The sequence below is a fragment of the Burkholderia sp. 9777_1386 genome, from assembly GCF_015712265.1.
GTDB classification, from domain to species: Bacteria; Pseudomonadota; Gammaproteobacteria; order Burkholderiales; family Burkholderiaceae; genus Burkholderia; species Burkholderia cenocepacia.
Genome location: NZ_JACCQB010000023.1, coordinates 1 through 57,671 on the forward strand (window position 1 = coordinate 1; position 57,671 = coordinate 57,671).

The window sequence follows — 57,671 nt, forward strand, 5'->3', positions numbered from 1 at the left end:
GTCGGCATGGCCGCGCAGCGGCCTTCGGCGCGGCCATGCCGACCGTGGTGGCCGCGCTACCGCCCGCGTCGTCGGCGCCGGTGATCGTCAGCATCATCGGCGCACGGTTGCGGATCACGCGCAGCCGCGCCTTGCCGCCCGGTGGCAGCGCGCCGGCCAGATCGTTCAGTTCGGCCGAGTGGCCGATCGTCTTGTCGCCCACCTTCACGATCACGTCGCCGGGTTTCAGGCCGGCCGTGGCGGCCGGCGAGCCGGGCGCGACCCCGTTGACGAGTGCGCCCGCCGCACGCGGCAGTCCGAACGCCGCGGCCAGGCCGACGCCCACGTCCTGCACGTCGACGCCGAACGCATTGCCCGACGACGCCTCCGCCGCGGGCGGCGGAGCCTGCTGCGCCTGCACTTGCGCCTGCTGTTGCGCACGCAACTGGGCGCGCACCTTCGTCGCGAACGCGATCGGGATGGCGAACGTCGTGCTCGCGTAGCGGTCGGCGCCCGTATACACCTGCACCGCGATGCCGATCACGTCACCCGCGCGATTGAACACCGGGCCGCCCGAGTTGTCGGGGTTCGGTGCGATGTCGGTTTCGAAGAACGGAAACGCGCTGCCGTCCGGCAGCCGGCGCGACGTCGCGCTGACGATGCCGGCCGTGACCGTGTTGCCCGAGCCGTCCGGCGCGCCGATCGTCATCACCGGTTCGCCCGCGCGCACTTTCGACGAATCGCCGACGCGCACGAACGGCAGCTTCGTCGCGTCGACGCGCAGCACGGCCACGTCGCTTTGCGGATCGACGGCCAGTACCGTCGCCTTGAATTCGCGCCGGTCGGTGAGCCGCACCGTCACGTCGGTCGCCTCGTCGACCACATGAGCGGACGTGAGGATCAGGCCATCGGCGCTGACGATGAAACCCGAGCCGCTGCCGGACACCGCACGCGGCGCGGTATCGGGCGCCGGTGCCTGCGGCCCCTGCGCGGACGGCGGTGCGCCATGGCGGAAGAACGCGGCGAGCGGATCGTCGGGATCGAGCATGGCAAAGGCCGGGCCGCCGGTTTGCGGGTCGGGCGTGGCGGCCATGATGGTCACGACCGCCGGGCCGTAGCGCTCGACGATCGCCGGGAAGTCGACCGGCATCGCGTAAGGCGCGGCGGGCGGCCGCGCCTTCATCGCGGGCGGTGCGGCGGGTGGTGCGAGGGTGCCGGCGATGGCGGCGGGCGGCGGCAAGATTCCGGCAAGCACGCCCCCGATCAACGCGGTGCGAAGCACGGCGCGAGCAAGCGTCTGGCAGACCACGGTGCACCTCCCCCGGGCAGTCGCGACGCCACCCTGCGCGAGACGCGCAGGCGCCCGACGAGCACCGGTACACGCCTCCATTTATAGCCCACGCGCCGGTTGGAACATACGAATCGAAACCCGTATGCCGGGAGGTGCCCGGGCGGCGGAACCGCGAGGGCGGCCGTTTCGAACAAAGTGCGCGGTTCGTCAATCCGAATATCCACCACGCATTGGGGTGGACGTCGGTGCCGGGGTCTTCGTCACGGTCTGCGGCCGGGCATGCCATCTGTCGCACATCACGGACAGGCCGAGCGCAATCACGATCACGCAGCAGGAAGTTCGAGGTGGCGAAACCCTACCATCACGCGTGCCCCGCGCCCACCCGCTCCGCGATCGCCGACACCATCCGCAACATCGGCTCGAACGCATCGGCCGACGTATTGCCGAAACCGAGCACGAGCCCGTTGCCGGCGCGCGCCGCATCGATCGCGAAACCCGACAGCGGAAACGGCCCGATGCCATGCGCGCGCGCCGCTTCGACGATCGCGCGATCGCGATAACGCGCCGGCAACCGCAGCGCGAGATGCAGCCCGCACGGGCCGCCCTCGACCTGGTGCGGCACGCTCAGGCTGCTATCGAGCGCGGCGAGCAGCAACCGCCGCCGGTCGCGATACAGCCGGCGCATCCGTCCGAGATGCCGGCCGTACTCGCCCGTCTCGATGAAATCGGCCAGCGCGAGCTGCACGTGGCGCGTCCCGCCGCGCAGCATCTCCGGCAGCGCCGGCCGCACGGCGGCCAGCAACGCGTCGGGCAGCACGAGAAAACCGATCCGCAGCGCCGGAAACATCGTCTTGCTGAACGAGCCGAGATAGACGACCGGCGAATCCGGCGCGAGCCCGTGCATCGCGCCGATCGGCTCGCCGGTGTGACGGAATTCGCTGTCGTAGTCGTCCTCGATGATCCACGCGCGATGGCGGCGTGCCGCATCGATCAGCGCGAGCCGGCGCGAGATCGACAGCACGGCACCGGTCGGGAACTGGTTCGACGGCGTCGTGTAGACGAGTCGCGGCGGCCGCTCGCGCCAGTCGTCCGGTTCCGCACGCAGCCCTTCCGCGTCCACCGGCATCGGCACGACGTCGAGGTCGGCCGCCTGCATCGCGGTTCGCGCGCCGCGATAGCCGGGCTCCTCGACCCACACCGTATCGCCCGGATTGGTCAGCAACTGTGCGCACAGCGCGATCGCGCCTTGAGCGCCTTCGGTGATCACGATCTGTTCGGGATCGCAGCGCACGCCGCGCGTGACGGCCAGATGGCGCGCGATCGATTCGCGCAGGGCGGATTCGCCGAGCGGATCCCCATACGCGAGCAGCTCGCGGCCGGCACGGCGCAGCGCGCGGTCGATCGCGTGCCGCCACGCATCCACCGGGAAATGCGACAGCGCGGGCACGCCCGGCCGGAAGCCCTCCGATTCGCCGGTGCCGACGAGGCTCGGACGAATCCGGCCGAGCCGCTGCGCGACGGCCGGCGGCGCGGCCCGCCTGCGCGGCGGCGCCGGCCGCGACAGCCCGACGACCCGCGTGCCGCGACGATCCGACTGCAGGAAGCCTTCGGCGACGAGCTGCTCGTACACGGCGGCCGTCGTATTGCGCGACACGCCGAGCGTTTCGGCCAGCGCGCGCGTGCCGGGCAACCGCGTGCCGGCCGGCATCGCGCCGCCGAGGATCGCGTCGCGCAAGCGGCGCAGCAACTGGCGCTGCAGCGACGGTGCGCCGGGCGTACGTGCCAGCGGCGCATCGAGCGGCAGCAACGGCGCGGCGCCGGAAGGAAAGGCAGTCGTCATCGGAATATCGCGGCGTGAAAAGTCGAACCTGCGGTGATTGGCGAACGGCGGGCGATCACGGCTCGTGGCACCATAAATTTACCGTTCTCTGGCGCTTCTCATGGTACCTCGCCGGGACTACGATCGTCTGCATGCCGGCATGTCGCCGGCCGCCAACCGAAGCGAGATCGACCTTGCCCACGCTCACCAACGCTTTCCAGCAGCCCATCGGCCAACCCGTTCCCGACTGGTCCGCGCGTCCGCGCCCCGAGCGCATCGCGCTCGAAGGCCGTTACTGCCGGCTCGAACCGCTCGACGCCGAGCGCCATGCGGCCGACCTGTACGCGGCCTACGCCCAGGCGCCCGACGGCAGCGACTGGACCTATCTCGCGCACGGCCCGTATGCCGACGAGTCGAGCTACCGCGACTACGCGCGCGGCGCGCAGGCGAGCACCGATCCGCTGCACTACACGGTGATCGACCGCGCCACGGGTCGCGCGGTCGGCACGCTCGCGCTGATGCGCATCGATCCGGCCAACGGCGTGATCGAGGTCGGCTCCGTCACGTTCTCGCCGCTGCTCAAGCGCACGCCGGTTTCGACCGAAGCGCAGTTCCTGCTGATGAAGTACGCGTTCGACACGCTCGGCTACCGGCGCTACGAATGGAAGTGCGACGACCTGAACGCGCCGTCGCGCAAGGCGGCCGCCCGGCTCGGCTTCCGCTACGAAGGCACGTTCCGGCAGACGATCGTCTATCGCGGCCGCAATCGCGACACCGCGTGGTTCTCGATCATCGACGGCGAATGGCCGGACGTCCGCGCCGCGTTCGAAGCATGGCTCGCACCGGAGAACTTCGATGCCGAAGGCAACCAGCGCCAGCCGCTCACCGCGATACGCCACGCGCAGGCCAGCGCACGCGACGCAGCCAGCCGCGCGAACGACGCCACGCGCGTCACGGTACGCCCGCTCGTCGCCGCCGACGAAGCCGCGTGGCGTCCGCTGTGGCAGGGTTACCAGAAGTTCTATGACACGGCGCTGAGCGACGCGGTGTTCGCGACGACCTGGGCGCGCCTGATGGATCCGGCCGAGCCGATGTTCGTGCTCGGCGCGTTCGACGCGTCCGGTGCGCTGGTCGGGATCGTGCATTCGATCTACCACCGCTCGTGCTGGACCGAAGGGCCGTACTGCTATCTGCAGGACCTGTACACGGCGCCCGACGCGCGCGGGCAAGGTGCCGGCCGCGCGCTGATCGAGGCCGTGTACGAACGGGCCCGCGAAGCCGGCGCGAGCCGCGTGTACTGGCTCACGCACGAGACCAACACGGCCGCGCGCGCGCTGTACGACAAGCTCGCGAACAACGCCGGTTTCATCCAGTACCGGCACGACCTGAAGAAGTAACGTCGCCGCTCCGACGGCCGATGTTCAGCCCGGAACATCGGCCGGATCGCGTGCGTCGCCGTCCCGCGGCGCGCCATCGCACGCCGCACCGTCCCTACCCGGCACCGACGCCGGGCAGATCATCTCGTCGCCGTTGGCCGGCACCGGTCGCCGCACCGGCCGGAACACCGGCTCGCCCGGCTCGATCGGCTGCCCGGAAAGCGCGCAGCGACCGGGCTGCAACGCGACGCGCAGCCGCCAGCGCTGCTCGCCGTAGTGACACCGGCCGCTCTCGACCCATCGCACCAGCAGTCCGTCGTCGCCCGCCTCCAGCACCGTGACGAACAGTTGCGGGCGCAACGGCGACGCCGCGGCCGTCCCCTGCTCCGGAATCGGCGCGCGGCCGATCGTCACGAGCGGGTGGGCGATCACGCCGCCGCGCGACGGCATCGCGTCGTCTTCGTCGAACGCGGACGCGTCGCACGACAGGTCTTCTTCGCGGATCGGGCTTTCCATGGTGTTGAGCATGCTTGACGAATTTCCGTGCAGGTTGAACGACGCCGGCGCGTTCAGCGCCGGCCCATCGGTTCGCGCAGCAGGGACAGGCCGATCGCCGCGCCGACGGCGGCGGCCGCGAGCATCAGCCCGATGCCGCCCGACCAGCCAAACGCACCGACGATCGCGCCGATCGTCAGCGGCCCGATCACCTGGCCGAGATAGTTGCCCTGCACGACCCAGCCGATGCTGAGCGGCGCCAGCGACGGCGACGGGGCGGAGCCCGGCGCGCACGCGAGAATGGTCGCGGGCAGCATCCCGGCCATCGCCGAAAACGCGAACCCGAGCACGACCGCGAGCGGCGCGGGTGTCGCCGCGCCGAAGAGGCCCGCGCCCGCCGCGCCGATCGCGACCGACGTCGCCGCCATCACGATCCCCGGTCGCGCCCCGCGCGACAGCAGCCAGCCGGCCGTCAGGTTGCCGATCACGCACGCGGCGACGATCGCCGCGCTGATCAGCCCCGCCGCGCCGACCGCGACGCCGAGGCGCTGCATCAGGAACACCGGCAGGAACGTCATCACCGCGAAGAACTGCACGTTGTAGGTCGCGAAGCCCAGTGCGAGGAGCGTGGTCGAGCGCGACGCGAGCACGGCGCGCAGCGCGGGGCCGATGCGCGTCGTCGCCTGCCGCGACGGCGCGTCGGCCGACGTCGTGACCGGCACCGCGGCCGCCGCGACGAGCGTCAGCGCCGCGGCCGCGAGCCAGCCGTTGCGCCAGCCGCCGAGCAGCGGCCCGACCAGCATCGACAGCGCCATGCCGGCCGGCATGAAGGTGCTCCACAGGCCGAACGCGAAATTGCGCCGTTCGGGCGGCGTCACGCGGTTCAGCACGGCCGGCGCTGCGACCACCACGATCACGAACCCGAGGCCTTCCGCGAAGCGCGTGGCCAGCAACAGCGCGAAGCTGCCGGCCCAGGCGCCGGCCACGCTCGACAGGCCGAGGATGACGAGGCCCGTCACCAGCAGCCGCCGGTCGCCCCAGCGCCGCACCAGCAGGCCGGCGGCGATCCCGCCGAACACGCCGACGAACGGAAACACCGACATGATCCCGCTCAGCGACGCGAGCGAGCCGCCGAACTCGTGCTGGAGCGACGGCAAGCCGATCGTCGCCTTGCCGACGTGCAGCGCCGACACGATGCTCGCCAGCACGACGTTCGCGACGGCGGCCCGGTAGCTGCGCGCCGGCAGCGTGGCGGCATCGGCCGCGACAGGCGATTCGGTCATCTTCACCTCCGTTGAAGCGGCGGCGTGCAACGGGATGTCTCACGCGACCGCAATCGGACTGGCGCACATGATACAAATTGAAGTTAACTTCAAGTAAAGGGGCAGCGCGCGCAACGATCCGTTTCGGCGATGGTGACAATGGCCGGCGCGACACGCGACGGCATCCTGGTCTAAGCTGTCCGCTTCGTCCGACAACGCCGCGCCCCTCCTTATGTCGACCGCCTCCCCTGCACCGGCCACGCTGTTTCCGCTCGACGAAGCCTGGACGGATTTCCCCCGCCGCAAGGCGGCCGTGCGCACCTTCATCGCCGGGTACTGCGCCGCGCGCGGCCGGCGCGATGCGCCGCTGCACGACGGCCCGGACGGCCATGTCGTGCAGTTCGACGGCGCGATGGGCCGGCCTTTCGAGCATTTCATGATCGAGGGCGCGCCCGTGTCCGGCGCCGGCCCGTTTGCGGTTGGCGCGTGGATCACGCGCTACGGCGCGGCACCGCTGCCGCCCGCGCTGCACGGCCGGACGCGCCGGCTGACCGACGAGCATTTCATGGCCGCCGACATCGACGGGCTGTCCGGCGACGACGCGCTCGCGCTTTCGCTGGCCTGCGACACGCCTGGCGCGATCGACGCGTTCAACGCCAGCGGCGCCTTCGCGCCGTTCCAGCCGAATCCGGCCGCGTTCCTGTTCGCGCACCGGCTCGACGGACAGATCGCGGCCACCGCGCGCTACGGCTTCGCGTCGCCGCGCGATATCGTCGTCGACCGCGTCGGGACGGCGGACGCATACCGCCGCCGCGGCCTGGCGACGCAACTGCTCGCCGCGATCGTCGCGCACGCACGGCACCGGGGTGCGCGCCGCGTGTGGCTCATATCGACCGAGGTCGGCCAGCCGCTGTACCGCGCCGCCGGATTCACGCCGCTCGCCGCGGTCGCCGTGGACGAAGTCGTCGCCTGAACGCGGATCGAACGGCGCCGCCCGTCGCCGTTCGTCTCGCGATTCGTCTCATTGCGCTGAGACGAACGTCCCGGCGTCTCACGCGCTTCGCTGTGGCGCTATCGCAGCAAATTCGACGCTCCGTTCCTTCCAAATCGTTGCCGTTCGGCGGACAGCGACATGGTGCAGCGCACCCGACGCACATTTTCCGGCCGCCACGCATCGCCCGGCTTCACGCTGGCCCCGTTCCTGCATACCGGTCGAACGCGCAATCGCGCGACGGGCGCGCCGGCAACATCGCCGCACGCCCGACGACAACCTGACGGAGACAGCAACGTGAGTACACCGGCACCGATCACTCCCCCCAGCATGAAGGCCGCCGTCTGGCACGGCCGCCACGACATCCGCGTCGAAGAGGTTCCCGTTCCGGAACGCCCGCCGGCAGGCTGGGTCACGATTCGCGTGCACTGGTGCGGCATCTGCGGCTCCGACCTGCACGAATACGTCGCCGGGCCGGTGTTCATCCCGGTCGACGCGCCGCATCCGCTGACCGGCCTGAAAGGCCAGTGCATCCTGGGCCACGAGTTCAGCGGCGAGATCGCCGAGCTCGGCGCGGGCGTGTCGGGCTTCGCGGTCGGCGACCGCGTGACGGCCGACGCATGCCAGCATTGCGGCACCTGCTGGTATTGCCGGCACGGGCTGTACAACATCTGCGAGAACCTCGCGTTCACGGGGCTGATGAACAACGGCGCGTTCGCCGAATACGTGAACGTGCCGGCCGAACTGCTGTACAAGCTGCCCGACCATTTCCCGACCGAGGCCGGCGCGCTGATCGAACCGCTCGCGGTCGGGCTGCATGCGGTGAAGAAGGCCGGCAACATCGTCGGGCAGACCGTCGTCGTGGTCGGCGCGGGCACGATCGGCCTGTGCACGATCATGTGCGCGAAGGCCGCGGGCGCCGGACGCGTGATCGCACTGGAAATGTCGGCCGCGCGCAAGCAGAAGGCGCTGGAGGTCGGCGCGAGCGTGGTCGTCGATCCGAAGACGTCCGACGCGATCGCGGAAGTCCGGGCGCTGACGGGCGGCTACGGCGCGGATGTCTCGTTCGAGTGCATCGGGCACACGGCCACCGCGAAGCTCGCGATCGACGTGATCCGCAAGGCCGGCAAGTCGGTGATGGTCGGCATCTTCGAGGAACCGGCGCCGTTCAACTTCTTCGACATCGTGTCGACCGAGAAGGAAGTGATCGGCTCGCTCGCGTACAACGGCGAATTCGCGGACGTGATCCGCTTCATCGCGGACGGCCGCATCGACGTGCAGCCGCTCATCACCGGGCGCATCGCGCTCGGCGACATCGTCGCGCACGGCTTCGAGGAGCTGGTCAACCACAAGGACCGCAACGTGAAGATCATCGTCCAGCCGGCCGTTTCCTGAGTGCACACGCGCGGCCGCGGCATCGATTCCCGCCGCGCCGCGCCGGCCGCCGTACAGGCGTATAGCGGCCCCCCCTCGAGCGTCGCCCCCGTGCGCGGGCGGCGCGCCTGCGTGCGCATCCCTTCGCTCTGTCGTCACCGTCCAAGGCAGCCGCCATGTCGCGCTTCCTCCGGAAGCGGCGCGCCCAAACATTCGCAATCCATAACATTCACCGCAACGCGCGATCCGCACCGGTGCGCGATCAGGGTTTCTCCGCATCAAGCACGATGCGTCCGGCGTCGACAGGATGGTGGCGCAACGCGATCCGGTGCCGCGTGCGATCCGGCTTCCCGGGCGCGATCGTTGCCGCCCCGTCACGACGGAACACCTGTCGAACCTCACGGCGCCACGGCGCCGACAGGCCGAGAATACGGGCCTCCCAGGGATAGTTCGCAAAACACGGTGTGCCATGAATCTCTCGTTCAATCGGGAACGCGCAAACGACGTTCGCTCGCTGACGATCCAGCAGAAAACCCATCTCGGCTTCGCGCTCGTCACCACGCTGCTGGCCTTGCTGTGCGGCACGATCATCGCGGGCAGTGTCCGCCAATACCGGCAGGAAAACGCCGACCTGCAAAGCTTCGAATTCGTCCACGGCGCGATGATCGCCGCCAACATGATCTCGGCCGAACGCGGCCCGACGAACGACCTGCTCGTGCGCGCGCAGCCCGACGCCGCGACGGAGCGGCGCAACCTGCGCGCCGCGCGCGAGCGTTCCGACCGCGCGCTCGCGCATTTTCGGGCCGGCATCGGGCACGCGGCGGCGCTCGACGACCGCGAGCGCGGCAACCTGCTGCACGCGGTCGATGCGATCCGGATCACGCTCGCCGATGCGCGCGCGGAAGTCGACGCACTCGACGCGCGGCCGCTCGCGTCCCGCACGGTGCGCGACATCCAGCATGCGCAGGCGCGCCTGTTCCGGGTCGTCGACACGGTGTCGCTGCTGATCGACGGCGCGATGACCGACACGGCCATGCGCGACCCGCGCACGTCGGGCGCGATCCTGCTCGCGCGGCTGCTGAGCGACCTGCGGGAGTACGCGGGACGCACGGGCTCGCTGCTCGTCGCGCCAATGTTCGCGCGGCAGGCGCTCGATCGCACGCAGTTCGCGGAGATCATGCTGATGCGCGGACGCATCGAACAATTGCGCGCACTGATCGACGGCGCGCTCGGCGCGCGGCTCGACGATGCGGACGTGGCCCGCGAGTACGCGCAGCTCAACGCGGCGTTCGACCGTCATCTGCTGCCGCTCGTCGACGCGATCGTCGCGAACGGCCGGACAGGCGCCTACGCGATGAGCGCCGGCGATTTTTCGCGAACGATCGTCCCGTATTTCGGGCCGTGCGAGCGGCTGCGCGACCGCGTGATCGACGCGGCGCGGCGCCGCGCCGTCTCGGACCGGAACACCGCGCGGATCAAGGTGGCGGTATCGGCATGCGCGACCGCGCTCAGCGTCGCGATCCTGCTGTCGCTCGCGCGCGGCACGCAGCGGCTGCTGTCGACGCCGCTCGATGCGCTCGGACGCCGGATCGTCGCACTCAGCGACGGCGATACGACGCCCGTCGCGATGCCGAGCGGCGTCGGGCCCGAGCTCGCCCGCATCGACCAGGCACTGGAGACCTTGCGCCATGCGCATGTGCGCCGCGACATGCTCGAACGCCAGCGCAACGACATGCTGACGCTGTTCTCGCACGACATGCGCGCGCCGCTGACGTCGCTGATCATCCTGATCGACGCGCAGGAACACCGCGCGAACGACGCACCGACAAAGCGGCAATTCGAGAGAATCGGCAGGCTCGCCCGCCATACGCTGGCGATGGCCGACGGTTTCGCGCAGTTGTCGCGCGCGGAAGCCAGCGAATACGAGCGCGTGCCGGTCAACCTCGCCGACCTGATGAACGAGGCGCGCGACGCCGTATGGCCGCTCGCGCATCGCAAACGCATCTCGATCGACGACGTGCCGCGCCGCGACGACACGATCGTGCACGGCGACCCTGCGTTGCTGTCGCGCGCGCTGATCAACCTGCTGGATAACGCAATCAAGTACAGCCCGTCGCTGACGAGCATCGAATGCCGGGTGGAACCGGGCGCCGACGGCCGGGCCGTGCACTGCACGATCCGGGACCGCGGCTGCGGGATCAGCCACACGGACCAGACGCGGCTGTTCGAACGCTACCGGCGCTTTCGCACGGCCGGGCAACCGGACACGGGCGGCGTGGGGCTCGGGATGGCGTTCGTCAAGGCCGTCGTCGAACGGCACGCGGGCGACATTCACGTGCAGAGCGCCGTGCTGCAGGGCACCACGATCACGATCGCGCTGCCGGCGGCGGCGAACCCATGACGTCGCAACCCCGCGCGATTCTTCGATATACTGAACCGAACCCTTTTCGGGGCAACCGGGGGGCAACCCGCCTTCCTCGCGTCCGCCCCGCCTGCGTGGAAGCGCGCACCGTGAAACCGCGAACCGGACTGATTCTCGAACTCTTCGTCAACCTCGTGCTGCCCTGGGTGGCCTATCGGGTCGCGCATCCGTATTTCGGCGAAACGGGCGCGCTGTACGCGTCGGCGGTTCCGCCGATCATCTGGTCGATCGTCGAATTCATCCGCTCGCGCCGCGTCGACGCGGTGGCGGCCATCGTGCTGCTCGGCATCACGCTGTCGATCGTCGGGATGGCGTTCGGCGGCAGTCCGCGCACGCTGCTGATGCGCGAATCGATCGGGTCGGGCACGATCGGCATCGTGTTCCTGCTGTCGTTGTTCCGCGAACGCCCGCTGATCTACTATCTGGCCCGCGCGACCGTGGCCCGCGAGATGGACGGCGGCGCCGCGCACTTCGAAGCCGTCTGGGACGCGCAGCCGGGCCTGCGCCAGATGCTGCGGCTGATGACGTTCGTGTGGGGCGCCATCATGACGGTCGAGATGCTGCTGCGCTGGTGGATGGTCGTCAGCTGGCCGGTCGAACGCGTGCTGGTCGTGTCGCCGGTCATGGGCTACACGGTGTTTGCCTGCCTGCTGCTGTGGACGTTCTGGTACCGGCGGCGGATGCGCGTGCGCAACAGCGTCGACATCCCGGGCCGCGGCGGCGTCACCGAAACCGCCGGCCGCTGACACGCGGCGCGCCGGCCGCCCGGCAGCGTGTCACGGCACCTGCTGTATGATGCGCGGCGTCTCGTCCGCCCATCCGTTTTCCGTCATGTCCCTTTCGCTCCTTCCGTGTGCCACGATCTGGCTCGCCCTGTTCGCGGCCGCCGCATTCGCGTGGCATCGCCCACTGCACGGCCTGAGCATCGGCGTCGCCACGCTCGGCTACGCGGGCGCGCTGGCATTCGGCCAGCTCGCGCCGATCACGCTGGCGCCATTCGCGCTGCTGATCGCGGCCGGCTGGGGCGTGCTGCCCGCGCGGCCGCTCGCGGTGCGCGTCGCCGCGCATCTCGTCTTCGCCGCGCTCGCGATCGCGCTGAGCCTGCACCTGATTCCCGGCTTCCACAATCCGCGCGTGATCGCGCCGACCCGCTTCACGCCGGATGCCGTGCCGTTCACGATGTACCTGAATTTCGACAAGCCGCTCGTCGGCCTGTGGCTGTTGTGGGCGCTGCCGTGGGTCGCGCCCGACGTCGCGCTGTCGCGCGCGCTGCGCACCGGCGCGGTGGCGGCCGCCGCAACGGCCGCCGCGTGCCTGGCCGGCGCGCTCGCGTTCGGGATGGTCGGCTGGGCCCCCAAATGGCCGCCGTCCGGCTGGCTGTGGCTCGCGAACAACCTGCTGCTGGTGACGCTCGCCGAGGAAGCGCTGTTCCGAGGCTACGTCCAAGGCGGGCTGACCCGCGTGTTGCGCGCTTATTCCTGGGGCCCGTGGGTCGCGCTCGCGGCCGGCGCGGTGCTGTTCGGCGCCGCGCACGCCGCGGGCGGCTGGCAATGGATCGCGCTCGGCACGGTGGCCGGCGTCGGCTACGGGCTCGCGTGGCGGCGCGGCGGCCTGCTCGCCGCCGCGCTCGCGCATGCGGGGCTGAACGTCGTCCACTTCGGCCTGTTCACCTACCCGATGCTCGCCGCCGCGCGCTGAACGCGGTGCGCGGCGCCGCCCGCGTTGCCGCTCAGTTGAACCCGGCCACCGCGTGCGGCACGTACGGGCGTTCGAGCGTCGCGATTTCGTCGTCGGTCAGCTTCAGCGCGAGCGCCCCGAGCGCATCGTCCAGCTGCTGCGGCTTCGAAATGCCGACGATCGGCGCGGTCACGCCGCGCTTTTGCGCGACCCACGCCAGCGCGACCTGCGCCCGCGGCACGTTGCGCGCGGCGGCGATCGCCGCGACGGCCTCGACGACCGCCTTGTCGGCATCGATCGTCGCGTTGTACAGCTGCTGGCCGACCTCGTCCTTCTGCTGCCGTTCCGACGATTCGTCCCAGTTGCGCGTCAGGCGCCCGCGCGCGAGCGGGCTCCACGGAATCACCGCGATGCCTTCGTCCTCGCACAGCGGCAGCATTTCGCGCTCTTCCTCGCGATACAGCAGGTTCAGGTGGTTCTGCATGCTGACGAAGCGGGTCCAGCCGTGCTGCTTCGACGTGTGCAGCGCCTTCGCGAACTGCCATGCGAACATCGACGAGGCGCCGATATAGCGCGCCTTGCCGGCCTTCACGACGTCGTGCAACGCCTCGAGCGTCTCCTCGATCGGCGTGCCGTAGTCCCATCGGTGAATCTGGTAGAGATCGACGTAGTCGGTGCCGAGCCGCTTCAGGCTCTGGTCGATGTCGGTCATGATCGCCTTGCGCGACAGCCCGGCGCCGTTCGGCCCCGGCCGCATCCGGTAGAACACCTTGGTCGCGATCACGACGTCGTCGCGCTTCGCGAAATCGCGCAGCGCGCGGCCGACGATCTCCTCCGACGTGCCGTCCGAATACATGTTCGCGGTGTCGAAGAAGTTGATGCCGGCCTCGATCGCCCGCTGGATGACCGGCCGGCTTTCCGCTTCCGGCAGCGTCCACGGGTGCGTGCCGCGCAACGGCTCGCCGAACGTCATGCAGCCCAGCACCAGCTTCGACACGTCCAGCCCGGTCGACCCGAATTTCACGTATTCCATTGCACGCCTCGCCACTCAAGTTGGGGTTGCGGCCGGATGCGCGCCGCGCATCCGCCAGACGTCGCATGGTATCCCGCATGCGGCGAACGCGTATGACCGCGCGTCGCGTGCAGGCTGCGTGAAAGGTCGAACCTTGACGGCCGGACCGGGCGGCCCGGTTACCTGACCTGGTCGGCGATCGGCTGCAGGAATGCGGAGAAGCCGGTCAGCATGATCTGCACGCCGATGCACAGCAGCAGGAACGCCGACACGCGCTTCGCGACCTTGGTCCCTTCGCTGCCGAGATAGCGCGCGAGCAGCGCGGAGCGGCTGTAGACCTGCCAGATCACGAGCGCGACGAGCACGGACACCGCGATCGACACGATGCTCGACAGCATGAATTCCGACAGCTTGTGCGTGCGGTTCGCGTTCAGCGCGATCGCGGTCGCGATCGAGCCGGGACCGACCGTCAGCGGCACCGTCAACGGGAAGAACGCGCGCGTCATGATCGCGTTCGCGTCGATCGGCTTGACCGGCGTGTCGCCGCCGCCCGGCCCGTCGGGCTCGTTCAGCATCTGCCAGCCGGCCACCGCGACCGCGAAGCCGCCGCCGATCCGCAGCGCTTCCATCGAGATCCCGAAGAAATGCAGCACCGGCGTGCCGGCGAAGAACGCGACCATCAGGACCACGAACGCGTTGAACGCGACCTTCCTCGCGAGCAGATCCCGTTCGTACGCGGTGAGCGCCTCGGTCCGTTCGAGAAACAGGAACGCGATGCCGATCGGATTGATGATGCCGATCAGGCCGGTAAAACCGAACAGGATCTCGGAGACAAGGCGGTTGACGATCATCGTGCGAAGCATCGGTCGGGGCTGGGCCGGCAGCGCGCCGGGGGTCACGCATTGTAGTGCAAGCGCTCGCGCCCGAGACGCAAAATACGGCCAGCCCGGTTGCGCCGACGGTCGCGGTCGAGTTTCGTCGTGCAGCCTTATTCGGCGCCCGCCTCCCACGCCGGCGGCCGCTTCGCGAAGAAGGCCGCGAAGCCTTCCTTCGCTTCCGGCGTCGCCCGCACCCGCGAGATCGTCTGCGCGGTGAACGCCGCGCGTTCGTCCGACGGCGGGTATTCGCCGATCGCATCGAAAAAGCGCTTGATCTCCATCAGCGCGTGCGGGCCGTTGCGGCCCAGTTCCGCGAGCGTCCGTTCGAGCGTGTCGTCGAGCGCATCGAGCGGCACGGCCTGGTGGATCAGCCCGATCGCGACGGCTTCGGCGGCCGCGAGCTGCGTCGCGGTCAGCGCGAGCCGGCGCGCCTGGCGCTGGCCGACCGCCTCGACCAGATACGGGCCGATCACGGCCGGCAGGATCCCGAAACGCGCCTCGCTGACCGAAAAGCGCGCGTGATCGCTGGCTATCACGATGTCGCAGGCCGCGCACAACCCGACCCCACCGCCGAACGCGTGGCCCTGCACGCGCGCGACCGTCGGTTTCGGGCACTGCCGGATCGCGCGCATCATCGCGGCGAACCGCTCGGCGTCGCGCAGGTTCGCGGCCGCGTCGTTCGCGCTCGCACGCTGCATCCACTGCAGGTCGGCGCCCGCGCAAAATGCGCGACCGTCCGAACGCAGCACGATCGCACGCACGTCGTCGCGCCGGCCGAGCGTCGTGAACGCGTCGGTCAGCTCCGCGATCATCGTCTCGTCGAACGCGTTCAGCACGTCGCCGCGCTGCAGCGCGACGGTCGCGATGCCGCGCGCATCGACCGTGACGGCCAGGGTCTTCAATTCATCCATCGAACAGGTTTCCTCGGGTAGAACGGCACACCTCGACATCAGGCGGCCTGACGGCGATCGATCACGCGGCGCGCCTTGCCGGTCGCGGTCGCCGGAATGCCGCCGGCTGCCAGCACCGTCACGCCGGACGACACGCCGACCATCGTCTTGATCCGGTGCTGCAACTCGCGCGCGAGCGCCGCGCGCTCGCCGTCGGTGACGGACGCCGCCGCCTCGGAGCGCAACTCGACCGCGAGGTCGAGCCGGTCCATGTGACCGTCGCGCGACAGCGTGATCTGGAACTGGCCCGACAACAGCGGCAGCGCGACGACGATCTCCTCGATCTGGCTCGGAAACACGTTCACGCCGCGCACGATCAGCATGTCGTCGGAGCGGCCCGTGATCTTCGCGAGCCGGCGCATCGCGCGCGCGGTCGGCGGCAGCAGCGCGGTGAGGTCGCGCGTGCGGTAGCGGATCACCGGCATCGCCTCCTTCGTCAGCGACGTGAACACGAGCTCGCCCTGGCTGCCGTCGGGCAGCACCTCGCCGGTGACGGGATCGATGATCTCCGGGTAGAAATGGTCTTCCCAGATCACCGGGCCGTCCTTCGTCTCGACGCATTCGCACGCGACGCCCGGGCCCATCACTTCCGACAGCCCGTAGATGTCGAGCGCGTCGATGCCCACGCGCGTCTCCACTTCATTGCGCAGCGCCTGCGTCCACGGCTCGGCGCCGAAGATGCCGATCTTCAGCGACGATTCGGCCGGGTCCATCCCCTGCCGCACCATCTCGTCGATCAGGTTCAGCATGTACGACGGCGTGACGAGGATGATCTTCGGCTCGAAGTCGCGAATCAGTTGCACCTGCTTCTCGGTCTGCCCGCCGGACATCGGCACGACCATGCAGCCGAGCCGCTCCGCGCCGTAGTGAATCCCGAGGCCGCCGGTGAACAGGCCGTAGCCGAACGCGTTGTGCAGCGTATCGCCCGGGCGGCCGCCGGCCGCGCGGATCGAGCGCGCGGTCACGTTCGCCCACGTGTCGATGTCGCGCGCGGTGTAGCCGACCACGGTCGGCTTGCCGGTCGTGCCGCTCGATGCGTGCACGCGCACGACCTGCTCGCGCGGCACCGCGAAGAGGCCGAACGGATAGTTGTCACGCAGGTCGTTCTTGGTCGAGAACGGGAATTTCGCGAGATCGGCGAGCGATTTCAGGTCGTCCGGATGCACGCCGGCCGCGTCGAACGTGCGGCGATAGTGCGGGACGTTGTCGTACGCGTGGCGCAGCGACCACTTGAGGCGTTCGAGCTGCAGCGCCTGCAGTTCGTCGCGGCTGGCGGTCTCGATCGGCTCGAGGGCGGCGGCGGGATGCGTCGGGTGAGTCATCGGGGTGCTCCTCCAATGGCGTGATGTCGTTATCGTGTTCGAAGTAACCGGGGCGGGCGGCTACGACCGGAACGTGCGGCCGGCCGCATGCAGCGCGGCGAGGCGCGGCGACACGCGATAGCGGTCCTCGCCGTAGCTCGCCGCGAGGTTCGACAGCACGCGGTGCACGCGGCCGAGGCCGATCGCGTCGGCCCACGCGAGCGGGCCGCACGGATAGTTCACGCCCTTCTCCATCGCGAGATCGAGATCGGCCGGCGAGCACACGCCCTGGTTCACCGTGTCGGCCGCTTCGTTCGCGAGCATCGCGACGGTGCGCATCGCGACCATCCCCGGCACGTCCGCGACGCCGACGACACGAAAGCCCGCCTGCTGGAACAAGCCGACCGCATCCGCATAGGCCGCGTCGCCGCACTGGAGCGCGCGGGTCAGCGCGACGAGCCCCGCCTGCGCGTAATCGCGCGCGAGATCGACGAGCACGAGATCCGCCACGCCCGTTTGTGCGGCGCGCGCGGTGGCCGTCCGGCCATCGGTCAGCGCGATCGACGCGCGGCCGGCCGTGGCCAGCAGATCGTCCGGTTGCGCACCGGCCTGACGGGCGCCTGCGATACGGTCGACGAAGCGCGCATGCAGCGCGGCGGCCGGGCCCTCCTGCGCAAACAGCACGACGTCCGCCGGCGCGGCGCGCGGCGGTTCGAGATCGGGGGCAGGCGGCGTCGCGCCGTCCGCATACGAATAGAAGCCGCGTCCGGACTTGCGTCCGAGGAAGCCCGCGTTGACGAGTTCCTGCTGAATCAGCGACGGCGTGTAGCGCGGATCGTTGAAGTACGCGCGGAACACCGACTCGGTCACCGCGAAGTTCACGTCGTGGCCGATCAGGTCCATCAACTCGAACGGCCCCATCCGGAACCCGCCGGCTTCGCGCATCACCGCATCGATCGACGCCGGTGCGCCGCCCTGCTCGTTCAGCACGCGCAACGCCTCCGCGTAATACGGCCGCGCGACGCGGTTCACGATGAAGCCCGGCGTCGATTTCGCCATCACCGGTTGCTTGGCCCACGCAGCGGCGGTCGCATACAGCATCTGCGCAACCTCGGGCGCGGTCGCGAGCCCGCTGACCACCTCGACGAGCGCCATCAGCGGCGCGGGATTGAAGAAATGCAGGCCGGCGACGCGCTGCGGCACGCGCAGCCCGGCCGCGATCGACGTGATCGAGATCGACGACGTGTTGGTCGCGAGCACGCACGCGTCGTCGACATGACGTTCGAGCGTCGCGAAAATCTCGCGCTTCACGTCGAGCCGTTCCGCCGCCGCCTCGACGATCAGCGCCGCCCCCGCGAAATCGGCCAGCGCGCGCACCGCGCGGACCCGGTTGCCGGCCGCGTCGGCCTGCGCCGGTTCGAGCCGGCCCTTCTCGGCCAGCCGGGCGAACTGGGCCCGGATGCCGGCCAGCGCCTTGTCGCAGGCCGCTTCGTTCAGGTCGTACAGCAGCACCGCATGGCCGGCCGCCGCCGCGACCTGCGCAATGCCCGCGCCCATCGCGCCGGCGCCGATCACGCCGACGACGGCCGACGGCACGAGTGCGCCCGAGTTCACCGAATGTGCAGAGGAAACAGCCATCGCTTGCGATCCGTCATGAAGTGGAAGTGCGAGCGATTATAAACCGACCGGTCGGTAGATTTATGTCAGGGCGAGCCCGAATTTGTCGGGCAAGACATCGTTACGGAAACTGCAACGACAAAAAAATCGAAACATCGGGCAACTTTTTATCAACCGAAAGGTCAACGTAAGCGTTCGAATATGAGATAGTGACCCCCGAACGCCTGATAAAATTCGACAAATTGCCGGATTTCAGGGGGAAAGCGTGTCGCGCCGTCACCGCCGTCCATCGCCGCCCGCCCTGTCGGGGTCGAATCGAGCCGCCGGCCACGCGTCGTCACGTGCGCTCGTCTCGCCATCCGCGGGCAGCCACATCGAACCGTTTCATCCCGCGACGGGCCTCGGCCCGCCCGCGCCCCTCGCCGCCTCACGGCAGCGAACCCAGGGCAGCGCCGTTGCGCGCCGCCACCTTTTCGGTTTCATCGTCCTCGTTCGGCGGATAGTACGGCCGGGCTTCGTCAACCCGTGACGGCGCGTCGCGCGCCGCCACTCGCATAAGGAAACCCTCCATGCCGCTGTCGTCCAACCAGCTCCCGCGCTGGACCCTCTGGGCCCCGCTTGCCGCCTGGCTGGTACTCGCGCTGTCGCGCGCGGTGCCGGCCGAAGGCCTCGTCATCGCGGTGTTCGCCGCCGCGCTCGCCGGCGCCGTGTTCGCCGCCGTCCACCACGCGGAAGTCGTCGCGCACCGCGTCGGCGAACCGTTCGGCACGCTCGTGCTCGCGGTCGCCGTGACCGTCATCGAGGTCGCGCTGATCGTGTCGGTGATGCTCGGCGCGGGCCCGGAGAAATCGGGCCTCGCCCGCGACACCGTGTTCGCCGCCGTGATGATCATCTGTAACGGCATCGTCGGCATCTGCCTGCTGGTCGGCGCATGGAAGCACGGCGAACAGGACTTCCAGGGGCGCGGCGCGAGCAAGGCGCTCGCGGTGCTCGCGTCGCTGTCGGTGCTGTCGCTCGTGATGCCGAACTACCTGAGCGCCGCCCCGGGCCCGTTCTTCTCGAAATCGCAGCTCGCGTTCGCCGGCGTCGCGTCGCTCGTGCTGTACGGCGCGTTCGTGTTCGTGCAGACCGTGCGCCACCGCGACTACTTCCTCGCCGCGCACGACACCGCGGACGAAGCGGTGCACGCGGCGGCGCCGAGCAACCGCACCGCGATCACCAGCATGGTGCTGCTGTTCGCGAGCCTCGTCGCGGTCGTGCTGCTCGCGAAGCTGCTGTCGCCGGCCGTCGAGCATGCGGTGCTGAAGCTCGGCGCGCCCGAAGCCGCGGTCGGTATCGTGATCGCCGCGCTCGTGCTGCTGCCGGAAGGGCTCGCGGCCGTCACCGCCGCACGGGCGAACCGCCTGCAGACCAGCATGAACCTCGCGCTCGGTTCGGCGCTCGCGAGCATCGGGCTCACGATCCCGACCGTCGCGGCCGTGTTCATCTGGGTCGGCCAGCCGCTCACGCTCGGGATCGGCGCGATGGAAACGGTCCTGCTCGCGCTCACGCTGCTGGTCAGTACGCTCACGCTGAGCCAGGGGCGCACGACGGTGCTGCACGGCGTCGTGCACGTCGCGCTGTTCGCCGCGTACCTGTTCCTGTCGATCACCCACTGACGCTCCAATGCAAGCGGCCCGGCGGATTCGCTCCGGCGGGCCGCTTGCACTTCTTCAAGTCCCTTCCCTGTCCTTCGCTTCACGCCGCCGTGACCCAACGGGGGCGGCAGCGCGTCACGCGACGGTTTCGCGCTGCGTGTCCGTCTCGAATCCATAGAGCGCAGCCGCGTTGTCGACCAGAATCGCGCGGGCAATCGCGTCGTCCGCCGCGCAATCGTGCAGCCAGCCGAGCAGGCGTGCATCGTCCGGCAGCGGCGACGCGTTCGGATGCGGCCAGTTGCTGCCCCACACGCAGCGTGTCGAATGGCCGCGCGCGAGCACGGCGGCGAGGCGCGCGACGTCGTCGTAGCCCGGTGCGCCGGATTGCGACGTCTCGTACGGCGCGGACAACTTCACCCATGCGTGGCCGCGATCGAGCAGGCGTCGCAGTGCGACAAACGACGGTGCATCCGGGGCGACGGGCGTCAGGAATTTGCCCGTGTGATCGATCACCACGCGCGCCGGCAGCCGCGCCAGCGTCGGCTCGATATCGGCCAGTGTGCGACCGTCGAACTGCAGGTCGATATGCCAGCCGAGCGGCGCGATCCGCGCGGCCATCCGTTCCAGATCGCTCCATTGCGCGGTGCCGCCCGCCAGCATCATGAAGCGCACGCCGCGCATGCCGGCGGCATGCAGCCGCTCCAGCTCCGCATCCGGCACGTCGACCGGCAACGTCGCGACGCCGCGCGCCTGCGGACCGAACGCGGCCAGTGCAGCGAGCGTGCATCGGTTGTCGGCGCCATAGCCGGTCGGCTGTACGATCACCACGCGCGTGAGGCCGAGCGTGCGCTGCACGCGCCGATACGCGTCCGCCGGCGCATGGGGCGGCCGAAACGTCGCCGTCGGCGCGAGCGGGTACGCATCGTCGTAGATATGGATATGGCAATCGCACGCGTCCGGGAACCGCGTGCCGCCCACGCCGTCGCGGATCATCGCCCGCCCGGCGCGACGGATGCGTGCGACGCGCGCCAGCGCGCGAGCCGCGTCGCCTGCGCGGCGTTGACCGCGCCGGTCGGCACGCGCCCGTCGAGCAGCGCGGCGAGCTGGTCGACCGTCTCCAGCGCCTGATGCTCGATCGCCGGCAGCGTCAGCCCGCCGATGTGCGGGGTCGCGATGACGCGCGGATGCGCGGCGAGCGCGGGCGTCGGCATCTGGTCCGCAGCACGGCCGACGTCCAGCGCGCAACCGGCCAGCCGCCCGCTGGCGAGCGCGTCGGCCAGCGCCTGCTCGTCGACGAGTTCGCCGCGCGACGCATTGATGAAGCACGCACCCGGCTTCATCGCCGCGAATGCCGCCGCATCGATCAGGTTCGCGGTGGCCGGCGTGGCCGGCGCAAGGCAGACGACGTAATCCGAATCGCGCAGCACCGTGGCGGCGTCGACCTGTTCGGGCGGCGGTGCGTCGACCCGCACGTACGGATCGCTGACGAGCACGCGCATGCCGAGCGCCGTCGCGACGGGGGCGAGATGGCGCGCGATCTGCCCATAGCCGATCAGGCCGAGCGTGCTGCCGCGCAGTTCGCGCCCCATCCGTGGCACCGGCGGCGCGCCACGATGGTACGCGTCCGCGTAGCCGCCGATCCCGCGCGCGAGGTCGATCATCGCGCCGACGACCCACTCGGCGACGGCCGGCCCGAAGCCGGGGCTCGCCTGCGTGACCAGCACGCCGAACGCGCTCGCCGCGGCGACGTCGACCGTCCGGATGTCGACCGCGCAACGCAGGAACGCGGCAAGTACCGGCAACCCCGCGAACAGCGCGCGAGGCGCCGGGGTCTGCCGGTACGCGATGATCGCGTCGCATCCCTGCGCGGCGGCAATCAGTTCGTCCGTGTCGAGTTCGCGATCGTGCGGGTTGCAGGTGACGTCCGCGATCGCGCGCAGCGCGCGCAACGCCCTGGCGCCGAAGTAGTGGTCGATCATCCCGCTCGGATGCGTGACGTAGACGCGCGTCATGCGTGACCTCCGTTCGTGCCGGCCGCCTGCGCCGGCGGCGGCGCGACCGAGGCGCGCTCCACGAGCGTCACGTCCGCGAACACGCATGGCCCGGCGGACGGTGCGTCGCCCTCCTGCCGCATCACGCGCCGCACCATCTCGCCGGCCATTTCGGTGACCGGCAGTTGCACCGTGGTCAGCGCCGGCCACGAGATCGCCGACAGGAAATGACCGTCCATCCCGATGACGGAGACATCGTCCGGCACCCGCAAGCCGCCGTCGCGCAGCCCGGCCATCAGGCCGAGCGCGAACAGGTCGTTGACCGCGACGATGCCGGTCGGCCGCGCGGGATCGGCCGCGAGCTCGACGCCGAGCGCACGCCCGACGTCGACGATCACCGAGTCGCCGTATTCGTTCGCGGGACCGCCGTCGAGCACGCGCGCCTGGGCGCCGCCGCCCGCCTCGCTTGCCACGGCGAGAAAGCCGCGGATCTTGTCGCTGCGGCTCACCGTGATGCCGGCCACCGTCGCGAACGCGAGCCGTGTATGGCCGGCGTCGACGAGACGGCGTGTCGCGAGCCGCGCGGCCGCCTCGTTGTCGGCCGTCACGTGATCGACCTTCGATTGCTCGCCGGGTGTCGCGCGCCGGTCGTAGCTGACGACCGTCATCCCGCGTTCGGCCGCGCGCTCGAGGTGGCTTTCGTCGGCGAGCGACGAGATCACGATCACGCGCCGCACGCCGTGCGCGTACAGATCGTCGAAGAACGACGCCTCCTTGCGCGCATCGCGGTAGGTGTTGCCGATCAGCACGCGATGGCCATACCGTTCCTGCGCGCACGCCTCGATCTCGCGCGCGATGTAGCCGTACATCGGGTTCGCCATCGACGGCACCAGCAGCCCGACGAGCGGCGTCTGCCCCGTCTTGAGCTGGCGCGCGAGCGTGCTCGGCCGGTACTGCAGCGCGTCCATCGCCGCCTTCACGCGTTCGAGCGTCTCCGGCTTCATCTGGTCGGTGCGTCCGTTGAGCACGTTCGAAACCGTGCTGACCGAAACGGCCGCATGACGGGCCACGTCCTGAATCGTACTCATGTCGTCTTGCATAGAACGGGCTACAGGCCGAAATGGGCCGGCAGCCACAACGAAAACGCCGGTGCGAAGATCAGCGCCACGAGGGCGGCGAACAGCACCAGCAGATATTTCACCATCGGCCGGGCCACGCGCCCGACCTCGGTGCCCGTGATCGCGCAGGTCGTGAACAGCCCGAGGCCGACCGGCGGCGCGAACAGCCCGAACCCCATCGCCACCACCACGACCGTGCCGAAATGCAGCGGATGGATGCCGAGCTGCAGCGCGATCGGCGCGAGCAGCGGCCCGAAGATGATCAGCGCGGGCGCGCCTTCGAGCACGGCGCCGAACACGATCATCAGCAGCGCCGCCAGCAGCAGGAACATCGTTGCGCCGTATTGATGGGCAAACGCCGTCATTGTGCCCGAGACGAGGGCCGGAATCTGCTCGATCGACAGCGCGAACGACACGCTCGACGCCGCCGCGACGATGAACAGGATACCGCTCGCCATCGACGCGGCGCGCACGAACACGCGGCCGACCGAGCGCCACGTCAGTTCGCGGAACGCGAGCCAGCCCACGACGAGCGCGTAGACCACCGCGAACGCGGACACTTCGGTCGACGTCGCGATCCCCGACGTCACGCCCTTGCCGATCATCGCGACCATGACCAGCGCGACGAGCGCGCCGCCCGCGAGCGGCAGCCACGCGCGACGCTCGCCGAACACCTCGGCCACGTCGATCCTGCGCCCGGTGGTCACCGTCACGACCGCGAGCGACGCGGCCAGCACGGCCGCCGGCACGATCCCCGCGACGAACAGCCCGGCGATCGAGATGTTCGCGACGAAGCCCATGATGATCATGTTCACGCACGGCGGAATCGTTTCGGCCATCACCGCGCTGCACGCGAGCAGCGCGGCGGTTTCGTTGGGGTCCTGCCGCGCGCGGCGCACCGCCGGCATCACGACGCCGCCCACCGCCGCGATATCGGCCAGTTTCGAGCCCGACACGCCGGAAAAGCACGCCGTCGCGAAGATCACGATCAGGCCGAGCCCGCCCCGCACGCGCCCGAAAATTCGCAGCAGCAACTCGACGAGCCGCGCGGACATCCCGTTGGTCTCCATCAGCAGCCCGGCCAGCACGAAGAACGGCACCGCAAGCAGCACGAAGTGATCGGCGCCGGCCATCACCTGTTGCGAGTAGACCAGCAGCGGCAGCGTCGGATCCGCGAGGAAATACAGCAGCGCCGAAAACGCCAGCACGAACCCGATCGGCACGCCGAGCACCAGCCCGCCGACGAAGCCCGCGACCAGCAGCGTGCCCGGCACGACCGCATGCGCGGGCCACAGCGCGTTCCAGCCGTACACGGCGCCCGCGAGCGCCGCGCAGCACGCGAACGTGCCGATCACCCGGCGGCGCGGCGCGTTCAGCGCATTCGCAAGCGCGAATACCGTCATGAACAGCGCGCCGAACATCATCGGATACCCGTTGATCCAGCCCGGCAAGCCGCCCGTCGTCAACTGGTCGTACGAATCCGTGAGCAACTGGCACGACGACACCAGCAGGTTCAGCGCGACGGCCGCCACGATCCAGTGGCCGACCTGGATCAGCGCGCCCTGCCAGCGTGCCGGCAGGCGGCCGCGAAACACGTCGATGCCGACATGCTGGCTGCGCCCGAGCACCGTCGCCGCGCCGAAGAACACGAGCACGATCATCAGCGCGCTGGCCACTTCCTCGGCCCAGTCGACCGGGTCGTGCAGGAAATAGCGGAACACGACCGACACGAACACGACGAGCACGTCGACGCCGAGCACCGCGGCCGACAGGTACTCGAGCCAGCGCAGCAGCGCATCCAGCACGCGGGCGGCGCGATGCGCCGGTTGGCCTGCAGCGGGAGCCGGCGCGGCGCCCGACACGGAGTGCATGTCCATCGCTCAACCCCGCGCGGCGGCGATCGCCGGAAACAGCGGCGCGGTGGCCGGATATTGCTTCGCGAACGCCACATACAGGCGGTCGTGCATCGTCTGCCGCAACGCCGCGCGCTCGGCGTCGGCCAGCGGGTAAAACGCCATGCCGCGCTGCTTCAGCGCCTGCTCCGCCTGCGCGGCCTTCTGCGCGGCAATCGCGCGCTGCTGCGCGGTCGCGTCGGCCACCGCGCGATCGAAGGCCGGCCGCAGATTGGCCGGAATCCGGTCGAGCGCACGCCGCCCCATCACGACGGTCATCGCCGCGAACACGTGGCGCGATTGCCAGCACGACTTCACGATCTCGTCGAAGCGGCTCGCGAGCACCGTGGCGGGATCGTGCTCGAGACCGTCGACGACGCCCGTCTGCACGGCCATGTACAGCTCGCCGAACGGAATCGGCGTCGGCACCGCGCCCATCGCCTTGAAGGTATCCATGAACGCGGGCGTCGGCAGCACGCGCAGCTTCGTCCCCTTCAGCCCGGGCAACGCCGTCACCGGCTGCTTCGTGAATACGCAGCGCCCGCCGAAATGCGAACCCCAGGTCAGCACCGAGCATCCGGCGCGCTTTTGCAGCAGCGCGTTCAGGCTCGTGCCGACCTGACCGTCGAGCGCCTTCGCGACGTGCGCGTAGCTGTCGAACAGGTAGCCGAGATCGAGCATCCCGAGCTCCGGCGCGATCGTGGCCCAGATCGACGAGCCCGAGATCATCATGTCGATCGCGCCGATCTTGACCTGCTGCACGACATCGTTTTCCTTGCCGAGCTGGCTGTTCGGAAAGTAGTCGACCCGGATCGCATCGCCCACGCTCGCCTTCAGGTTCGCGGCGAGACGCTCGTACCACACGTAATGCGCGGCGTTCTGGTCGGCCGGCATCGACGACGAGCAGCGCAGCGTGACGACCGGCTGCTGCGCGCGCACGCCTTCCGGCAAGCCGCCCGCGGCCGCCAGCGTGGCGGCGGACACCGTCTGCAGAAAGCGCCGCCGGTTGTAGGTATTCATGAGCCGTCTCCTTTGCGAGTGCGTCTCGCGACGCAACTGTATCGATTTAGTGTATCGATACAGTAATACGACGACCGATGAGAGAAAAATGGGGGTTTCCCCTGTTCAGGACAAAAAATCCGGATCGTGTGGCGCGTATTTCGGGCGGAATTCGTATGAAAAATCGCCGTTTTTCACGCGTTGGAGGGACGCCGCAAACAATTCGCGCCCCCGTCGTCGATCATCCGACGACCGACTTTCGGTGGTACGCGGCAGGCCGCTCAGGCGAGCAGGCGCACCGCTAAACGCCCGGATCGTCCGCGCTGTCGGTCAGAAACCGCTCGACCATCGCGTTGAACACCGGCAGCGCCGGATTGTCGTTGTCCGCGCGCCATGCGAGATACAGCTCGGCCGCCACGTTGACGCCGGCCAGCGGCCGGAACACCACGCCGTCCACATGAAGCTCGCGCGCCGACGCCGGCACCAGCGCCGCGCCGAGCCCCGCGCGCACGAGGCCGAGGATCGTATGCGTCTGGCCGACGTAGTGCAGGTAGTTCGGCAGTCGCCCGGCGCCCGCGAACATCCCCGAGATCATGTCGTGGAAATACTTGCCCTCGTTCGGCGAATACGCGATGAACGGCTGCCGGTCGAGCTCGTCGGGGCCGATCTGCTCGTAGGCCGCGAGCGGCGCGCCCTCCGCGACCGCGACGAGCATCGGTTCGCGCTGCACGAGCCGGTATTCGAGCGGCTGGCGCGCCGCGCGCTGGCGCACGAAACCCGCGTCGAGCATCCGCGACGCGAGCGCGTCGATCTGCACGGTCGACACCATCTCGCGCAATTCGACGTCGACGTCCGGCAACGCATGCGCCGCGTGCGCGAGCAGCACCGGAATCATCCGGTACGCACTGACGGCCGTGAAGCCGAGCGTGATGCGCCCGGCCCCGCCGTGCGCGACGCGCTGCGCGGCCTGCTCGGCGCGCGCGGAAAACTCGAGGATGTGCCGCGCGTCGCGCAGGAAGCGCTCGCCGGCCGCGGTCAGGCTGACCTGCCGGCTGCTGCGCTCGAGCAATGCGATGCCGAGCGCGTGCTCGAGCAACTGGATCTGCCGGCTGAGCGGCGGCTGGGTCATGAAGAGTCGCCGGGCCGCGCGGCCGAAATGCAGCTCTTCAGCGACCGCGACGAAACAGCGAAGCTGGTGCAGTTCAATCATTCAAATCTTGAATCAATCGATAGTCTTTTGATGTTAGACCGATATCAATACGATTTCTATACTCGGTTCCACCTGATGCACGGCCCGCGCCGCGCACGACGACCGAGACCTTCATGACCATCGACATCCTGCTGACCCAGCCGCTTCCCGACACCATCGACGCCGAACTGTCCGCCCGTTATACCGTGCACCGGCTGTATGCGGCCGAGCAACCGGAGGCGCTGCTCGATCGCGTGGCGCCGCGCATTCGCGGCGTCGTGACGGGTGGCGCGAACGGCCTGTCCGCCGCGCTGATGGACCGGCTCGCCGCGCTCGAGATCATCGCGATCAACGGCATCGGCACCGACGCGGTCGATCTCGACCGCGCCCGGGCGCGCGGCATCCACGTGACGACGACCCCCGACGTACTGACCGATGACGTCGCCGACATGGCGCTGGGCCTGATCCTGATGACCCTGCGCGACCTCGGCGCCGGCGAGCGGATCGTGCGCGCCGGCCGCTGGGGCAAAACGGCGCAGCCGCTCGCGACGCAGGTCACCGGCAAGCGGCTCGGCATCGTCGGGCTCGGCCGTGTCGGACGCGCGATCGCGCAGCGCGCGCAGGCGTTCCGGATGCCCGTCAGTTACTTCGGCCCGCGCGAGCATCGCGACAGCGGCTATCGCTTCGTGCCCGACCTCGCCACGCTCGCACGCGACAGCGACGTGCTCGTGATCGCGGCCTCGGCCGATCACGGCAACGTGCTGGTGACGGCCGATGTGCTCGCCGCGCTCGGCCCCCAAGGATTCCTGATCAATGTCGCGCGCGGCAAGCTGGTCGACGAAGCCGCGCTCGTGCGCGCGCTGGCCGACGGCACGATCGCCGGCGCCGGTCTCGACGTGTTCGCGAACGAACCGCACGTGCCGGCCGCGCTGCTCGAACTCGATCGCGTCGTCGTGCAGCCGCACCGCGCGAGCGCCACGCACGAAACGCGCGAGGCAATGGGCCGCATCGTGCTCGCGAACCTCGCCGCATGCTTCGCGGGCCAGCGCCCGCCGACCAGCGTCACCCGCTGAGCGCCACACCGCCCGCCCGTTACAACACCGGATGCCTCCGCACGACGGAGGCCAGGAGACACGCATGTCCCATCGATCCAGCGGCGCTGCCGTCGCCGCCTCGCCCGCCGCCTCGCGCACGATCGGCCGCGTCCGTTACGCGGTCCTCGCGCTGATTTTCGCGGTCACCGTCGTCAACTATGCGGACCGCGCGACGATGTCGATCGCCGGCACCGGCGTCGCGCACGATCTCGGGCTCACGCCGGTCCAGCTCGGCGTCGTCTTTTCCGCGTTCGCGTGGGCCTATGCGATCGGCCAGATTCCGGGCGGCTGGCTGCTCGACCGCTTCGGCGCACGGCGCGTGTATGGCCTGAGCCTGTTGCTGTGGTCGGTGTTCACGATGCTGCAGGGCACGGTCGGCGCGTTCGCCGTGCAGGGCGCGGCCGCGACACTCGCGCTGTTCGTGATGCGCTTCATGCTCGGCCTCGTCGAATCGCCGGCGTTTCCGGCCAATTCGCGGATCGTCGCCTGCTGGTTCCCGACGGCCGAACGCGGCACCGCGTCGGCGCTGTTCAATTCCGCGCAGTACATGGCCGTCGTGCTGTTCACGCCGGCGATGGCGTGGCTCACGCATGCGCTCGGCTGGGAGCACGTCTTCCTGTGGATGGGGCTGCTCGGCATCGCGCTCGCCGCGCTGTGGTTCGCGTGGTATCGCGAGCCGCACGGCCATCCGCGCGTGACCGACGCGGAGCGTGACTACCTGCGTGCTCACGGCGCGCTCGTCGATCTGGAAGCGAACCGCGTGCGCGAGCGGCCGCGCGTGTCGTGGCACGACGTGTCGCAACTGTTCCGCCACCGGAACCTGTGGGCGATCTACATCGGCCAGTACTGCATCACGGCGCTCACCTACTTCTTCATCACGTGGTTCCCGATCTACCTGATCAAGGGGCGCGGGATGACGATCATGGAAGCCGGCTGGGTCGCCGCGCTGCCGGCGATCTGCGGCTTCACGGGCGGCGTGCTCGGCGGCGTGCTGTCGGACTGGCTGATCCGGCGCGGCATGCATCCGTCGAGGGCGCGCAAGACGCCGTTCGTCGCGGGGATGGCGATGGCGACGCTGCTCGTGCTCGCGAACGGCGCATCGTCGAACGCGGTCGTGATCGCGCTGATGACGATCGCGTTCTTCGGCAAGGGGCTCGCAGCGGTCGGCTGGGCCGTGCTCGCCGACACGGCGCCGGAAGGCATGGTCGGGCTGAGCGGCGGCGTGTTCAACGGCCTCGGCAACATCGCCGGGATCGTCACGCCGCTCGTGATCGGCTACTTCGTCGCCAGCACCGGCTCGTTCGCCGGCGCGTTGTGGTTCGTCGCCGCGCACGGACTGATCGGCATTGCGGCGTACGTATGGCTCGCGGGCCGCTTCGAGCGCATCCGCATCGCGCCGGCCGCATGAGCGCCGCGGCCGCACGCCGGCGCCGTCACGCGCGCTGGCGGCTGCTCGGCACGTGCTCCGTCGTCAGCCGGTCGAGTTCGCGCAGATCGTTCTCCAGCGCGGGCGTGAGCGTCGTGCGCAGGTGGTCGAGGAAGGTGCGGATCTTCGCATCGAGATAGCGGCGCGTCGCGTAGACCGCATAGACGCTCACCGTCTGCAGCCGGTATTCGGGCAGCACGCGGATCAGGCGCCCTTCGCGGATATCGTCGAGCACCGTATACAGCGCCACGCACGCGATCCCGCGCCCGGCGCGCACCGCGACGCACAGCGCGTCCGGCACGTTGACCTGGAACGGCGCCGGCTGCAGCTCGTAGACGGTTTCCTCGCCGTCGCTGCGCTCCAGGCGCCATTCGCCGGCCGGCGACGCGGGCGTGTCGAGGCGCAGGCACACGTGGTTCGGCAGTTCGTCGGGCGTCTGCGGCGTGCCGTGCCGTGCCAGGTATTCGCGCGACGCGACGAGTACGCTGCAACTCGTGCCGCAGGTCTGCGCGACATAGCCCGAATCGGGCAGTTGCGACGCGGTCACGATCGATACGTCGTAGCCCTCTTCGACCAGATTCGGCATCCGCTGCGCCAGCGTCAGCTCGACCGATACGTCGGGGTTGTCCTCCTGGTAGCGGACGATCGACGACACGACATGACTCTGCCCGAGCCCCGTCATCGCGTGAATGCGCATCTTGCCGCTCGGCCGCAGCAGCGCGTTGCGCGCCTCCGCGTTCGCGTAGTCGATTTCCGCGAGGATCGATTTCGCGCGCTCGAAATAGCGCTCGCCGCTTTCGGTCAGGCCGAGGTGGCGGGTCGTGCGATGCAGCAGGCGCGTCTGCACGTGGGCTTCGAGGTTCGAGACCGCGCGCGACACCTGCGCGGTGGTCGCGTCGATTTCCTTCGCGACCGCAGTAAAACTGCCGGCTTCGACGACGCGCACGAACAGGCGCATGTTTTCGAGCATGTCCATTGAATTGGCTTGGGGAGAGTCAGTGGGGAGGCGTCGGCGGCGCTCGCGTCAGAGGGGCAACGGAACACGGCCGCGAACCACGTCGAATCGATCACCGTGCCGGGGAGAAGGCGGGAGAGCGGGCATCGCGTACGGGGTTCTGGCATGACGGGGGAATTCAGTGCGCCGAATTGTACGCCGCTGCAGACAAATTTGGGCGATTGTGCGCACGCAAGTTCTCATCCGGTGAAAGCATTTTGCAAGACTTGCGCGTCGCACGCGTGCAACGACGCGATGCCGCGCGACAATTTGTATCACAACACGATATAATTCCGCGCTTGGCCGCCGCGCCCTCGCGTTGTCATTTTTACCGCTTACCGTCCATGTCGTCAGGCTCCTCCCCGTCGCGCCGCACGTTGCGGCAGTGGCTGCACAGCTTCATTCCCCATCCGATGACACTCGGCTGGCGCGAGCGCCTGCGCTCGTGCACCGGCGCGCTCGTCGGCATTGCGACGGTCGGCGTCACGATGCGGCTGCTGCCCGGCGTACCGGGCCTCGTGCCGCTGCTCGTCGCGCCGATGGGCGCGTCGGCCGTGCTGCTGTTCGCGGTGCCGGCGAGCCCGCTCGCGCAGCCCTGGTCGATCATCGGCGGCAATCTCGTCGCGGCGACGGTCGGCGTCGCGTGCGCGCAATGGATCGCCGACCCGATCACGGCCGCCGCGGTCGCGATCGCCTGCGCGATCGGCGGCATGTTCGCGCTGCGCTGCGTGCATCCGCCGTCGGGCGCCGTCGCGCTCACGGCCGTGGTCGGCGGTCCGGCGATCCATGCGCTCGGCTTCGGCTTCGTCCTGCAGCCGATCGCGCTGCAATCGGCGATCCTGCTGTCGGCCGCGCTCGTCTACCACGCGCTGACCGGGCACCGCTACCCGCACGGCGGCGTGCGCCCCGAAGCGAAACCGCAGACCGGCGGCGCCGCCCCGGCGCGCGGCGGCTTCACGCGCGGCGACCTCGACGCGGTGCTGAAGCGCCGCAGCGAATGGCTCGACGTCGATCCGGACGATCTTGAAACGCTGCTGCGCGAAACCGAAATGCAGGCTTATACGCGCACGTTCGGCCAGTTGAAGTGCGCCGACCTGATGACGAAGCATGCGATCGAGGTCGCGCCGTCGACGTCGGTCGCGGCCGCGCTCACGCTGCTCGATCGCCACCGCGTGAAGGCGCTACCGGTGGTCGACCGCGAAGGCCGCCTGACCGGCATCGTCACGCGCGCCGACCTCACGCGTCAGTTGCGCCGTCCGGCCCCGCTGTGGCAGCGGTTGTCCGCGCGGTTGCCTCAATCGTTCGGCGGCCAGCCCGCGAGCGTCGCGTCCGTGATGACGCGCGACGTCGCATCGGTGCCGGAAACCATGCCGATTACGGCGCTCGTGCCGCTGTTCACGCATTCGGGCCACCACCATATTCCGGTCGTCGATGCGTCGCGCCGGCTCGTCGGCATCATTACGCAGACGGATCTCGTCACGGGCCTGTATCAGCAGACCCAAATGCTCGAGGCCGCGTAGCGCGCACCCCGCCACGTCACCGCCTGCGACACGCGGAATGCGACCATTCCGCCTGATTTCGGCCGTTTATATCATATTGTGATATATTTACCGCCACCGTAACCGACTGCCCGACCGACCTCGATGAACGATACCCGACGCGCGCTGACGAAAGGCGATTTCCAGCAACTGTCCGAGTTCCGCTACCAGATGCGCCGCTTCGAGCGCTTCTCCGAACGCGCCGCGCAAAGCGAAGGCGTGACGCCGCTGCAATACCTGCTGCTGCTGCACATCAAGGGCTATCCGCATCGCGAATGGGCGACCATCGGCGAACTCGCGGAACGCCTGCAGGCGCAGCACCACGGCGTCGTGGCGCTGGTGACGCGCTGCGAAGCGCTCGGGCTCGTGAAGCGCAAGCCGAGCGAAGCCGACCGCCGCCAGGTCGAAGTCCACCTCGAGCACGCCGGCGAAACGCTGCTCGCCCGCCTCGCGGCCATGCATCGCGCCGAACTGAAGTCGCTCAAGGACACGTTCCAGGTTCCCCAGATCGATTACTGACCCTTGCCACTCCGATGAACGCCCCACATAAACGCGATTTCTCGACCAACGAACGCCTGCCCAGGATCGCGCTGCTTGCCGCCGTGATCGGCCTGCTCAGCACGCTTGCCGCGTTCGTGCTGCTGAGCCTGATCCACCTGTTCACGAACCTGTTCTTCTTCCAGCAGTTCTCGTTCGCCGATCATTCGCCCGCGAACAACACGCTCGGCGCCTGGGTGATCGCCGTCCCGGTGATCGGCGGGCTGATCGTCGGCCTGATGGCGCGTTTCGGTTCGGAGAAGATTCGCGGCCACGGCATTCCGGAAGCGATCGAGGCGATCCTGTTCGGCAAGAGCCGCATGTCGCCGAAGGTCGCGATCCTCAAGCCGCTGTCGTCCGGCGTCGTGATCGGCAGCGGCGGCCCGTTCGGCGCCGAAGGCCCGATCATCATGACGGGCGGCGCGCTCGGCTCGCTGATCGCGCAGTGCGTGCACGTGACCGCCACCGAGCGCAAGACGCTGCTCGTCGCCGGTGCAGCCGCCGGCATGACCGCCGTGTTCGGCACGCCGGTGGCCGCCGTGCTGCTCGCGGTCGAGCTGCTGCTGTTCGAATGGCGCCCGCGCAGTTTCCTGCCGGTCGCGCTGGCGTGCGCGGTGGCCGGCTTCGCACGCGCGGTGTTCTTCGGCGTCGATCCGCTGTTTCCGCTGACGACCGCCGCGCCCACGCCCGTCGCGCTGCTGTCGTGCATCGTCGCGGGTCTGCTGTCGGGTGCGCTCGCATGCGGCCTGTCGGCGGCGCTCTACCGCGTCGAAGACACCTTCGCGAAGCTGCCCGTGCACTGGATGTGGTGGCCCGCGCTCGGCGCGATCGTGATCGGCGTCGGCGGCTGGCTCGAGCCGCGCGCGCTCGGCGTCGGCTACGACGTGATCGGCGACCTGCTGCACCAGCACATCGCGCTGAAGATCGCGCTCGCGCTGCTGATCGCGAAGGCCGTGATGTGGGTGATCGCGCTCGGCTCCGGCACGTCGGGCGGGGTGCTCGCCCCGCTGCTGATGCTCGGTGCCGGCCTCGGCACCGTGCTGTCGCCGGTCTTGCCGGGCGGCGATCCGGCGCTGTGGCCGCTCGTGTGCATGGCCGCGACGCTCGGCGCGACGCTCGGCGCCCCGCTCACCGCGATCGTGTTCGCCTTCGGCCTCACGCACGACACCAATGCGCTGCTGCCGCTGCTCGCGGCGACGCTCGTCGCGCACGGCTTCGCGACCATCGTGATGAAGCGCTCGATCATGACGGAAAAGATCGCACGCCGCGGCTACCACATCTATCGCGAATACGGCGTCGATCCGCTGGAGCGGCACGACATCGGCGAAGTGATGACGTCGGCCGATCTGCTCGTCGCGATCGACGGCACCGCGACGCTCGATACCGTCGAGACGCAATACTTCGGCGCGAAGCAGACACACCGCGCGTACCCGATCGTGCAGAACGGCCGCCTGCTCGGCCTCGTCGATCGCGCGACGCTCGACGCGCAACGTGCGCAGGCCAGCGCCGACACGCCGATCTCGGCCGCGTTCGCCGATCGTGCACCGGCCGTCGCGCTGGCGCACGAAACCTGCCGCGTCGTCGCGTCGCGCCTCGCGATGCTCGGCCTCGAACGCCTGCCGGTGGTCGCCGACGAGCAATCGCTGCGCATCACGGGGATCGTGTCGCGCAGCGACCTGATCAAGCCGGCGCTCCAGCACTTCGACGACGAACACAAGCGCGAGCGCTTCCGTCCGGTCGTCCCGGTCAACCTGCGCGGCATCGGCTCGCGCAAGGCCGGCTGACGTCGTTCGCGTGCGCGGCGCTCTGCCGCGCGCCGCTTCCCTGCCTCACGCCGCGCCACGATACGGTGCGCCCGTCGCGCGCCGCATCGCCTCCCCGTCGCTTTCCGCCGTTTAAAGTTGGTTAACAATTCAACAGACGAAAGTTTGTCATCATGGTGCTCATGCGACGGGGCCATCCAATAGCCATTCCACTTCGCCATTCGATAAAGAGTCGCGGCGCGGCATGCACGTACATGCCGCTTGCCGCGACCGTCACCTCACCACACCACGACCGGGCAGCGCACCGACCGCGCCACGCATGACGTCGAGCCGTACACAACGCATGCCGCGCCGCAGCAACATGCGCAGCATCCGAGCCGCCATTTGGCAAGCGCGTTAACAACTTGTTTCGGAATGACCGGAACCGTGCCCGCCCGATGCGATCTCACTTGCACGCAGCACTGCTGCGCATCCCACTCAATCAATCACGACTCGAGGGAGATAACGTGAACGTGAAATACTTACCGCTCATCGCATTGACCGTGGCAATTTCTGCTCATGCCGCTGAACCTGCCGTGCAGAACGTGGGACAAAGCCAGAAAGACGCTCCCGACGTTTCGGCGTGCATCGCCAAGACCTGGGCCGACAAGTCGCAACAACAGGTGATCTCGCAGAACGTGCTGGCCAACGGCCTCGCGACCGATGTGTACGCACCGGGCCAGCAGCCGCCGAACGGCGCCGCCGCGATGGTGCGTCCGTCGTGGAAGCCGGGTGCGAAGACGTGGGTCGGCGTGCGCGGCGATGCAGCGTCCGCCGGCGACATCAACGCCTGCCTGTAACGATGTAACGAGAACAGGCGCACCGGATGGCCTTGCGCCATCCGCTTGCGACGAGCCCCGCTTCGGCGGGGCTTTTTCTTTGCGGCGCGGAAAGCGTCTTACAGGTAGCTGCAGACGTAATCGAGCGTCTCGAGCACTTCGATGTCGAAGCGGCTCTTGCCCGGCACCGAGAACGATTCGCCGGCGCCGTAGGTCTGCCATTCGCTGCTGCCGTCGAGCTTCACGCGGCACTTGCCGGCCTGCACTTCCATCAATTCGGGCGCATCCGTGCCGAAGTTGAGCGCGCACGGCAGGATCACGCCGAGCGTCTTGCGCGTGCCGTCCGGGAAGAGCACGGTATGCGACACGCACTTGCCGTCGAAATAGACGTTCGCGCGCTTGACGACCGATACGTCGTCGAATTGGGTTGCACTGGTCATGTGATGCCTCTGATTGCTGGATGCCGGATGGCGATGGAGTTGGAGGCCGGCCGGAGCGGCGGGCCGGCCGCTATGATACCGGCTCGCGCAACGTGTATCGGAATGGCGCGCTACCGGTGCGTGCCGGGCCCACGATCGTCAGGATCACTACGTGATTCTGTGGGGCGCCGGTTCACCGCAACCCCTTGCGCCGCGCGGAATCGCGCAGGCAATCGAGCAGCATCGCCGCGGCCGGCGTCAGCGGGCTGTCGCGGCGCGTGACGACCTGAACCGATACGCCAGGCAGGCGCTCGCGAATCGGCAGCACCGCGAGCTGCTCGCGCGCCCACTCGCCTTGCAGCAGTTGCTCGGGCATCGATGCGATCAGGTCGCAGCCGGTCATCAGGCTGTGCGCAAGACCGAAGCTCGGGCATTCGACGACGCGCGCCGGCACCGGCAGCCCGTACGCGACGAACGAATTGAACAACACCTGTGTGGAGCTTTCCGGCGACGGATTCATCAGCCAGTCGGCCTCGACGAGATCGGCGAGCGACGTGGCCGACGCGAGCGGATGCCCTTTGCGCGCGACGATCAGCGAGCGGCTCGCGTAGAGCTCCGCATGATCGAACTCGGCGGCGAGCAGTTCAGGCACGACGACGGCCACCGCGAAATCGAGCGAGCCGTCGTGCAGGCGCGGCAGCGCGACCCCCGGAAACCCTTCGACCAGATTGACGCGCGCCACCGGAAAGCGGCGCCGGAACGCACGGAATGCGTCGGGCAGGATCGTCACCGCCGCCGCGGGCGTAATCGCCGCCGCGACGGAACCCGTCATCGCGCCCTGCGCCTGCTCGATGTCGTCGCGGGCGCGCTGCATTTCGGCGACGATCAGCCGCGCGCGCACCTGCAGTTGCTGGCCGAACGCGGTGAGCTGCACGCCGCGCGCGGTGCGCACGACGAGCGACACGCCGAGCGCGATCTCCAGCTCCTTCACCGCCTTCGTCAACGCGGCCGGCGACACGTTCAGGCGCCGCGCGGCCGCGCGAATGCTGCCCTCCTCCGCGGCGGTGACGAACGCTTTCAGCTGATGGTATTTCATGGGGCAATGCGTGATCCGTGGAAACCCTGTGCGGCGCGCGGCGCCATCGCTCAGGGTATTCCCGAGCGGCAACCGACGGTGTGCACCAAAGCAATTTAGCAGCTTCTGGTACGCAAAAGAAATTTATATGCTTGGTCGTCGCATGCGCATCAGACGCCCCACCCGGCCCCACAGGAGACACCATGCTGCAAGCCGTGAACCCCGTCATCCCCGGCATCGCCGCGATCGCCCCCGAGCTCGTCGAAGTCCGCCGCCGCATCCACGCCCATCCCGAACTCGCATTCGAAGAGACGCTCACCAGCGATCTCGTCGCCGAACTGCTCACCGGCTGGGGCTACGACGTGCATCGCGGCATCGGCAAGACGGGCGTGGTCGGCGTGCTGCGCGCAGGACAAGGCACGCGTACCGTCGGCCTGCGCGCCGACATGGACGCGCTGCCGCTCGCGGAAACCACGGGCCTGCCGTACGCAAGCCGCCACGCGAACAAGATGCACGCATGCGGCCACGACGGCCACACCGCGATGCTGCTGTGCGCGGCGCGCCACCTCGCGGCGACGCGCCATTTTTCCGGCACGCTGAACCTGATCTTCCAGCCGGCCGAGGAAAATTTCGGCGGCGCGAAGGCGATGATGGACGACGGCCTGTTCGACCGTTTCCCGTGCGACGCGATCTTCGCGATCCACAACATGCCGGGCCGCGCGGCCGGCGACATGGCGTTTCGCACCGGCGCCGCGATGGCGTCGGCCGACCGCGTGACGATCACGCTGCGCGGCGTCGGCGGCCACGGCGCGATGCCGCATTTCGCGCGCGATCCGATGTCGGCCGCGGGCAGCATCATGGTCGCGCTGCAGACGATCGTCGCACGCGAAGTCGACGCGCAGCATGCGGCCGTGATCACGGTCGGCAGCGTGCAGGCCGGCGAGACGTTCAACATCATTCCGGAAACCGTCGTGATGAAACTGTCGGTGCGTGCGCTGAACGCCGACGTGCGCGCGCTGCTCGCGCGCCGTATCGAAGCGCTCGCGAAGGGGCAGGCGGAGAGCTTCGGCGTCACCGCGGAAGTCGACTACGACTATGGCTACCCCGTGCTCGTCAATCACGCGGAACCGACCGCGTTCGCGGCCGACGTCGCACGCCAGATGCTCGGCGCCGACCGCGTCGAAACCGAAGCCGCGCCGCTGATGGGCAGCGAGGATTTCGCGTTCATGCTCGAAGCGCGCCCCGGCTGCTACGCGTTCATCGGCAACGGGATCGGCAGCAAGGGCGGCTGCATGGTGCACAACCCCGGCTACGACTTCAACGACGACATCCTCGCGATCGGCGCGAGCTACTGGGTTCGCGTCGCCGAAGCCTGGCTCGCGGCCTGACGGCCCTTCACCACGCAGTTTCGCGCTCAACCGGGGGAACCCCATGGAAACGTCCGCCCTTCCGTTCGCCGGCACGCCGGTCGATGCCCGCGCCGCCGCGAAGAAACGCCGGCTGATCGCGGCCGCCGCCGTCGGCAACGCGCTCGAGTTCTATGACTTCACGGTCTACAGCTTCTTCGCGATCCTGATCGGCAAGCTGTTCTTTCCCGTGCATTCGTCGTTCGGGCAGTTGATGCTCGCGGTCGCGAGCTTTGGTGTCGGCTTCGTCACGCGTCCGCTCGGCGGGCTCGTGATAGGCATGTATGCGGACCGCGCCGGCCGCAAGAAGGCGATGATCCTCACGCTGCTGCTGATGGCGCTCGGCACCGCGACGATCGCGATCGCGCCGACCTTCGCGCAGATCGGCATCGCCGCGCCGCTGCTGCTCGTGCTCGCGCGACTGCTCCAGGGGTTCGCGTCGGGCGGCGAAGTCGGCGCATCGACGACGCTGCTGCTCGAACAGGCGCCGCAGCATCGTCGCGGCTTCTACGCATCGTTCCAGTTCTCGAGCCAGGGGCTCGCCGCATTGGCGGGCGCACTCACCGGCGTTGCGTTGACGTCGACGCTGACGGCCGCGCAGCTCGAAAGCTGGGGCTGGCGCGTGCCGTTCATCATCGGCACGTTGTTCGTGCCGATCGGCTACTGGCTGCGCCACACCGTCGAGGAAGTGCCCGCTGCCACGCCGGCCGCCGCGCACGACGAGCCGGTCGCCTCGCTGCCGCTCGCCGACGTGCTGCGCCACCATGGCAAGGCCGTGTTCGCGGGTCTCGGCGTGACGATCGGCGGCACGTCGATCCACTACATCATCGTGTTCTACATGGCGATCTACGGCGTGCAGGTGCTGCACCTGCCGACCTGGCTGTCGATGACGGCCGGCTGCGTCGCCGGTGCGATCCTGATGCTCGTGACGCCGATCGGCGGCCATCTGTCCGACGTATATGGCCGTAACCGGATCGTCTGGTGGACGCGCATCGTGCTGATGGCCGCGATCTATCCGGCGTTCATCGCGCTGAACCGCTGGCCGGGCGCGGCGTCGCTGCTGTCGATCATCGCCGCGCTGTCGATCGTGCATGCGATCAACATCGGTGCGACGGGCGCGATGCTCGGCGAGTTGTTTCCGCGGGCGGTGCGTGCGACGGGCGGTGCGCTGGTGTATAGCGTCGGCGTCGCGATCTTCGGCGGCTTCGCGCAGTTCTTCGTCACGTGGCTGATCTCGGCGACCGGGAATCCGAATGCGCCTGCGTGGTATGCGATCGGGTGTGGCGCGATGACGTTGCTTGCGATTCGTTGCATGGACGAGAAGGCCGGGAAGGCGCTGGATTGAACGGCGGACGATGCGCGGCACGCGAAGCGTCATTGACGTCGCGCGCGCGCATCGGGCATCATCGGCCCATGCACCACGCCACGATCACCCTTTCGACGACCACGCGCACGACCGCCTTCGGCGGGCCCGTGCGGCGAGTGCGCGCAAGATCGTAGCGTCACTGATTCCCACAGGCCCCGCCGATTCCGGACGGGGTCTCGTCGTTTCTCCGTCCGCATCGGCCACTCAGGAGAAACGCAATGTCCGAAGCCCCTTCCCCGAAACGCGCGCTGCTCGTCATCGACATGCAGGTCGGGCTGTTTCATGGTCCCGATCGTCCGCATGACGGCGAATGCGTGCTGGCCAACATCAACCTGCTGATTCGTCGCGCGCATGAAGCCGGCGCGCCGGTGTTCGCCGTGCGTCACACCGGCCCGGCCGGCTCTCCGATCGCGCCCGACGCGCCGCTCGCCGCGTTACTGCCGGAACTCGCGATTGATACCGCACGCGACATCGTGTTCGACAAGACCCGGCCGAGTTGCTTCGCGGGTACGCGGCTCGCGGCGTGGCTGCATGCGGCGGGGATCGGCGAGATCGTGATCGCGGGGATGAAGACGCAATACTGCGTCGATACGACGTGCCGTGCGGCCGCGGACCTCGGGTTTCGCGCGGTGCTCGTGGCCGATGCGCACACCTGCACGGATACGCCCGCGCTGCCGGCCGAGCGGATCGTCGAGCATCATAATGCGACGCTTGGCGGGCCGTTTGCGGTGCTGACGACGACCGAGGCATGCGTGTTCTGATGCAGCGCGCCGGTCGGACTGCGGTAAGCGAGTGCGCGCGTTGCAATAGCGTCAGCAGGGACCATCAATTTACAGGAATCGGCTTGCCGATCGTTCGATGCGTCATGCCGACTTTCGAGAACAGGACTGACCTCGAAGCAGCAGAAGAGCACGTGCGAGACCCCATCGCGTCCGCTCATGGGCAGCGACGATACGGCATGCACAGTAAAAGCAAAAAGGCACGGGGCTTTCGCCACCCGTGCCTTTTTCACCTACACAAACCGCCCGCACTCAAAACGTATGCATCATCCCCACATACGCACCCGTCTGCGACTCGCCCGTCATCGGGCTCGTCCCCGACGTCGCGTCACGCGGCGTCGCGAGCAGCGAGAAGTTCGAATTTCCGCCGTTGCGCGCATACGCGACCGTGCCGTACAGGAACGTGCGCTTCGACAGGTTGTACGTGGTGCCGAGCACATACATGATCGCGTGCCCTGACGGATCGTGCGACGCATCGCCGCCGCCGTCGCCCACCTTCACGTAGTAGCCACCACCCGTCACGGCCCACTGCGGCGTAGCCGAATAGGTCGCGCCAAGCCAGTAGTGATCGGCACGGTCGGCGACACCGGCCGGGCTGTCCGGCGCTTGGTAGTGCGTATACGCACCCTGGATCTTGAACTTCGACACCTTCACGTTCGCCCCGACGAAGTACTCGCGCGACGCCGTGAAAATGTTGCTGAACTTGCCGTTGTTGTCGCGCAGTTCGTCGTAGATGCCGCGCACGTCGAGCACCGGCGAGTGGTACGAGATCATGATCCCGTCCGAGCGGCCGAAATCGTCGGCCGCGCCGTAGTTGAAGCCGCGCGACTGGTTGCCGAACGCGTATTGCGCCTGCACGTCGAAGCCGCCGATCACCGGGCTGTGATATTCGATGTTGTTGCTGCTCTGCTGCCAGTTGCGGCCACGCACGAGCGAGGCCGACGAAAACGCCTGCTGGACGAACGGGTCGAATTCCCACACGCCGTCGCTGTCGATGAACAGGTTGCGGCCGGCCTGCAGCTGGCCCCACGTGTTGCTCTTCAACCCGACGTACGCGCGCCGTGACCACATGCGCCCGCCGCCCGTCTGGCCGTTCATGACCTGGAACGCGGTTTCCAGGTTGAACACCGTCGACAGCCCGCCGCCGAGATCCTCGACGCCCTTCAGCCCGAACATGCTGGTGCCCCAGTCGCCGCTTTCCGCGCTCCAGCGCGACTTGCTGCCGTTCGGTGTCGCGATGTGGTTCAGGTATTCGATACCGCCGTCGATCCGGCCGTACAGCGTGACGCTCGTCTGTGCAAACGCGGCCGCCGGCGTGGCGGCCGCAATCAGCCATGCGAAGTATTTGAGTCGCAAAATGATGCCCCCTCGAAGTCTCGACCGTCCGACGCGCACCCCATGCACGCGCCTCGGGTCTGCTTATCCGCGATCGATCGAAAAACGTCCGGGGCCCGCCGCGCAGAGCGCGAGCAAGCCGCCCGAGATCGCGATGTTCTTGTAGAAATGAATCATGTTGTTGATCTGCTCGCCGCCCGTCATCGTCCAGTAGTGGTGGCCGATGATGCCGGTACCGATCGTGTACAGCGCAAGCAACAGCGCGAGCGGCCGCGTCTGGAAACCGACGAGGATCGCAATCCCGACGATGAGCTCCATCACGACGGAGATCGCCGCCGAGATGATCGGCGCCGGCGCGCCCTCGCTGCCCATGAACGCGATCGTACCGGAGAAGTCGATAATCTTCTTCCAGCCGAACATCACGAACAGGATCACGAGCAGGATTCGGGACAGCAGCAGCAGCACATCGCGCTGGGACGCGAGAAACGGTTGGTTCGGTGTCATGGTCTCGATCAACGAAAACGATGCGCGGCGTGCGCGCACCGGATTGCCTGTGAACCAGGACGGGCGGCCGCCTGCGCCGCCCGTCCCGCTCTGCAACAACCGGCATCGGGGCCCGCCCGATGTGCTGTGCTCCTCCTCTTTTCTATTGTTGCCCTGCCTCGCCGCGTGCCGCGTTTCAGCGCAGCTTCGCGACGTCCTGCTCGGTCACCTTCGCGGCCGGATTGCCGAACTGCCCGGTCAGGTAGTTCGTCAGCGCGGCGATCTGCGCATCCGACAGCTCGTGGCGGAACGCGGGCATCCCGACGTCCTCGCTGCCGGCCTTGCGCTGCACGCCGTTCAGGATCACCTGCACGAGGTTGGTCGGATTCGACGCGCCCACCGTCGAGTTGTGGAACAACGGCGGGTAGTAACCGTCCGGCGTGCCCTTGCCCTGCATCTGGTGGCAGGTCGCGCAGTTGCCGAGATACAGCCGTGCCGGATCGATGCCCGACGACGCAAGCGCGACGCCGCGCAGCTTCAGGCCATCCTCGGCCGGCTTGCCCCACGACGAGCGCGACTGCTTCGCGTCGCCGCTGGCGACGGCCGGCACCGTACGGATGTACGTCGAGATCGCGCCGATGTCGGCTTCGGTCATCTTCGAGAAGCTGTGCTCGATCGCCTCGGCCATCGGGCCGGCCGCCTGCGCGAGGCCCGGCACGCTGCCGGTGCGCAGGTACTGGACGAGCTGCTGCTGCGTCCAGCCGCCGATCCCCGCGTTCGGGTCGGACGTGATGTTGTAGCCGTCCCAGCCCGCGAGCACCGAGCCCGACAGGAAGCTGCCGCCCGTTTCGTCGAGCGACTTCTCCTGCATCGCGATGCCGCGCGGCGTGTGGCACGTGCTGCAGTGCGCGAGGCCCTGCACGAGATAGGCGCCGCGGTTCCACTCGGCGCTCTGCTCGGGCTTCGGCTGGTACACGCCGTCCTTCAGGAACAGCCAGTTCCAGATCTTCAGCGGCCAGCGCATGCTCAGCAGCGCGGGGATCTCGTTCTTCGGCGGCGCCTGCTTGACCGGTTCGACGCCGTGCATGAAGTACGCGTACAGCGCCTGCACGTCGTCGTCGTTGATCTTCGCGTACGACACGTACGGCATCGCCGGGTACAGGTTGTCGCCGTTCTTCGATACGCCGTGCCGCACCGCGCGCTCGAAGTCCTCGAACGTCCAGTTGCCGATGCCGGTATCGGGATCCGGTGTGATGTTGCTCGTATAGATCTTGCCGAGCATCGGCACCGGCATGCCGAGGCCGCCCGCGAACGGCTTGCCGCCCTTCGCGGTGTGGCATGCCATGCAGTCGCCCGCGACGGCGAGGTATTCGCCGCGCTTGACCTGCGCCGGATCGACCGAATCGGCCGCGCGTGCGAGGCCGGGCAGCGCGAGGCAGCCGGCGAGGAGGAAGGTGAGAGTAGATTTCCGCACGGTCAGACTTCCTTCTTCAGCGTGTCCGACATCCGCAGCGCGAGCGCCGCGATCGTCAGCGTCACGTTCACCGTACCGACGGTCGGCATCGTCGAGCTGCTCGAGATGAACAGGTTCGGATGGTCGAACGTGCGGCAGTCCTTGTCGACGACCGAGTCGCGTGCATCCGCGCCCATGATCGTCGCGCCCGTGATGTGGTTGTTCGGCGCGAACTCGTCGTTGAAGACGACGTCGGTGCCGCCCAGCACCTTCGCGGCCGTCGCGTAGACCTCGCGCGTGTGCACGGCGCCGCGCTTCACGTAATCGTCGATCGCATACGTGATCTCGGGGCGCGGGATGCCGATCGCGTCGGTGGCCGTCTTGCTCGGCACGATGCGGTTCTCGGGCTGCGGCAGAATCTCGTGGAAGCAGTCGAACTGCACGTAGCGCGCGGAACGGTCACGGATCTGCGCGTCGAGCTCCTCGTGCTTCATCAGCTTGCCGGCCTTGAAGATCTTCTGCGTCTCCTGGTTGATGCGGGACATGTTCGACAGATGGATCTTCTTCGCGGCTTCGGTCGCGCGGAACGGGCCGTCGCGGAAACCGATCAGCGACGTCATCTCCTGCGGGCCGCGGCCCGGCCACAGCTTCTCGTTCGCGTAGAACGACACGCCGGTGCCCGGGTGGTCCATCAGGTTGCGGCCGACCATGTCGGAACTGTTCGCGACGCCGTTCGGGAAATCGCGGTTCGCGGACATCAGCAGGATCTTCGGCGTCTCGATGCCGTTCGCGGCGAGCACGAAATACTTGCCTTCGACGCGATGGTCGGCGCCCGTCTTGTCCTTGTAGATCGCGGCGACGATGCGCTTGTCCGGGCCCGTCTCGAGCTTGTAGACGACCGCGCTGTCGATCAGCTTCGCGCCGGCCTGCTCGGCCTTCTCGACGTGGACGATGCCGTTGTACATCGCGCCGATCGGGCAGATCGGCATGCAATTGTTGTTCCCGCAACAGGTGGGCCGGCCGTCGTACGGGCGGCTGTTGCGGGCGACCGGCTCGGTCACCACGTGGAACTTCGGGTCATAGCCGTTGAGCGCGCTCTTGATGGTCTGCTCGTTGAACGACAACGGCAGCGGCGGCATCGGGTACGCCTGCTTGCGCGGCGAGTACAGGTCTTCCTCGGGGCCCGGGCCCCACACGCCGAGTTCCTCCTCGGCGCGCTGATACCAGTGCTCGAGGTCGTCGTACTGGATCGGCCAGTCGCGGGCGACGCCGTACACCGTCTTCATCTTGAAGTCGTTCGGGATGAAGCGCCACGCGGAGGCGGCCCAGTGCCACGTCGTGCCGCCCACCGCGCGGATGTACTGCGAGTTGAACTTGTGCTCGCCCTTCAGGATCAGGTAGTCGTTCGGCGGGCCGTATTCCGGATGCGGGGCCCACGGGCTCGACGGGTACGGCGCCATGAAATCGGTCTTGTCGGGCTGGTTGCGAAAGCGCTCGACGATTTCCCAGCGCGGCATGCGTGGGCCGGCTTCCAGCAGGATCACGGACTTGCCCGCCATCGCGAGCTGGTGCGCAACGATCGCGCCGGCGACACCCGATCCGACGACGACGATGTCGGCTTTTTGCGTATCGGTATCGGCCATCAGGCTTGCCTCTCGATCGGTTTTTCGGCCCAGAAGCCGGGTTTGTTGGGGCAATACGAAGGGATCACGAGCGTATCGGACACCACGCTGAACATTAATGCTTCCTCGTAGGTAATCACGACGTTGTCGACGATGCCGAGATACCACGCGCCGAGAATCGTCAATGCGAGCGATTCCTGGTCGGGATTCAGCGAACCGGATGCGAGCGCACCGGCGAGTTGCGGCAGGCTGTCGGCCGTCTTGAACGAGCCCTTCTGCAAGGCCTGCAGATAGCGCTGGCCGGTGACGCGGCTCAGCCCTTTCTTGCCGGTCAATGCTTCGGAGAGCGTCATGAACGTATCGAGCGGCGCGGTGCCGGGATCGTCGGCCAGGGCCCGCAACGCCAGCGAGCCGGTGAGGCCCGCCGCCGTCAGCGCCAGTGCGCCCTGCAGCCATTGACGCCGCGTGATGCCGGTTGCGGCTGCGTCGTCGTCACGACGCGATTGGGGGGTGTTGTCGTTGTGCATGTTTCCTTCTCTCGAACACCGGATTCGGGAAAACCACGCTTGATATTTCTCAAACATTGGCGCGGACCTGCAATGTACGCGCACAAATCGGATCGAACAATCTTTTTATAGTCCATTAAATGTTCCGCAATCCGGGACAATCGATATTTCGCTGCATTTTTGTGTCGTCGACGCGACAAATCCGCCGCAGGCACACGCGTGTCGCGTGCCGACCACACACCGCACCTGCACGCCGCACTGCGCACGCATGACGGTCGGTTAGAATTCCGTGCAATCAAACAGAAAGCTTCCCTCCGAGGGCAATCGAGCGATGAAGCAGCGCGACAAGTACAACAAAGAAACGAACCAAACCAACCACACGACCCGGCTGCTCTGGCGCATCGGTGCCGTCGCGGCGCTCGGCGCCGCCGCGGCCCTGTCGCTGCACGCCGGCGCGGCGCGCACGGTGAGCGTGTCGCCGCAAGGCACCGTCACCGAAGTCCGGCAGAGCGTCGTCAAGTTCGACGAACCGATGGTCGCCTTCGGCTCGGCCTCCGCGCCGAATCCGGCGCGCGTGACCTGTAACGATTCGACGGCCGCGCGCGGCCAGGGCCACTGGCTCGACGACAAGACCTGGGTTTACGATTTCGAAAGCGACCTGCCGCCGGGCGTGCGCTGCGCGGTCGCGCTCAACGACACGCTGCGCTCGGTCGCCGGCAATGCGGCGAGCGGCCCGCGTCGCTTCACGTTCCAGACGGGCGGCCCGTTCCCGGTGTCGGTGCGCCCCGGCTCCCGCGAGATCGAGGAGCGCCAGGTCTTCGTGATGAAGCTGAACGGCCCGGCCGAGCCGCGTTCGACGCTCGCGAACATCTGGTGCGAAGCGGCCGGCATCGGCAACCGCATTCCGGTCACGGCGGCCGACGACGATACGCGCAATGCGCTGCTCGATCATTTCGGGCTGAAGAAGGAGGCGGCGCGCGTGCTGACGCTGTCGTGCTCGCAGGCGCTGCCGGCGAGTGCGAAGATGCAGCTCGTGTACGGCAAGGGCGTCGCCAGCCCGAGCGGCATCGCGAACGAAACCGAACGGCGCTTCGATTTCACCGTGCGCGCGCCGTTCGCCGCGAGCTTCTCGTGCGAACGCGAGAACGCGAAGGCGCCCTGCACGCCGCTGCGCCCGCTCACGCTGTCGTTCAACGCACCGATCGCGCGCAAGCAGGCCGAGGCGATCAAGCTGCGCGGCCCCGACGGTTCGCTGTCGCCGACCTTCGCGGCCGACGATCATAGCGAGGAAGTGACGACCGTCACGTTCAACCCGCCGCTGCCCGCGCAAGCCGCCCTGACCGTCGAGCTGCCGTCGGGCCTGCACGACGTGACCGACCGGCCGCTGTCCAACGCCGACCTGTTCCCGCTCGCGACGCGCACCGCGCCGATGCCGCCGCTCGCGAAATTCTCGTCGGGCACCTTCGGGATCGTCGAGCGCTTCGCCGAACCCGGTACGCCGGCGCTGGTGCCCGTCACGCTGCGCAACGTCGAGGCCGACCTGCATATCGCCGGCCTCAATGCGGGCGGCGCGCAATTCGCGAACCTGAAGGTCGAGAACGACACCGCGATCCGTCAATGGATGCGCACCGTCGATCGGTTCGACAACTGGTCGATGACGGCCGGCTCGATCGACGACCAGATTCCCGGCCTGCTGCAACGCAAGGGCCAGCACCCCGTGTACGTGCCGCTCGAAGCCGGCGAAAAGCAGCCGGCGCCGAAGAACCGCCGCATCGACGTGCGCTCGCTGTCGCTGCTGACGGGCGAGCCCGGCGCGCAGGTGCTGACGCTGCCGAAGGCCGACCCGAAGACGCTGCGCCCGTTCGAAGTGGTCGGCGTGCCGATCGACAAGCCCGGCTTCTACGTGCTCGAACTCGCGTCGCCCGCGCTCGGCCGCTCGCTGCTCGCGAAGCCGTCGAGCATGTACGTGCGCACCACCGTGCTCGTCACGAACCTCGGCGTGCACCTGAAGCAGGGCCGCGAGAACAATCTCGTGTGGGTCACGACGCTCGACAAGGGCAAGCCGGTGCCGAACGCGCAGATCCGCGTGTCGGACTGCAACGGCGACGAAATCGCGGCCGGCAAGACCGACGCGCAAGGCCTGCTGAAGATCGACGGGCCGTTCGAGCCGAAGCGCGCGTGCAGCTCGTCGGAGCAGCGCTTCGACGACTACTTCGTGTCGGCGCGCGTCGACGATCCGAAGACGGGCCCCGACATGGCGTTCGTCAGCTCGGGCTGGAACCGCGGGATCGAATCGTGGCGCTTCAACGTGCCGACCGACACCGACAGCGCGCCGACCGTACGCGCGCATACGGTGTTCGACCGCACGCTGCTGCGCGCCGGCGAAACCGTGTCGATGAAGCATTTCATCCGCACCGAGACGCTGCAGAGTCTCGCGTTCCCGTCGCAATACCCGACGCGCGTCGCGATCCGCCATCTCGGCACGGGCCAGACCTACAAGCTGCCGCTCACGTGGGCGGCCGACCACAGCGCGGACTCGCAGTTCACGCTGCCGGCCGCCGCGAAGCTCGGCGAATACAGCGTCGAACTCGAAGGCGGCCCGGAAGATGCGCCGAGCGCCACCTACTACAGCGGCAGCTTCCGGGTCGAGGCGTTCCGCCTGCCGGTGCTGAAAGGCTCGATCGGCGCGCGCGACGCGCAGAAGAGCCCGCTCGTCGCCGCGAAGGAAGCGCCGCTCGCGGTGCAGATCGACTACGTGTCGGGCGGCGGCGCATCGAACCTGCCGGTACAGGTGTCGGCGCTGATGAAGTGGGCGTCGCCGCCGTTCGCCGATCGCTTCGAGGATTTCAGCTTCACGCCGTATCGCCCCGACACGAGCGACGGCAACGCCGACGACGATGCGCAGGACGGCGACAACGCGTCGTCGTCGAACCACGACCCCGACGCGACCAAGCTGATCGCCGACAAGCTGCCGCTGACGCTCGACCGCAACGGCGCGGGCACCGTCACGCTCAAGGGCCTGCCGGACGTCGACGCACCGAAGCGCATCGCGCTGGAGGCGACGTTCGCGGACCCGAACGGCGAAGTGCAGACGATCCGCGGCGACACGATCCTGTGGCCGGCCGCGGTGGTGGCCGGCATCAAGGCCGGCCGCTGGGTGTCGGTCGGCCAGCGCGTGCCGGTGCAGGCCCTGGCGGTCGACCTGCAGGGCAAGCCGCGCGCGTCGGTGCCGATCGAGATCAAGGGCGTCGCGCGCATCACGACGTCGTCGCGCAAGCGGATGGTCGGCGGCTTCTATGCGTACGACAACAAGAGCGATACGCGCGACCTCGGCGTGCTGTGCTCGGGCAAGACCGACGACAAGGGCCGCATGACCTGCGACGCGACGCTCGAACAGGCCGGCAACGTGCAGCTGATCGCGGTCGCGAAGGACGGCGACGGCCGCACGTCGAATGCATCGACGTCGGTGTGGGTCACGCGCGAGGACGAACTCTGGTTCGGCGGCGACAACACCGACCGGATCGACGTGATCCCCGAGAAAACGTCGTACGAACCGGGCGAAACGGCCCGCTTCCAGGTGCGCATGCCGTTCCGCTACGCGACCGCGCTCGTCGCGGTCGAGCGCGGCGGCGTGATGGAAACGCACATCGTCGAGCTGAACGGCAAGAACCCGACCGTGGACCTGAAGGTCGGCGACTCGTGGGGGCCGAACGTCTACGTGTCGGTGCTCGCGCTGCGCGGCCGGATTCGCGAGGTGCCGTGGTACTCGTTCTTCACGTGGGGCTGGAAGGCGCCGGTCGAATGGGCGCGCGCGTTCTGGCGCGAAGGCCGCCACTATGAAGCGCCGACCGCGTTCGTCGACCTGTCGAAGCCCGCGTTCCGCTATGGGCTCGGCGAGATCAAGGTCGGCACGGGCGTTCACCGCCTCGGCGTGACCGTGACGACCGACGCGACGCGCTACACGGTGCGCGGCAAGGCGCAGGCGCACGTGAAGGTCACGCTGCCGAACGGCCAGCCGGCACCGGCCGGCACGCAGATTGCCATTGCGGCGGTCGATGAAGCGCTGCTCGAACTGATGCCGAACAACAGCTGGGACCTGCTCGACGCGATGCTGCGCCGGCGCGCGTACGGCGTCGAGACGGCCACCGCGCAGATGGAAATCGTCGGCCGCCGCCACTTCGGCCGCAAGGCCGTGCCGGCCGGCGGCGGGGGCGGCAGCGCGCCGACCCGCGAGCTGTTCGACACGCTGCTGCTGTGGAACCCGCGCGTGACGCTCGACGCCAACGGCAGCGCGACCGTCGAGGTGCCGCTGAACGACGCGCTCACGCGCTTTCGGATCGTCGCGATCGCGGCGGTCGGCCCCGACCGTTTCGGCACGGGCAGCACGTCGATCCGCAGCACGCAGGATCTGCAACTGATCTCCGGCCTGCCGCCGCTCGTGCGCGAAGGCGACGCGTTCCGTGCACAGGTCACGCTGCGCAACACGACCGACCGCGCGATGCAGGTCGTCGTGACGCCGCACGTGACGGGCCTCGACGTCGCACCGCAAACCGTGTCGCTGGCGGCGAATGCGGCCACCGAAGTCGCGTGGACGATCACCGTGCCCGAACAGGCGCTCGATGCGGCCGGTGCGCTGAACTGGCGCATCGAGGCGGCCGAGCAAGGCGGCAAGCGCGCGTCCGACGCGCTGGCAGTCGCGCAGAAGGTCGTGCCCGCGCTGCCGGTCACGGTGCAGCAGGCGACGCTCGCGCAGGTCGACGGCACGCTGACGGTGCCCGTGGCGGCCCCGGCCGGCGCGGTGAGCAATGCCCAGGGCGTACCGCGCGGCGGCATCGCCGTGTCGCTGCAGTCGAAGCTCGCCGACGGCCTGCCCGGCGTGCGCCGCTGGTTCGAGCGCTATCCGTACCGCTGCCTCGAACAGCAGACGTCGCGTGCGATCGGGCTGCGCGACCCCGCGCAATGGCAGGCGCTGATCGCGCGCATGCCCGTCTATCTCGACAGCGACGGGCTGGCGAGCTACTTCCCGCCGTCGTCCGACGATTCGCACCATGGCAGCCCGACGCTGTCGTCGTACCTGCTCGTGGTGTCCGACGAAGCCAGCCGTCTCGATCCGCGCTTCGCGCTGCCGGAAGACCTGCGCACGCAGCTCGAAGCCGGGCTCGCGCGCTTCGTCGACGGTCGCCTCGAGCGCAACGCGTGGGCGCCGCGCCAGGATCGCGACCTGCGCAAGCTCGCCGCGATCGAGGCGCTGTCGCGCTACGGCGCCGCGCAGGGCCGCATGCTGGGTTCGATCGAGATCGCGCCGAACCAGTGGCCGACGTCGGCGGTGATCGACTATCACGCGATCCTGACGCGCGTGAAGGACATTCCGCAACGCGACGAGAAACGCGCGCAGGTCGACCAGATCCTGCGGGCGCGCCTGACGTACCAGGGCACGCAGCTCGTGTTCTCGACCGCGCGCGACGACGACCTGTGGTGGCTGATGACCAGCAACGAGACCAATGCCGCACGCCTCGCGCTGGAATTCGCGGGCGACCCGGCATGGAAGGATGAAATGCCGCGCGTGACCGCCGGCCTGCTCGCGCTGCAACGCCAGGGCGCCTGGCAGACGACCACGTCGAACGCGCTCGGCCTGCTCGCGGTCGAGCGCTTCTCGCGCACCTACGAGAGCACGCCGGTTGCCGGCACGACGAAGATCGCGCTCGGCGGCAACGAACGCGCGATCTCGTGGTCGCAGGCAGGCTCGGCCGCGCCCGCCGATACGCCCGCGTCGGCGGCGCCGTCGGCGTCGGCCACGCCCGCGACCCGCGCGGCCGCCGCGCACAGCGTGCTGATGCCGTGGCCGCGTGCGTCACAGGGGCCGGCGACGCTGTCGGTCACGCAGGACGGCACCGGTCGCCCGTGGGCGACCGTCGAAAGCCTCGCCGCCGTGCCGCTGCGCGCGCCGTTCGCGGCCGGCTACCGGATCACGAAGACCGTCACGCCCGTATCGCCGGCCGTCAAGGGCGTGCTGACGCGCGGCGACGTCGTGCGCGTGCATCTCGACATCGATGCGCAGAGCGACATGACGTGGGTCGTCGTCAACGATCCGATTCCGTCCGGCGCGACAATCCTCGGGTCGGGCCTCGGCCGCGATTCCGAAGCCGCGACGCAGGGCGAGAAAACGCCGGACGGTGCATGGCCGGCGTTCATCGAGCGCGACTTCGACGGCTATCGTGCGTACTACGACTATTTGCCGAAGGGCAAATTCTCGGTCGAGTACACGGTGCGGCTGAACAACGTCGGCACGTTCGGCCTGCCGCCGACGCGCGTCGAGGCGCTGTATGCACCGTCCGTGTACGGCCTGTGGCCGAACCCGCCGCTGACCGTGAAGCCGGCCGACGCGGGCAAGTAACGAGCAAGTGATGATCGATCTGGCTTTGCCGCGGCCGGCGCGTTTCGCCGGCCGCGTATTCGTCGCCGTCGTACTGGCCGCGCCGCTCGTCGCGCATGCGCTGCCCGGCTACGACGACGTGCGCCGCAACTGGCGCAGTTCCGACTGGGTGCTGCTCGCGCGCGACGGCACGCCGCTGCAGCGCACGCGCATCGACCTCACCGAACGGCGCGGCGACTGGGTGTCGCTCGCCGACGTATCGCCCGCGTTCCGCGAGGCGATCGTCGTGTCCGAGGACAAGCGCTTCTACGAACACAGCGGCGTCGACTGGCGCGGCATCGCCGGCGCCGCGTGGGGCAACCTGTGGAACGAGCGCACACGCGGCGCGTCGACCGTCACGATGCAGCTCGCGGGCCTGCTCAGCGATTCGCCGCGCCGCTCGGGTCAGCGCTCGCTGCCGCAGAAAGCCACGCAGGCCGTGAACGCGCTGTGGCTCGAACGCAGCTGGCGCAAGGACCAGATCCTCGAGGCCTACCTGAACCTGGTGCCGTTCCGCGGCGAGACGATCGGGCTCGGCGCGCTGTCGCAGGTGCTGTTCGGCAAGGCGCCGTCGGGCCTCGACGCGCGCGAGGCCGCGATCGCGGCCGCCCTCGTGCGGGCGCCGAACGCGGCGCCCGCGAAGATCGCCGAGCGCGCGTGCCGGATCCTGCGCGACATGCATGCCGGGCAGGCGTGCGCGTCGCTCGACGGCTACGTGCAGCTCGTCGTCGCACGCCCAGCCAATACCGTCCGCGACGACGGCGCCGCCCTCGCCCCGCACTTCGCGCGGCGCATCGCGGCCGAGGTCAAGCCGGCGGCCGGCGCGCAGATCCGCACGACGCTCGATGCGCCGCTGCAGCGCTTCGCGCGCGACACGCTGACGCGCGCGCTGACCGAGCTCGACGCGCCCGCGCACCGGCGCAACGTGCAGGACGGCGCGGTGGTCGTGATCGACAACGCGACCGGCGAGATCCGCGCGTGGGTCGGCTCGTCGGGGGCACTGTCGAGCGCGCGCGACGTCGACGCCGTGCTCGCGCCGCGTCAGGCCGGCTCGACGCTCAAGCCGTTCCTCTATGCACAGGCGCTCGACGAGAAGCGGCTGACGGCCGCGTCGCTGCTCGACGATGCGCCGATCAACCTCGCCGCCGGCGGCGGCCTGTACATTCCGCAGAACTACGACAAGGATTTCAAGGGCTGGGTGAGCGTGCGCAGCGCGCTCGGTGGTTCGCTGAACGTGCCGGCCGTGCGCGCGCTCGTGCTCGTCACGCCGCACCGCTTCGCGCGCACGCTGACCGCACTCGGCCTGCCGCTCGCGCAGGAAGGCGATTACTACGGCTTCAGCCTCGCGCTCGGCAGTGCCGACGTCACGCTGCTGTCGCTGACCAATGCATACCGCGCGCTCGCGAACGGCGGCGTCGCGCGCAAGGTCGTCGACCTGCCGGCCGCGGCGCCGACGGCGGCAGCCGGCGCAGCGGCGCCCGCGCGGCCGGACGCCGGCACGCGCGTGTTCAGCGAGGCGGCCAGTTTCGTCGTGACCGACATCCTGTCCGACAACAATGCGCGCGTGCGCACGTTCGGCTTCGACAACCCGCTCGCGACGCGCTTCTTTTCCGCGGTCAAGACCGGCACGAGCAAGGACATGCGCGACAACTGGACCGTCGGTTTCACGTCGCGCTATACGGTCGGCGTATGGGTCGGCAATGCGGACGGCTCGCCGATGTGGGACGTGTCGGGCGTCACGGGCGCGTCGCCCGTGTGGTCGGCCGTCGTCGGCTATCTGCACCGCGACCTGCCGAGCCGTGCGCCGCGTGCGCCGGCCGGCGTCGAGACGCGCCGCATCGCGTTCGAGCGCGACATCGAGCCGGCCCGCAACGAGTGGTTCATCGCGGGCACGGCGGTCGACACGATCCGGCTCGCGGCGCCGGTCACGCCGGGCAAGGACGGCGCGCGCGCGCCGTTGACGATCGGCGCGCCGACCGACGGCACGATCTTCGCGATCGACCCGGACATTCCGCCAAAGAACCAGCGGATCTGGTTCGAGCGCTCGTCCGGGCGCGCGGCGAAGTTCGCGTGGCGGCTCGACGACAAGGTGATCGGGCATGCTGATCGCGTCGCGTGGCTGCCATGGCCGGGCCGGCACCGGCTCGAACTCGTCGATGCGCGCGGCAACGTCGCGGATGCGATCGGCTTCGAGGTGCGCGGCGCGTTCGCGAAGCCGGCCGCGCGCAAACCCTGAGGCGGCGAGCCGGCCTTACTGGCCGGCCGTATTCGCCTTCGGCGGCCGGCCGGAGAAGTCGAGTGCAGTCGCCCGATTCTTCAACCGGACCGGCCAAGCCGCAAATCATTGTGGACGGGATGAATTAGTTCGACAATATCGCGCATGCGGTGCATTCGGGCACCGACGACGAACCGACGCAGGCCGATCCCGGACCGACAACGATGACACCCGAAACCGAGGGCAAACTGCTCCGGCATGGCGTACAGATCATCCCGCTCTGCTTGAGCCTGTATGCCGCCGACAGCCTGTGGGACGCGTATCGCAACGGCGGCATCCTGGAATGCCACCAGGCTCGCATGCACCCGATGACCTGCTGGTGGATCACGCCGGACATGGGCGAACACTTCCAGCGATTGCTCGCCAGCCACTGGCACGTGCTCGGGCTCAGCGTTCTGCTGAGCCTGTTGCTCGCTTACGTCATGGCGCCGGCCCGCCACTCGCGCCAATGACGCCTCGGCCCGGCCATACCGCGCGCAAGCCGCCAGCGGCAGACCGAACGGGCCAGCAGCACCGCGGTTCAGGACCTAGAATGACAGCAGCGCCGCATTCCCGACGCGCACCGGTTGCCTCATTCTCTCGATGGCCTGCGACCATGAACATCCGCCACGAACGCTTCACCCGCCCCGCGCTGGGCGTCTTGTGCGCTGCAACGCTCGCCGCCCTCCAGGCCTGCAACGGCGATGCCTGCTTCGGCGTCGACGTATGCTTCAACGACAACACGCAGACCGTCGCGCTATCGGGCACGGCCGCGACGGGCGACGCGCTCGCGAGCGCGCAGGTCACGGTCAATTGCGCGGTCGGCTCGGCAACGACGCTGACGGACGGCGGCGGCAACTACCGTGTGACGCTCGACGCCGCGCTGCCATGCGTCATCACCGTGGCGTCGGGCGGCGCGAGCCTGCATTCGCTCGCCTATGCGGGCGGCACCTTCAATACGACGCCGGAGACCGAGCTGATGCTCGTCTATCTCGCGGCGCAACTCGGGACGAACACGGCCGGGCTGATCGGCAATTTCCAGGGCAGCCTGCGCTACCAGCGGGCCATGAACAGCCCGGACACCGTGCAGGCCGCGCAATCGGCCGTCGTGACGAACCTGCAGCAGCGCTATGCGGTCTCGCTCGCCGCGCCGGCGTTCCTGACCACCTCGTTCGTGGTCGGGCAACCGGGCGTCGACGGCGATCTCGTTGCGCTGGCGAAGGCTGGCGCGATCGATCCGAACGGACTGCCGGATCCGGTTGCCGTGTCGCTGTTGCAGCAGGCCGGGGCCGCGCATCCGCTGCAAGGAATGTGAGCGGGACGGGAATCGACCGTCAGGTGCCGGCTTCGCGCGCGTCGTCGGCCAGCAATGCCCAAACGCTCGTGGTCGCGCCATTCGCCGCCGATGCGCAGACAGCGCGGCGAACATCCCGCTTGTCTGAACCCGAGCCGTCGAACCAGTGCGATCGACGCACGCTTGCCGGATGGTTCGCGACGATCACGTCAGCGGCGTCGGACCGGGCGACGCGATTCAGCAGGATCCGGCTCGTGGGCCGCGGTCACCACATGGCGCTTACGCCGCCTCCCCGCTCCCGCACACCACCGGCGCCGCCTGCTGCTGCGACAGATACCGCAGCAGCTTCGTCACCATCCACACGACGATGAACGACAACGCGACGAAAAACACCGCCAGCGGCGTCAGCACGTGAATCGACACGAAACCGGCCAGCCCCATCATCGCGGCCGACACGAGCAGCAGCGCACAGCCGAGAATCGCGCTCGTCAGGCCGGCGATATGCGGAAACAGCGAATTGCCCTTGGCCATCAGCGTCGGATACATCGCACCGGCGCAGAAACCCATCACGAGCACCGGCGTCGCGAGCGTCCACACGCGCAGGCCGACGGTCAGCGCCAGCACCAGCATCGCGACCGACGCGCCCGCCATCACGCGCGCGCCGATCCGCAGCCGTTGCTCGGCGCTCGGCAGCCCTCGCCCGTGAATCCGGTTCGACAAACCACCGAGGAAATACATGAGGCCGATGCCGAGCGCGAGATAACCGAAGAAGGTCGGCGGCTTGTGCAGCGTGGTCTGCACCATGAACGGCCCGACGATGTTGAACACCAGCAGGATGCTGTAGCACAGCCCCTGGGCGAGGAAGCAGCTCTGGAACACCGGGCTGGCCAGCACCTTGCCCGCGTTCGCCATCAGCGTGCGCGGCTCGAGATGCACCGGCTTCGGCAAGGTCTCGCGGTAGCGCCACAGCAGCGCCCACATCGCCAGCGAGTAGACCAGCAGGAACACGAGGCAAGCACGCCAGCCGAACCATTCCTGCAGGTGCGCGCCGATCACCGGCGCGATGATCGGCGCCAGCCCCCATGCGATCGACATGTACGTGAACGCGTGCATCAGCGCCTGGCCGGAAAACGAATCGGTGATGATCGCCTTCGCCAGCAGGTTGGTCGTCGCGATCCCGAAGCCCTGCAGGCAGCGTGCGAGCACGAACGTCTCCAGGTTCGGCGCGCCGAGGGACAGCAGGCAGCCGATCGTGTAGATCACGAGCCCGAACGCGAGCACGCGCTTGCGGCCGTAGGCGTCGGCGATCGGCCCGAAGATCAGTTGGCCGAGCGCGTAGGCCGCCATGTAACCGGACACGCTCGACTGGATCGCCTGCGGCGTGGTCGCGAACGAACGTGCCATGTCGGGCAGCGCGGGCACGTAGATGTCGATCGCGAGTTGGCCGGCGGACGCGAACAGGCAGATCAGGAACAGCAGGAAGCGCGGCGAATTCGACTCGCGCGCGAGAGTGAGCGTGGCGTTCATGACGACTGGGAAGGAGGTCGGACAGCAGTGCCGCACCGCCAATGTTCGAATGTCGAACATGCGTGCGATCGTGGCGAATTCCGTATTGTGCCTGTTGTTGCATCCGGCGACAGGATTTCCCTGGCGCGGGCGAGGTTGAATGGCCGGTCCCGACATGCGCCGATCGGGCCGCCGGCGGCGGTTTTAATGTTGATTTAAGCCGGCGGCGGCATTGTCTCGGGTGGCTCACTCCGTGAGCCGCACGTCATTGTTGATTCGATCAGTCTCGTTTGATGGAGATACGAAGATGCGATTCCGTTC

The 57,671-nt window shown here is 68.9% G+C and carries 46 protein-coding genes and 1 pseudogene (1 of these 47 running past the window's edge); 21 read left to right on the plus strand and 26 right to left on the minus strand.

The window, feature by feature from the left end:
• Both H0X91_RS18410 and pdxR read right to left on the minus strand, forming a co-directional pair.
• The coding region (locus tag H0X91_RS18410) for a S1C family serine protease (protein ID WP_196433225.1) at positions 1-1,288 on the minus strand (1,288 nt) is incomplete at its 3' end.
• A gap of 343 nt (positions 1,289-1,631) precedes the next feature.
• Entirely contained in the window at positions 1,632-3,110 is a 1,479-nt protein-coding gene (pdxR, locus tag H0X91_RS18415) for a MocR-like pyridoxine biosynthesis transcription factor PdxR (protein ID WP_006494711.1), read from the minus strand.
• 173 nt (positions 3,111-3,283) lie between these two features.
• Between pdxR and H0X91_RS18420 the strand changes: the two genes are divergently transcribed.
• Complete coding sequence (locus H0X91_RS18420; protein WP_230877966.1) at positions 3,284-4,486, plus strand: GNAT family N-acetyltransferase; 1,203 nt, start codon at positions 3,284-3,286, stop codon at positions 4,484-4,486.
• A gap of 24 nt (positions 4,487-4,510) precedes the next feature.
• On the opposite strand, the gene H0X91_RS18425 is transcribed toward H0X91_RS18420, so the two are convergent.
• Both H0X91_RS18425 and H0X91_RS18430 read right to left on the minus strand, forming a co-directional pair.
• Positions 4,511-4,993, minus strand: coding sequence for a DUF3331 domain-containing protein (locus tag H0X91_RS18425; protein ID WP_062910451.1), 483 nt, complete (start codon positions 4,991-4,993; stop codon positions 4,511-4,513).
• Between the two features lie 41 nt (positions 4,994-5,034).
• A complete protein-coding gene (locus H0X91_RS18430; RefSeq protein ID WP_062911408.1) occupies positions 5,035-6,243 on the minus strand; it encodes an MFS transporter in 1,209 nt (402 codons plus the stop codon).
• Positions 6,244-6,454: 211 nt separating this feature from the next.
• Between H0X91_RS18430 and H0X91_RS18435 the strand changes: the two genes are divergently transcribed.
• The 5 genes from H0X91_RS18435 (at position 6,455) to H0X91_RS18455 (ending at position 12,707) form a co-directional block, all read left to right on the plus strand.
• On the plus strand, positions 6,455-7,195 hold the full coding sequence (locus tag H0X91_RS18435; protein WP_034202247.1) for a GNAT family N-acetyltransferase: 741 nt from the start codon (positions 6,455-6,457) through the stop codon (positions 7,193-7,195).
• Positions 7,196-7,543: 348 nt separating this feature from the next.
• Positions 7,544-8,608 (plus strand): 2,3-butanediol dehydrogenase, encoded by a 1,065-nt coding sequence (locus H0X91_RS18440; protein WP_006494705.1) that lies wholly within the window; start codon positions 7,544-7,546, stop codon positions 8,606-8,608.
• 448 nt (positions 8,609-9,056) lie between these two features.
• Positions 9,057-10,988, plus strand: a complete 1,932-nt coding sequence (locus tag H0X91_RS18445; RefSeq protein WP_062910450.1) for a sensor histidine kinase — start codon at positions 9,057-9,059, stop codon at positions 10,986-10,988.
• Between the two features lie 110 nt (positions 10,989-11,098).
• Positions 11,099-11,755 carry a VC0807 family protein gene (locus H0X91_RS18450; protein ID WP_006488931.1) on the plus strand — a complete coding sequence of 219 codons (657 nt, stop codon included), beginning with the start codon at positions 11,099-11,101 and terminating at the stop codon, positions 11,753-11,755.
• Between the two features lie 85 nt (positions 11,756-11,840).
• Positions 11,841-12,707: a CPBP family intramembrane glutamic endopeptidase gene (locus H0X91_RS18455; RefSeq protein WP_060263412.1), complete on the plus strand. Its 867-nt coding sequence runs from the start codon at positions 11,841-11,843 to the stop codon at positions 12,705-12,707.
• A 31-nt stretch (positions 12,708-12,738) separates the two neighbouring features.
• Here H0X91_RS18455 and H0X91_RS18460 read toward each other — a convergent pair whose 3' ends face one another.
• From H0X91_RS18460 to H0X91_RS18485, 6 genes are all read right to left on the minus strand, one after another.
• Entirely contained in the window at positions 12,739-13,719 is a 981-nt protein-coding gene (locus H0X91_RS18460) for an aldo/keto reductase (protein ID WP_062910449.1), read from the minus strand.
• 158 nt (positions 13,720-13,877) lie between these two features.
• Positions 13,878-14,549 carry a MarC family protein gene (locus H0X91_RS18465; RefSeq protein ID WP_006494701.1) on the minus strand — a complete coding sequence of 224 codons (672 nt, stop codon included), beginning with the start codon at positions 14,547-14,549 and terminating at the stop codon, positions 13,878-13,880.
• A gap of 137 nt (positions 14,550-14,686) precedes the next feature.
• Complete coding sequence (locus tag H0X91_RS18470; protein ID WP_060263386.1) at positions 14,687-15,487, minus strand: enoyl-CoA hydratase-related protein; 801 nt, start codon at positions 15,485-15,487, stop codon at positions 14,687-14,689.
• Between the two features lie 38 nt (positions 15,488-15,525).
• Positions 15,526-16,848: a phenylacetate--CoA ligase PaaK gene (gene paaK / locus H0X91_RS18475; protein WP_006483970.1), complete on the minus strand. Its 1,323-nt coding sequence runs from the start codon at positions 16,846-16,848 to the stop codon at positions 15,526-15,528.
• 60 nt (positions 16,849-16,908) lie between these two features.
• A complete protein-coding gene (locus H0X91_RS18480; protein ID WP_062910448.1) occupies positions 16,909-18,465 on the minus strand; it encodes a 3-hydroxyacyl-CoA dehydrogenase in 1,557 nt (518 codons plus the stop codon).
• A gap of 406 nt (positions 18,466-18,871) precedes the next feature.
• A complete protein-coding gene (locus H0X91_RS18485) occupies positions 18,872-19,015 on the minus strand; it encodes a hypothetical protein (protein ID WP_193372798.1) in 144 nt (47 codons plus the stop codon).
• Between H0X91_RS18485 and H0X91_RS18490 the strand changes: the two genes are divergently transcribed.
• Positions 19,014-20,102: a calcium:proton antiporter gene (locus H0X91_RS18490; RefSeq protein ID WP_006483972.1), complete on the plus strand. Its 1,089-nt coding sequence runs from the start codon at positions 19,014-19,016 to the stop codon at positions 20,100-20,102. The two genes, H0X91_RS18485 and H0X91_RS18490, sit on opposite strands and share 2 nt — an antisense overlap.
• A 114-nt stretch (positions 20,103-20,216) precedes the next feature.
• Here H0X91_RS18490 and H0X91_RS18495 read toward each other — a convergent pair whose 3' ends face one another.
• The 6 genes from H0X91_RS18495 to H0X91_RS18520 all read right to left on the minus strand — a co-directional run bounded on the left by H0X91_RS18495 (position 20,217) and on the right by H0X91_RS18520 (position 27,291).
• A complete protein-coding gene (locus tag H0X91_RS18495) occupies positions 20,217-21,074 on the minus strand; it encodes an amidohydrolase family protein (RefSeq protein ID WP_006483969.1) in 858 nt (285 codons plus the stop codon).
• Complete coding sequence (locus H0X91_RS18500; protein WP_006494697.1) at positions 21,071-22,093, minus strand: hydroxyacid dehydrogenase; 1,023 nt, start codon at positions 22,091-22,093, stop codon at positions 21,071-21,073. The genes H0X91_RS18495 and H0X91_RS18500 overlap by 4 nt, the downstream gene beginning before the upstream one ends.
• Positions 22,090-23,172, minus strand: a complete 1,083-nt coding sequence (locus tag H0X91_RS18505; RefSeq protein WP_062910447.1) for a LacI family DNA-binding transcriptional regulator — start codon at positions 23,170-23,172, stop codon at positions 22,090-22,092. Before H0X91_RS18505 ends, H0X91_RS18500 begins: the two co-directional genes overlap by 4 nt.
• 8 nt (positions 23,173-23,180) lie before the next feature.
• Entirely contained in the window at positions 23,181-25,067 is a 1,887-nt protein-coding gene (locus H0X91_RS18510) for a TRAP transporter large permease (RefSeq protein ID WP_080331106.1), read from the minus strand.
• 3 nt (positions 25,068-25,070) lie between these two features.
• Entirely contained in the window at positions 25,071-26,102 is a 1,032-nt protein-coding gene (locus tag H0X91_RS18515) for a TRAP transporter substrate-binding protein (RefSeq protein ID WP_062910446.1), read from the minus strand.
• A gap of 280 nt (positions 26,103-26,382) precedes the next feature.
• On the minus strand, positions 26,383-27,291 hold the full coding sequence (locus tag H0X91_RS18520; protein WP_034202240.1) for a LysR substrate-binding domain-containing protein: 909 nt from the start codon (positions 27,289-27,291) through the stop codon (positions 26,383-26,385).
• 113 nt (positions 27,292-27,404) lie between these two features.
• Between H0X91_RS18520 and H0X91_RS18525 the strand changes: the two genes are divergently transcribed.
• Positions 27,405-28,343 carry a 2-hydroxyacid dehydrogenase gene (locus H0X91_RS18525; RefSeq protein ID WP_060211182.1) on the plus strand — a complete coding sequence of 313 codons (939 nt, stop codon included), beginning with the start codon at positions 27,405-27,407 and terminating at the stop codon, positions 28,341-28,343.
• A 64-nt stretch (positions 28,344-28,407) separates the two neighbouring features.
• Positions 28,408-29,772 carry an MFS transporter gene (locus H0X91_RS18530; RefSeq protein ID WP_006482968.1) on the plus strand — a complete coding sequence of 455 codons (1,365 nt, stop codon included), beginning with the start codon at positions 28,408-28,410 and terminating at the stop codon, positions 29,770-29,772.
• Between the two features lie 25 nt (positions 29,773-29,797).
• Here the strand turns inward: H0X91_RS18530 and H0X91_RS18535 are convergent, their stop codons facing one another.
• Positions 29,798-30,766: a LysR family transcriptional regulator gene (locus tag H0X91_RS18535; RefSeq protein WP_006494690.1), complete on the minus strand. Its 969-nt coding sequence runs from the start codon at positions 30,764-30,766 to the stop codon at positions 29,798-29,800.
• A gap of 362 nt (positions 30,767-31,128) precedes the next feature.
• On the opposite strand from H0X91_RS18535, the gene H0X91_RS18540 reads away from it, so the two are divergent.
• The 4 genes from H0X91_RS18540 (at position 31,129) to H0X91_RS18555 (ending at position 35,461) form a co-directional block, all read left to right on the plus strand.
• Positions 31,129-32,304, plus strand: a complete 1,176-nt coding sequence (locus tag H0X91_RS18540; RefSeq protein ID WP_112751325.1) for an HPP family protein — start codon at positions 31,129-31,131, stop codon at positions 32,302-32,304.
• Positions 32,305-32,427: 123 nt separating this feature from the next.
• Entirely contained in the window at positions 32,428-32,841 is a 414-nt protein-coding gene (locus H0X91_RS18545; protein WP_006482973.1) for a MarR family winged helix-turn-helix transcriptional regulator, read from the plus strand.
• A gap of 14 nt (positions 32,842-32,855) precedes the next feature.
• Positions 32,856-34,643 (plus strand): chloride channel protein, encoded by a 1,788-nt coding sequence (locus H0X91_RS18550; RefSeq protein ID WP_196433227.1) that lies wholly within the window; start codon positions 32,856-32,858, stop codon positions 34,641-34,643.
• A gap of 485 nt (positions 34,644-35,128) precedes the next feature.
• On the plus strand, positions 35,129-35,461 hold the full coding sequence (locus H0X91_RS18555) for a hypothetical protein (protein ID WP_006482964.1): 333 nt from the start codon (positions 35,129-35,131) through the stop codon (positions 35,459-35,461).
• Between the two features lie 98 nt (positions 35,462-35,559).
• On the opposite strand, the gene ppnP is transcribed toward H0X91_RS18555, so the two are convergent.
• Positions 35,560-35,880, minus strand: coding sequence for a pyrimidine/purine nucleoside phosphorylase (gene ppnP / locus H0X91_RS18560; protein WP_062910442.1), 321 nt, complete (start codon positions 35,878-35,880; stop codon positions 35,560-35,562).
• 172 nt (positions 35,881-36,052) lie between these two features.
• A complete protein-coding gene (locus H0X91_RS18565; RefSeq protein ID WP_006482963.1) occupies positions 36,053-36,955 on the minus strand; it encodes a LysR substrate-binding domain-containing protein in 903 nt (300 codons plus the stop codon).
• Positions 36,956-37,137: 182 nt separating this feature from the next.
• Between H0X91_RS18565 and H0X91_RS18570 the strand changes: the two genes are divergently transcribed.
• The 3 genes from H0X91_RS18570 to H0X91_RS18580 all read left to right on the plus strand — a co-directional run bounded on the left by H0X91_RS18570 (position 37,138) and on the right by H0X91_RS18580 (position 40,467).
• Positions 37,138-38,322, plus strand: coding sequence for a M20 aminoacylase family protein (locus H0X91_RS18570; protein ID WP_006482953.1), 1,185 nt, complete (start codon positions 37,138-37,140; stop codon positions 38,320-38,322).
• A gap of 43 nt (positions 38,323-38,365) precedes the next feature.
• Entirely contained in the window at positions 38,366-39,685 is a 1,320-nt protein-coding gene (locus tag H0X91_RS18575) for an MFS transporter (RefSeq protein WP_062910441.1), read from the plus strand.
• 239 nt (positions 39,686-39,924) lie between these two features.
• Positions 39,925-40,467 (plus strand): cysteine hydrolase family protein, encoded by a 543-nt coding sequence (locus H0X91_RS18580; protein ID WP_060263393.1) that lies wholly within the window; start codon positions 39,925-39,927, stop codon positions 40,465-40,467.
• Between the two features lie 270 nt (positions 40,468-40,737).
• Here the strand turns inward: H0X91_RS18580 and H0X91_RS18585 are convergent, their stop codons facing one another.
• The 5 genes from H0X91_RS18585 to H0X91_RS18605 all read right to left on the minus strand — a co-directional run bounded on the left by H0X91_RS18585 (position 40,738) and on the right by H0X91_RS18605 (position 45,905).
• On the minus strand, positions 40,738-41,841 hold the full coding sequence (locus H0X91_RS18585) for a porin (RefSeq protein ID WP_006482966.1): 1,104 nt from the start codon (positions 41,839-41,841) through the stop codon (positions 40,738-40,740).
• Between the two features lie 63 nt (positions 41,842-41,904).
• On the minus strand, positions 41,905-42,324 hold the full coding sequence (locus H0X91_RS18590; RefSeq protein WP_012493376.1) for a DoxX family protein: 420 nt from the start codon (positions 42,322-42,324) through the stop codon (positions 41,905-41,907).
• A gap of 175 nt (positions 42,325-42,499) precedes the next feature.
• Complete coding sequence (locus H0X91_RS18595; protein ID WP_060263394.1) at positions 42,500-43,777, minus strand: cytochrome c; 1,278 nt, start codon at positions 43,775-43,777, stop codon at positions 42,500-42,502.
• Between the two features lie 2 nt (positions 43,778-43,779).
• On the minus strand, positions 43,780-45,399 hold the full coding sequence (locus H0X91_RS18600; RefSeq protein ID WP_034202233.1) for a GMC family oxidoreductase: 1,620 nt from the start codon (positions 45,397-45,399) through the stop codon (positions 43,780-43,782).
• The gene (locus H0X91_RS18605; RefSeq protein ID WP_006482974.1) at positions 45,399-45,905 is read right to left on the minus strand and encodes a sugar dehydrogenase complex small subunit; all 507 of its coding nucleotides are present in this window, start codon (positions 45,903-45,905) and stop codon (positions 45,399-45,401) included. The genes H0X91_RS18600 and H0X91_RS18605 overlap by 1 nt, the downstream gene beginning before the upstream one ends.
• Positions 45,906-46,215: 310 nt before the next feature.
• On the opposite strand from H0X91_RS18605, the gene H0X91_RS18610 reads away from it, so the two are divergent.
• The 4 genes from H0X91_RS18610 to H0X91_RS18625 all read left to right on the plus strand — a co-directional run bounded on the left by H0X91_RS18610 (position 46,216) and on the right by H0X91_RS18625 (position 55,865).
• Positions 46,216-52,278 (plus strand): alpha-2-macroglobulin family protein, encoded by a 6,063-nt coding sequence (locus H0X91_RS18610; protein WP_196433228.1) that lies wholly within the window; start codon positions 46,216-46,218, stop codon positions 52,276-52,278.
• 10 nt (positions 52,279-52,288) lie between these two features.
• Complete coding sequence (pbpC, locus tag H0X91_RS18615) at positions 52,289-54,532, plus strand: penicillin-binding protein 1C (RefSeq protein ID WP_006494682.1); 2,244 nt, start codon at positions 52,289-52,291, stop codon at positions 54,530-54,532.
• 203 nt (positions 54,533-54,735) lie between these two features.
• Positions 54,736-55,023 carry a hypothetical protein gene (locus H0X91_RS18620; RefSeq protein WP_062911406.1) on the plus strand — a complete coding sequence of 96 codons (288 nt, stop codon included), beginning with the start codon at positions 54,736-54,738 and terminating at the stop codon, positions 55,021-55,023.
• Positions 55,024-55,166: 143 nt separating this feature from the next.
• Positions 55,167-55,865 carry a hypothetical protein gene (locus tag H0X91_RS18625; RefSeq protein ID WP_062885591.1) on the plus strand — a complete coding sequence of 233 codons (699 nt, stop codon included), beginning with the start codon at positions 55,167-55,169 and terminating at the stop codon, positions 55,863-55,865.
• Positions 55,866-55,884: 19 nt separating this feature from the next.
• Here the strand turns inward: H0X91_RS18625 and H0X91_RS18630 are convergent.
• Positions 55,885-56,032: pseudogene (locus H0X91_RS18630) on the minus strand (GNAT family N-acetyltransferase); the annotation flags it as partial.
• A 91-nt stretch (positions 56,033-56,123) separates the two neighbouring features.
• A complete protein-coding gene (locus H0X91_RS18635; protein WP_062910439.1) occupies positions 56,124-57,371 on the minus strand; it encodes a multidrug effflux MFS transporter in 1,248 nt (415 codons plus the stop codon).
• A gap of 286 nt (positions 57,372-57,657) precedes the next feature.
• Between H0X91_RS18635 and H0X91_RS18640 the strand changes: the two genes are divergently transcribed.
• Positions 57,658-57,671 carry the 5' portion of a hypothetical protein gene (locus tag H0X91_RS18640; protein ID WP_062910438.1) on the plus strand. Its footprint extends 532 nt past the window's final position, so only the first 14 of its 546 coding nucleotides appear in the window; its start codon is at positions 57,658-57,660; its stop codon lies off the right edge, out of view.

Bases quoted from the DNA above. Each gene is read 5' to 3' on its own strand.
- pdxR (WP_006494711.1), bottom strand. From the start codon at position 3,110: ATGACGACTGCCTTTCCTTCCGGCGCCGCGCCGTTGCTGCCGCTCGAT.
- H0X91_RS18425 (WP_062910451.1), bottom strand. From the start codon at position 4,993: ATGCTCAACACCATGGAAAGCCCGATCCGCGAAGAAGACCTGTCGTGC.
- H0X91_RS18430 (WP_062911408.1), bottom strand. From the start codon at position 6,243: ATGACCGAATCGCCTGTCGCGGCCGATGCCGCCACGCTGCCGGCGCGC.
- H0X91_RS18435 (WP_034202247.1), top strand. From the start codon at position 6,455: ATGTCGACCGCCTCCCCTGCACCGGCCACGCTGTTTCCGCTCGACGAA.
- H0X91_RS18440 (WP_006494705.1), top strand. From the start codon at position 7,544: ATGAAGGCCGCCGTCTGGCACGGCCGCCACGACATCCGCGTCGAAGAG.
- H0X91_RS18445 (WP_062910450.1), top strand. From the start codon at position 9,057: ATGAATCTCTCGTTCAATCGGGAACGCGCAAACGACGTTCGCTCGCTG.
- H0X91_RS18455 (WP_060263412.1), top strand. From the start codon at position 11,841: ATGTCCCTTTCGCTCCTTCCGTGTGCCACGATCTGGCTCGCCCTGTTC.
- H0X91_RS18460 (WP_062910449.1), bottom strand. From the start codon at position 13,719: ATGGAATACGTGAAATTCGGGTCGACCGGGCTGGACGTGTCGAAGCTG.
- H0X91_RS18465 (WP_006494701.1), bottom strand. From the start codon at position 14,549: ATGATCGTCAACCGCCTTGTCTCCGAGATCCTGTTCGGTTTTACCGGC.
- H0X91_RS18470 (WP_060263386.1), bottom strand. From the start codon at position 15,487: ATGGATGAATTGAAGACCCTGGCCGTCACGGTCGATGCGCGCGGCATC.
- paaK (WP_006483970.1), bottom strand. From the start codon at position 16,848: ATGACTCACCCGACGCATCCCGCCGCCGCCCTCGAGCCGATCGAGACC.
- H0X91_RS18480 (WP_062910448.1), bottom strand. From the start codon at position 18,465: ATGGCTGTTTCCTCTGCACATTCGGTGAACTCGGGCGCACTCGTGCCG.
- H0X91_RS18490 (WP_006483972.1), top strand. From the start codon at position 19,014: ATGCCGCTGTCGTCCAACCAGCTCCCGCGCTGGACCCTCTGGGCCCCG.
- H0X91_RS18485 (WP_193372798.1), bottom strand. From the start codon at position 19,015: ATGGAGGGTTTCCTTATGCGAGTGGCGGCGCGCGACGCGCCGTCACGG.
- H0X91_RS18495 (WP_006483969.1), bottom strand. From the start codon at position 21,074: ATGATCCGCGACGGCGTGGGCGGCACGCGGTTCCCGGACGCGTGCGAT.
- H0X91_RS18500 (WP_006494697.1), bottom strand. From the start codon at position 22,093: ATGACGCGCGTCTACGTCACGCATCCGAGCGGGATGATCGACCACTAC.
- H0X91_RS18505 (WP_062910447.1), bottom strand. From the start codon at position 23,172: ATGCAAGACGACATGAGTACGATTCAGGACGTGGCCCGTCATGCGGCC.
- H0X91_RS18510 (WP_080331106.1), bottom strand. From the start codon at position 25,067: ATGGACATGCACTCCGTGTCGGGCGCCGCGCCGGCTCCCGCTGCAGGC.
- H0X91_RS18515 (WP_062910446.1), bottom strand. From the start codon at position 26,102: ATGAATACCTACAACCGGCGGCGCTTTCTGCAGACGGTGTCCGCCGCC.
- H0X91_RS18520 (WP_034202240.1), bottom strand. From the start codon at position 27,291: ATGATTGAACTGCACCAGCTTCGCTGTTTCGTCGCGGTCGCTGAAGAG.
- H0X91_RS18525 (WP_060211182.1), top strand. From the start codon at position 27,405: ATGACCATCGACATCCTGCTGACCCAGCCGCTTCCCGACACCATCGAC.
- H0X91_RS18530 (WP_006482968.1), top strand. From the start codon at position 28,408: ATGTCCCATCGATCCAGCGGCGCTGCCGTCGCCGCCTCGCCCGCCGCC.
- H0X91_RS18535 (WP_006494690.1), bottom strand. From the start codon at position 30,766: ATGGACATGCTCGAAAACATGCGCCTGTTCGTGCGCGTCGTCGAAGCC.
- H0X91_RS18540 (WP_112751325.1), top strand. From the start codon at position 31,129: ATGTCGTCAGGCTCCTCCCCGTCGCGCCGCACGTTGCGGCAGTGGCTG.
- H0X91_RS18545 (WP_006482973.1), top strand. From the start codon at position 32,428: ATGAACGATACCCGACGCGCGCTGACGAAAGGCGATTTCCAGCAACTG.
- H0X91_RS18550 (WP_196433227.1), top strand. From the start codon at position 32,856: ATGAACGCCCCACATAAACGCGATTTCTCGACCAACGAACGCCTGCCC.
- ppnP (WP_062910442.1), bottom strand. From the start codon at position 35,880: ATGACCAGTGCAACCCAATTCGACGACGTATCGGTCGTCAAGCGCGCG.
- H0X91_RS18565 (WP_006482963.1), bottom strand. From the start codon at position 36,955: ATGAAATACCATCAGCTGAAAGCGTTCGTCACCGCCGCGGAGGAGGGC.
- H0X91_RS18570 (WP_006482953.1), top strand. From the start codon at position 37,138: ATGCTGCAAGCCGTGAACCCCGTCATCCCCGGCATCGCCGCGATCGCC.
- H0X91_RS18575 (WP_062910441.1), top strand. From the start codon at position 38,366: ATGGAAACGTCCGCCCTTCCGTTCGCCGGCACGCCGGTCGATGCCCGC.
- H0X91_RS18580 (WP_060263393.1), top strand. From the start codon at position 39,925: ATGTCCGAAGCCCCTTCCCCGAAACGCGCGCTGCTCGTCATCGACATG.
- H0X91_RS18590 (WP_012493376.1), bottom strand. From the start codon at position 42,324: ATGACACCGAACCAACCGTTTCTCGCGTCCCAGCGCGATGTGCTGCTG.
- H0X91_RS18600 (WP_034202233.1), bottom strand. From the start codon at position 45,399: ATGGCCGATACCGATACGCAAAAAGCCGACATCGTCGTCGTCGGATCG.
- H0X91_RS18605 (WP_006482974.1), bottom strand. From the start codon at position 45,905: ATGCACAACGACAACACCCCCCAATCGCGTCGTGACGACGACGCAGCC.
- H0X91_RS18610 (WP_196433228.1), top strand. From the start codon at position 46,216: ATGAAGCAGCGCGACAAGTACAACAAAGAAACGAACCAAACCAACCAC.
- pbpC (WP_006494682.1), top strand. From the start codon at position 52,289: ATGATCGATCTGGCTTTGCCGCGGCCGGCGCGTTTCGCCGGCCGCGTA.
- H0X91_RS18620 (WP_062911406.1), top strand. From the start codon at position 54,736: ATGACACCCGAAACCGAGGGCAAACTGCTCCGGCATGGCGTACAGATC.
- H0X91_RS18625 (WP_062885591.1), top strand. From the start codon at position 55,167: ATGAACATCCGCCACGAACGCTTCACCCGCCCCGCGCTGGGCGTCTTG.
- H0X91_RS18635 (WP_062910439.1), bottom strand. From the start codon at position 57,371: ATGAACGCCACGCTCACTCTCGCGCGCGAGTCGAATTCGCCGCGCTTC.